Annotated in this window: 48 protein-coding genes and 3 tRNA genes; 28 read left to right on the forward strand and 23 right to left on the reverse strand. The window is 33.4% G+C overall.

All coding sequences use genetic code 11. The features are described from left to right. Positions 1–214 precede the first annotated feature (214 nt). Entirely contained in the window at positions 215–976 is a 762-nt protein-coding gene (locus tag WFZ86_RS13755) for a C40 family peptidase (RefSeq protein WP_342692465.1), read from the reverse strand. Between the two features lie 63 nt (positions 977–1,039). Beyond that, positions 1,040–2,218, reverse strand: coding sequence for an acetyl-CoA C-acyltransferase (locus tag WFZ86_RS13760; protein ID WP_342692466.1), 1,179 nt, complete (start codon positions 2,216–2,218; stop codon positions 1,040–1,042). A gap of 240 nt (positions 2,219–2,458) precedes the next feature. Between WFZ86_RS13760 and WFZ86_RS13765 the strand changes: the two genes are divergently transcribed. The 4 genes from WFZ86_RS13765 to WFZ86_RS13780 all read left to right on the forward strand — a co-directional run bounded on the left by WFZ86_RS13765 (position 2,459) and on the right by WFZ86_RS13780 (position 3,463). Next, a tRNA-Ser gene (locus tag WFZ86_RS13765) sits at positions 2,459–2,542 on the forward strand. 13 nt (positions 2,543–2,555) lie between these two features. Continuing rightward, positions 2,556–2,630: transfer RNA gene (locus tag WFZ86_RS13770), tRNA-Pro, on the forward strand. A gap of 6 nt (positions 2,631–2,636) precedes the next feature. Next, a tRNA-Arg gene (locus tag WFZ86_RS13775) sits at positions 2,637–2,710 on the forward strand. Positions 2,711–2,803: 93 nt separating this feature from the next. Beyond that, positions 2,804–3,463 carry a M15 family metallopeptidase gene (locus WFZ86_RS13780; RefSeq protein WP_342692467.1) on the forward strand — a complete coding sequence of 220 codons (660 nt, stop codon included), beginning with the start codon at positions 2,804–2,806 and terminating at the stop codon, positions 3,461–3,463. On the opposite strand, the gene WFZ86_RS13785 is transcribed toward WFZ86_RS13780, so the two are convergent. The 9 genes from WFZ86_RS13785 to tsaD all read right to left on the reverse strand — a co-directional run bounded on the left by WFZ86_RS13785 (position 3,460) and on the right by tsaD (position 11,955). Beyond that, positions 3,460–4,029 carry a hypothetical protein gene (locus WFZ86_RS13785; protein WP_342692468.1) on the reverse strand — a complete coding sequence of 190 codons (570 nt, stop codon included), beginning with the start codon at positions 4,027–4,029 and terminating at the stop codon, positions 3,460–3,462. The two genes, WFZ86_RS13780 and WFZ86_RS13785, sit on opposite strands and share 4 nt — an antisense overlap. A gap of 6 nt (positions 4,030–4,035) precedes the next feature. After that, a complete protein-coding gene (locus WFZ86_RS13790) occupies positions 4,036–5,208 on the reverse strand; it encodes a THUMP-like domain-containing protein (protein WP_342692469.1) in 1,173 nt (390 codons plus the stop codon). Positions 5,209–5,210: 2 nt separating this feature from the next. After that, the gene (locus tag WFZ86_RS13795; protein ID WP_342692470.1) at positions 5,211–6,302 is read right to left on the reverse strand and encodes an AI-2E family transporter; all 1,092 of its coding nucleotides are present in this window, start codon (positions 6,300–6,302) and stop codon (positions 5,211–5,213) included. A gap of 77 nt (positions 6,303–6,379) precedes the next feature. Further along, positions 6,380–7,354, reverse strand: a complete 975-nt coding sequence (locus WFZ86_RS13800) for a zinc metalloprotease (RefSeq protein ID WP_342692471.1) — start codon at positions 7,352–7,354, stop codon at positions 6,380–6,382. A 579-nt stretch (positions 7,355–7,933) separates the two neighbouring features. After that, positions 7,934–8,890: a zinc metalloprotease gene (locus tag WFZ86_RS13805; RefSeq protein ID WP_342692472.1), complete on the reverse strand. Its 957-nt coding sequence runs from the start codon at positions 8,888–8,890 to the stop codon at positions 7,934–7,936. Positions 8,891–9,012: 122 nt separating this feature from the next. Further along, a complete protein-coding gene (locus tag WFZ86_RS13810) occupies positions 9,013–9,531 on the reverse strand; it encodes a TrmH family RNA methyltransferase (protein ID WP_342692473.1) in 519 nt (172 codons plus the stop codon). 10 nt (positions 9,532–9,541) lie between these two features. After that, positions 9,542–10,183 (reverse strand): DUF4159 domain-containing protein, encoded by a 642-nt coding sequence (locus tag WFZ86_RS13815; protein ID WP_342692474.1) that lies wholly within the window; start codon positions 10,181–10,183, stop codon positions 9,542–9,544. Positions 10,184–10,224: 41 nt separating this feature from the next. Next, positions 10,225–10,929, reverse strand: a complete 705-nt coding sequence (locus WFZ86_RS13820; RefSeq protein ID WP_342692475.1) for a 16S rRNA (uracil(1498)-N(3))-methyltransferase — start codon at positions 10,927–10,929, stop codon at positions 10,225–10,227. Positions 10,930–10,932: 3 nt separating this feature from the next. Continuing rightward, positions 10,933–11,955 carry a tRNA (adenosine(37)-N6)-threonylcarbamoyltransferase complex transferase subunit TsaD gene (tsaD, locus tag WFZ86_RS13825; RefSeq protein ID WP_342692476.1) on the reverse strand — a complete coding sequence of 341 codons (1,023 nt, stop codon included), beginning with the start codon at positions 11,953–11,955 and terminating at the stop codon, positions 10,933–10,935. Positions 11,956–11,988: 33 nt separating this feature from the next. On the opposite strand from tsaD, the gene WFZ86_RS13830 reads away from it, so the two are divergent. Both WFZ86_RS13830 and WFZ86_RS13835 read left to right on the forward strand, forming a co-directional pair. Next, positions 11,989–12,132, forward strand: coding sequence for a hypothetical protein (locus tag WFZ86_RS13830; protein WP_342692477.1), 144 nt, complete (start codon positions 11,989–11,991; stop codon positions 12,130–12,132). 135 nt (positions 12,133–12,267) lie between these two features. Then, positions 12,268–16,641 (forward strand): translocation/assembly module TamB domain-containing protein, encoded by a 4,374-nt coding sequence (locus WFZ86_RS13835; protein WP_342692478.1) that lies wholly within the window; start codon positions 12,268–12,270, stop codon positions 16,639–16,641. Positions 16,642–16,661: 20 nt separating this feature from the next. Here WFZ86_RS13835 and WFZ86_RS13840 read toward each other — a convergent pair whose 3' ends face one another. Further along, positions 16,662–17,540 (reverse strand): alpha/beta hydrolase, encoded by an 879-nt coding sequence (locus tag WFZ86_RS13840; protein ID WP_342692479.1) that lies wholly within the window; start codon positions 17,538–17,540, stop codon positions 16,662–16,664. Positions 17,541–17,742: 202 nt separating this feature from the next. On the opposite strand from WFZ86_RS13840, the gene WFZ86_RS13845 reads away from it, so the two are divergent. The 4 genes from WFZ86_RS13845 (at position 17,743) to glgB (ending at position 24,615) form a co-directional block, all read left to right on the forward strand. After that, positions 17,743–19,023, forward strand: coding sequence for a glucose-1-phosphate adenylyltransferase (locus WFZ86_RS13845; protein ID WP_342692480.1), 1,281 nt, complete (start codon positions 17,743–17,745; stop codon positions 19,021–19,023). A 79-nt stretch (positions 19,024–19,102) separates the two neighbouring features. Beyond that, positions 19,103–21,037: an alpha-1,4-glucan--maltose-1-phosphate maltosyltransferase gene (locus WFZ86_RS13850; RefSeq protein WP_342692481.1), complete on the forward strand. Its 1,935-nt coding sequence runs from the start codon at positions 19,103–19,105 to the stop codon at positions 21,035–21,037. Further along, positions 21,037–22,671, forward strand: coding sequence for a trehalose synthase (locus WFZ86_RS13855; protein WP_342692482.1), 1,635 nt, complete (start codon positions 21,037–21,039; stop codon positions 22,669–22,671). The genes WFZ86_RS13850 and WFZ86_RS13855 overlap by 1 nt, the downstream gene beginning before the upstream one ends. Before the next feature lie 36 nt (positions 22,672–22,707). Next, positions 22,708–24,615, forward strand: a complete 1,908-nt coding sequence (gene glgB, locus WFZ86_RS13860) for a 1,4-alpha-glucan branching protein GlgB (protein WP_342692483.1) — start codon at positions 22,708–22,710, stop codon at positions 24,613–24,615. A 211-nt stretch (positions 24,616–24,826) separates the two neighbouring features. Here glgB and WFZ86_RS13865 read toward each other — a convergent pair whose 3' ends face one another. Beyond that, positions 24,827–25,249 (reverse strand): thiol-disulfide oxidoreductase DCC family protein, encoded by a 423-nt coding sequence (locus WFZ86_RS13865; protein ID WP_342692484.1) that lies wholly within the window; start codon positions 25,247–25,249, stop codon positions 24,827–24,829. 232 nt (positions 25,250–25,481) lie between these two features. After that, positions 25,482–27,647, reverse strand: coding sequence for an endonuclease MutS2 (locus WFZ86_RS13870; protein ID WP_342692485.1), 2,166 nt, complete (start codon positions 27,645–27,647; stop codon positions 25,482–25,484). 157 nt (positions 27,648–27,804) lie between these two features. Between WFZ86_RS13870 and ung the strand changes: the two genes are divergently transcribed. Continuing rightward, on the forward strand, positions 27,805–28,476 hold the full coding sequence (ung, locus tag WFZ86_RS13875; RefSeq protein WP_342692486.1) for a uracil-DNA glycosylase: 672 nt from the start codon (positions 27,805–27,807) through the stop codon (positions 28,474–28,476). Here the strand turns inward: ung and WFZ86_RS13880 are convergent, their stop codons facing one another. The 5 genes from WFZ86_RS13880 to porX form a co-directional block, all read right to left on the reverse strand. Then, positions 28,477–28,851, reverse strand: a complete 375-nt coding sequence (locus WFZ86_RS13880) for a DUF4258 domain-containing protein (RefSeq protein ID WP_342692487.1) — start codon at positions 28,849–28,851, stop codon at positions 28,477–28,479. Between the two features lie 36 nt (positions 28,852–28,887). Then, positions 28,888–30,081 (reverse strand): alanine dehydrogenase, encoded by a 1,194-nt coding sequence (locus WFZ86_RS13885; RefSeq protein WP_342692488.1) that lies wholly within the window; start codon positions 30,079–30,081, stop codon positions 28,888–28,890. A 78-nt stretch (positions 30,082–30,159) separates the two neighbouring features. Continuing rightward, positions 30,160–30,636 (reverse strand): GNAT family N-acetyltransferase, encoded by a 477-nt coding sequence (locus tag WFZ86_RS13890; protein ID WP_342692489.1) that lies wholly within the window; start codon positions 30,634–30,636, stop codon positions 30,160–30,162. A 15-nt stretch (positions 30,637–30,651) separates the two neighbouring features. Further along, a complete protein-coding gene (gene tsaE, locus WFZ86_RS13895) occupies positions 30,652–31,059 on the reverse strand; it encodes a tRNA (adenosine(37)-N6)-threonylcarbamoyltransferase complex ATPase subunit type 1 TsaE (protein ID WP_342692490.1) in 408 nt (135 codons plus the stop codon). Between the two features lie 85 nt (positions 31,060–31,144). Next, positions 31,145–32,725: a T9SS response regulator signal transducer PorX gene (gene porX / locus WFZ86_RS13900; RefSeq protein ID WP_342692491.1), complete on the reverse strand. Its 1,581-nt coding sequence runs from the start codon at positions 32,723–32,725 to the stop codon at positions 31,145–31,147. Positions 32,726–32,952: 227 nt separating this feature from the next. Between porX and WFZ86_RS13905 the strand changes: the two genes are divergently transcribed. The 11 genes from WFZ86_RS13905 (at position 32,953) to WFZ86_RS13955 (ending at position 43,596) form a co-directional block, all read left to right on the forward strand. Continuing rightward, complete coding sequence (locus WFZ86_RS13905) at positions 32,953–34,182, forward strand: HD domain-containing protein (RefSeq protein WP_342692492.1); 1,230 nt, start codon at positions 32,953–32,955, stop codon at positions 34,180–34,182. A 131-nt stretch (positions 34,183–34,313) separates the two neighbouring features. Continuing rightward, positions 34,314–35,354, forward strand: a complete 1,041-nt coding sequence (lpxD, locus tag WFZ86_RS13910; protein ID WP_342692493.1) for a UDP-3-O-(3-hydroxymyristoyl)glucosamine N-acyltransferase — start codon at positions 34,314–34,316, stop codon at positions 35,352–35,354. After that, positions 35,347–36,735 (forward strand): bifunctional UDP-3-O-[3-hydroxymyristoyl] N-acetylglucosamine deacetylase/3-hydroxyacyl-ACP dehydratase, encoded by a 1,389-nt coding sequence (locus WFZ86_RS13915; protein WP_342692494.1) that lies wholly within the window; start codon positions 35,347–35,349, stop codon positions 36,733–36,735. The genes lpxD and WFZ86_RS13915 overlap by 8 nt, the downstream gene beginning before the upstream one ends. A 71-nt stretch (positions 36,736–36,806) precedes the next feature. Then, positions 36,807–37,592, forward strand: a complete 786-nt coding sequence (lpxA, locus tag WFZ86_RS13920; RefSeq protein ID WP_342692495.1) for an acyl-ACP--UDP-N-acetylglucosamine O-acyltransferase — start codon at positions 36,807–36,809, stop codon at positions 37,590–37,592. A gap of 32 nt (positions 37,593–37,624) precedes the next feature. After that, on the forward strand, positions 37,625–38,191 hold the full coding sequence (efp, locus tag WFZ86_RS13925; protein WP_159684879.1) for an elongation factor P: 567 nt from the start codon (positions 37,625–37,627) through the stop codon (positions 38,189–38,191). Positions 38,192–38,365: 174 nt separating this feature from the next. Beyond that, a complete protein-coding gene (locus WFZ86_RS13930) occupies positions 38,366–39,295 on the forward strand; it encodes a UDP-3-O-(3-hydroxymyristoyl)glucosamine N-acyltransferase (protein ID WP_342692496.1) in 930 nt (309 codons plus the stop codon). A 1-nt stretch (position 39,296) separates the two neighbouring features. After that, the gene (locus tag WFZ86_RS13935) at positions 39,297–39,659 is read left to right on the forward strand and encodes a nuclear transport factor 2 family protein (RefSeq protein WP_342692497.1); all 363 of its coding nucleotides are present in this window, start codon (positions 39,297–39,299) and stop codon (positions 39,657–39,659) included. A gap of 85 nt (positions 39,660–39,744) precedes the next feature. Further along, entirely contained in the window at positions 39,745–40,617 is an 873-nt protein-coding gene (gene sucD / locus WFZ86_RS13940) for a succinate--CoA ligase subunit alpha (protein ID WP_342692498.1), read from the forward strand. Between the two features lie 73 nt (positions 40,618–40,690). Beyond that, positions 40,691–41,113, forward strand: a complete 423-nt coding sequence (locus WFZ86_RS13945; protein WP_342692499.1) for a hypothetical protein — start codon at positions 40,691–40,693, stop codon at positions 41,111–41,113. Positions 41,114–41,327: 214 nt separating this feature from the next. Next, positions 41,328–42,143, forward strand: a complete 816-nt coding sequence (locus WFZ86_RS13950; protein WP_342692500.1) for a M48 family metallopeptidase — start codon at positions 41,328–41,330, stop codon at positions 42,141–42,143. A gap of 130 nt (positions 42,144–42,273) precedes the next feature. Beyond that, positions 42,274–43,596 (forward strand): MFS transporter, encoded by a 1,323-nt coding sequence (locus tag WFZ86_RS13955; RefSeq protein ID WP_342692501.1) that lies wholly within the window; start codon positions 42,274–42,276, stop codon positions 43,594–43,596. 36 nt (positions 43,597–43,632) lie between these two features. On the opposite strand, the gene WFZ86_RS13960 is transcribed toward WFZ86_RS13955, so the two are convergent. Genes WFZ86_RS13960 through WFZ86_RS13975 form a run of 4 tightly spaced genes read right to left on the reverse strand, consistent with a single transcriptional unit; the run spans position 43,633 to position 46,646 of the window. Next, positions 43,633–44,367: a head GIN domain-containing protein gene (locus WFZ86_RS13960; protein WP_342692502.1), complete on the reverse strand. Its 735-nt coding sequence runs from the start codon at positions 44,365–44,367 to the stop codon at positions 43,633–43,635. Between the two features lie 18 nt (positions 44,368–44,385). Further along, the gene (locus WFZ86_RS13965; RefSeq protein WP_342692503.1) at positions 44,386–45,450 is read right to left on the reverse strand and encodes a hypothetical protein; all 1,065 of its coding nucleotides are present in this window, start codon (positions 45,448–45,450) and stop codon (positions 44,386–44,388) included. After that, entirely contained in the window at positions 45,431–45,976 is a 546-nt protein-coding gene (locus tag WFZ86_RS13970) for an anti-sigma factor (RefSeq protein WP_342692504.1), read from the reverse strand. Before WFZ86_RS13970 ends, WFZ86_RS13965 begins: the two co-directional genes overlap by 20 nt. Then, entirely contained in the window at positions 45,966–46,646 is a 681-nt protein-coding gene (locus WFZ86_RS13975; protein ID WP_425402879.1) for an RNA polymerase sigma factor, read from the reverse strand. Before WFZ86_RS13975 ends, WFZ86_RS13970 begins: the two co-directional genes overlap by 11 nt. A 333-nt stretch (positions 46,647–46,979) precedes the next feature. On the opposite strand from WFZ86_RS13975, the gene lon reads away from it, so the two are divergent. From lon to WFZ86_RS14005, 6 genes are all read left to right on the forward strand, one after another. Next, complete coding sequence (lon, locus tag WFZ86_RS13980) at positions 46,980–49,433, forward strand: endopeptidase La (RefSeq protein WP_342692505.1); 2,454 nt, start codon at positions 46,980–46,982, stop codon at positions 49,431–49,433. Positions 49,434–49,577: 144 nt separating this feature from the next. Further along, positions 49,578–50,603, forward strand: a complete 1,026-nt coding sequence (porQ, locus tag WFZ86_RS13985; protein ID WP_342692506.1) for a type IX secretion system protein PorQ — start codon at positions 49,578–49,580, stop codon at positions 50,601–50,603. Between the two features lie 77 nt (positions 50,604–50,680). After that, positions 50,681–51,376, forward strand: coding sequence for a (d)CMP kinase (gene cmk, locus WFZ86_RS13990; protein ID WP_342692507.1), 696 nt, complete (start codon positions 50,681–50,683; stop codon positions 51,374–51,376). A 69-nt stretch (positions 51,377–51,445) separates the two neighbouring features. Next, positions 51,446–52,807 carry a nucleoside permease gene (locus WFZ86_RS13995; RefSeq protein ID WP_342692508.1) on the forward strand — a complete coding sequence of 454 codons (1,362 nt, stop codon included), beginning with the start codon at positions 51,446–51,448 and terminating at the stop codon, positions 52,805–52,807. A 410-nt stretch (positions 52,808–53,217) separates the two neighbouring features. After that, on the forward strand, positions 53,218–54,993 hold the full coding sequence (gene rpsA, locus WFZ86_RS14000; RefSeq protein WP_342692509.1) for a 30S ribosomal protein S1: 1,776 nt from the start codon (positions 53,218–53,220) through the stop codon (positions 54,991–54,993). Between the two features lie 139 nt (positions 54,994–55,132). Then, a complete protein-coding gene (locus WFZ86_RS14005) occupies positions 55,133–57,598 on the forward strand; it encodes a DUF7619 domain-containing protein (protein WP_342692510.1) in 2,466 nt (821 codons plus the stop codon). Positions 57,599–57,671: the final 73 nt, after the last annotated feature.

Consider the following 57,671-nt stretch of genomic DNA (forward strand, 5'->3'; position numbering starts at 1 on the left):
TTGCTCAACTTCTCTAACGATTTGAAGTTTTAAGGACATGCTGTAATCTCGCTGGGTGCGCTTTACATAATTCGTGTATTCTTCCATAACGATTGTTTTTGTGTATCGCTATTTCAGGACGGGACAGAGAAATCTGAGCAGCTTCTGATCAAATTTCAAATATATTGTTCTCAGAAGTTGGACTGTAATTTTTTGGATAGTATGTTTTTTTTGCTTAAATAATTTTTTTTATAACTCTTAATTTGTGAGTGTGTTTTTGAGTTTCGGTATTGTAAATACCTAGATGGTCTAGACGATCGATACGTACTTTTCCACTTGCATGTATAATGTAATTATCAGTCATAATTATACCAACATGAATAATTTTTCCTTCTTCATTGTCAAAAAAAGCTAAATCACCAGGTTCACTTTCTTCTATGAAGCTCAAGGATTCTCCTTGTGTTGCTTGTTGAGAAGCATCTCTTTTTAAATGGTAACCATTTAGCTTGTATACCATTTGTGTAAAACCAGAGCAGTCTACTCCAAAAGGAGTTTTGCCTCCCCATAAATATGGGGCATGTAAATACATGTAGGCTGTTTTGATTAAACTGTCTTTTTTCTTTATGCCACTTATTTTGTTTCCTTCAAAACTAAAGTTAGCAGTGTTGATTTCGGGATAGTTTAAAAAAGATAAGCTTGTTCCTAATGTTATAGGGATTAATAGATTGTTAGGACCTGTGATATATTCAATTAAATCAGCATTCAAAACAATACTATCGTTAGAAAGTTGATAATAATCTTGTTCGGAAATTAATTGATACTGTTTACTGTCTACCCAGCCTTCATAATCATCATATTGAAGTTTTATCTTAGACCATTGATTATGGGTGTCAATAATTTGAAAATGTTCTCCAAAAAGTACTTGAGAAACAATTTCACTCCTGTCACTTGGCTCAAAGCGAAGTGGAATGATGGCTAGGTTACAGATTCCAAACATTTTTTTTGATTTAAAGATTGAGGTAATTAGTTTCTTCTAAAAACCTCAATCTAACTGTGTGTTTTAATTTTTTTCTATCACTATTGCAGAAGCTCCACCACCTCCATTACAGATTGCTGCGGCACCAATTTTAGCATTGTTTTGTTCTAATATATTTATTAGAGTAACAATGATTCTTGCACCAGAACAACCCAGAGGGTGTCCTAAAGAAACTGCACCGCCATTTACATTAACTTTTTCATTATCTAGTCCTAAAATTTTAGAATTGGCTAAACCTACAACAGAAAAGGCTTCGTTGAATTCGAAATAATCTACATCTGCAATTGTTAAACCAGCTTTATTAAGAGCTTTGGGAAGTGCTTTTGCAGGTGCGGTTGTAAACCATTTAGGCTCTTGTGCGGCATCAGCATAGCTTTTTATATACGCCAAAGGTTTTATGCCTAATGATAAAGCTTTTTCTTCGCTCATAAGAACTAATGCTGCTGCTCCATCATTAATAGTTGAAGCGTTTGCGGCAGTTACGCTTCCTTCTTTTGTGAAAACAGGATTTAAAGCTGGTATTTTGTCTAGATTTACATTGGTAAATTCTTCGTCCTTGGCAATAATAATTGGTTCGCCTTTTCTTTGAGGTACAGAAACAGGAACTATTTCGTTATCAAATTTTCCTGAATTCCATGCGTCGGAAGACCTTTTGTAAGATTGTATGGCAAATGTATCTTGTTCTTCACGGGTAATATTGTATTCTTTAGCGCACAAATCAGCACTAACTCCCATAGCATTGTTGTCATAGGCATCTGTAAGTCCGTCTTTTTGCAGGCCGTCAATCATAGTATTTGGTCCAAATTTGGTTCCTGAACGTAGATTCATGTAGTGTGGAATTAAACTCATGTTTTCCATTCCTCCAGCTACAACAATTTCTGCATCTCCACATTGTATAGCTTGCGAAGCTAACATTATAGCTTTCATGCCAGATGCGCATACTTTATTGATTGTAGTGCAGACTACTTCATTTGATAATCCAGCATACAATGCTGCTTGTCTAGCAGGTGCTTGTCCAACTCCAGCTTGAACCACGTTGCCCATGTAAACTTCGTCAACTAGATTGGGGTCTAATTGAATTTTTTCTAATGCTCCTTTTATGGCTACAGCGCCTAATTTTGGAGCGCTAATATTTGATAATCCACCCATAAAACTACCAATTGGAGTTCTTACAGCTGAAACTATAACTACTTTCTTGTTCATAATGTAAAAATATGTTGATTTGTTTAGCAAATTTAATCTTTTTTGCTACTATTTCACATTTTCTTCAAATAATATGCATTTGTTTGCTAATGCGAAAATTCATTAAAGTCTATTTGTTTGATTGTGAAGTATTTTAGGAAAATATTGGATTTTATTTTAAAAAAAACATCAAAATAGTTGTGAGAAACATAAAGATGACTTAAATTTGCAACCGCAAAACAAGACAGGTTTCTTGGTTTGGGAGAGGTGCCAGAGCGGTAATGGAGCAGATTGCTAATCTGTCGACGGGTAACCGTCGCCAGGGTTCGAGTCCCTGTCTCTCCGCAAATTTTGCACTCGGGGTGTAGCGTAGCCCGGTTATCGCGCCTGCTTTGGGAGCAGGAGGTCGCAGGTTCGAATCCTGCCACCCCGACAATATGGACGCATAGCTCAGCTGGATAGAGCACCTGCCTTCTAAGCAGGCGGTCGAAGGTTCGAATCCTTCTGCGTTCACTTAAAACGATACTAGAAATAGTATCGTTTTTTTGTTTTATACCATTCCTTTTTGATCCAAATTGTATACATTTATAAAAAAAACATTTGATCATGCGTTTTATACTTCTTTTTATTTTTTTTCTCTTTTTTTCTTCTTCAATAATTTATTGTCAATCCCCTAAACAGCAGTTAGCGACTAAAAATGGTTTAATTGCATCAATTTCAGATACTACATTTGTCAATTTGAAAGACTATAGTGATGGATTTGCTTATGATATGAAGTATGCTACAAATGATAATTTTTTGAAATCAAAAGTGTATGATTGTGCAGAATGTTTTTTGAGATTGAAAACGGTAAAAGCTTTAATCAAAGCCAATGATAAGTTTACCAAAAAGGGGTATAGAATTAAACTTTTTGATTGTTACCGACCTTTAGATATCCAGAAAAAGATGTGGGCATTAGTGTCTAATCCAGAATATGTAGCGGATCCTGCTAAAGGTTCTATACATAATAGGGGAGGAGCTGTCGATTTAACCCTCGTAACTTTGGAGGGCAAAGAACTAGAAATGGGAACTACTTTTGATTTTTTTGGTAAAGAAGCAAGTCACGGTTATCCATTTCCTGATAAAAAAGTAATGGATAACCGCAAAATGTTAAAAAAAATAATGCTTCAAAATGGATTTAAAGCATTTGAGTCTGAATGGTGGCATTATAATTTAACTTCTGCTATGGTTGATAAAGTCTCCAATACAAAGTGGAAGTGTAATTAATTTTCTATGCAAGAAATATTTTTGATAAAATAATTTTCAGGTTGATAGACTTTGTTATCTAATTCAGATGTGAATTCTTTTTTTATAATGTAATCTTCTAAATCTGTTAAGTATTTTATTCGCATTAGTGATAATGGTGAGTTTTTTAACTTCTCAAAACTATCTTTTAAAAAGTAAAATTCTCCTGCAGTGACCCTGTTATCAAATCCTTTATCGTCTCTTAAAAGCGTTCCACAATTTTCTTGGTCTTTATGAATTAAAGTAATGATGTTTCCGTCATTTAGTTGTAGAAATAATTTTGAATTTTTATCAAAGCAGTTGGCTTTTATGAAGCCTTTACTTTTTTGTATCAATTGAATATTTAAGGTTGGAATTCCATCAGTTAGGGCAAGTGATAAGAAGATATAACTTGAGGTACCTGCGAAATTTTTTTCACTAATCATATACTCTTTTGTGACTTTATAAGCTCCTATAGAGTCTACGACATTGGTGCTGTATTCGCATTGTTTTTGTGCAAATAAAGAAAAAGTTGAAATGGTGAAAATGGTTAGTAATACTTGCTTCATATGGTTTTAAATTTTGCTGCAAATTAAAACTATTTTGTCGTTATTTATATCAGTTGTAAAAAAACAATAGGTATTTCCTCCTTCTTTTATTTTCCATTTTTTTCTAATATTTTCTACAGTTTCCGGAAAATTTCGGGTGGTAATGTTGGTTTTTTGGTTGACTAAGTGTTTTTTTATTTCTAATTTGCTGTAGTTTAGTTGTTTGTTGATTTTAAATCGTCTTCCAGGGAAGTCGATCAGTTCAGTATTTGTATATAAATGCGAATTGGGGTGCAATTTGTTCAAATTATAGGCAGAACTAACGGCATCAAAACCACCAGATTTCATAATTGCACTATTAGGTTCATATAGAAATTCCTCTGGTAAACCATAACTAGGCTGGCTATCATTTTCTGGTAGATCAAATTTTTCTTCTTTGTTCTTAGTTATATTCACGGTTTTTATGAAAACGTGTCCAATATACTCTTTATGAAGTTCCCATAAAAGCTCTTTTACTTCATTGTTTAGGGCAATGATATGAATTATTTTTACATTTTTTAATTCTGTTAATCCTGCTGTAATGTCTAATAATGGTGCTGTCTTTATTAGGATTGAATTGGATTTTGTAAAGTACAAATCGATATTCTCAGGTACGTTAGGAAGACAGTCTTTGAGCATGAAAACTTTTCCTTTGCTTTTGTTTCTTCTTGAGGGGTCGATGTAGATCCAATCCCAAGTTTGGTCAATAGTGCTAAGAATATTTTGGCTATCACCCGTTTTGCATTCAATGTTTGTTGCTTTTAATTGTTTAAAGTTATGAGCTGTAATTGCTGAAAGTTTAGGATTAATTTCACAATGCACTACTTTTTGGAACTTTTTAGCAAAGTAAAAATCGTCTACTCCTAATCCGCCTGTCAAATCTATTAAACTTGTTCCTGAAATTAAATTAGATTTATGTAAAGCCGTTGCTTCAGAAGAGGTTTGCTCAACAGAAATTTTTGGAGGGTACACAATGTTTGTTGTTGAAAACCAAGTAGGAAGTTTTTCTTTTGCTTTGGTTTTGCTTTCTATTTGTTCTATAATTGTTTTCCAATCAATGTTTGGAAATGGATTTTTTTGTAAAGCTAGTTTAGTTATTTTTTGGTCTAATTGATCGTTTATGAAATTTTGAACGTCAATGTTTAAAAAGTCGAAATTCAAGATTAAATGTCTTTGGTTAACAATTGGATAATTTTATTGTCAGGAAAAAATTCTTTCCCAATTACTTTCAAGATAGTATACAAAGGTACGGCTATTACCATTCCTAAAATACCAAACAAAAAACCAGCAATAAGTATGACTAAGAAGATTTCTAAGGGGTGAGAACTTACGCTTTTAGAGAATATAATGGGTTGTGATAAATTATTGTCAATAAGTTGTACAATCCAAAATCCAATCAAAACATAAATAGTTGTAGGTAGTATTTCGGTTTGAAAATCGCTACCAAGATGGCTAATCATAGAAAGAATTGCTGCTAAAACAGACGCGATTAAGGGGCCAATGTAGGGAATGATATTTAATACGGCACACAAAAAAGCGATGATGATGGCGTTTGGGATGCCAAAAATTAACAAAACTATCAAATACAAAAGAAAAACAATAAAGAGTTGGAGTAGTAGCCCAATAAAATAGCGAGAGAGTAGGTGATTAATTTTTTCTAATGAATTCAATATTTGTTCTTCATGACTATCAGGAATTAACTTTTTGGCGCCAACAATAAAAAGTACACGATCTTTTAGGAAAAAAAAAGTGATGAATAAAACAGAGGCTAATCCCATTCCGAAACTACTGATAGTGCCTAAAATAGAATTTAAAAAATTAGGGATAATTCCGAAATTTATTTTTGAAGTGATATTATTAAAATTGAGTAGCTTTTTTGCATTGATGTGGTGACTTTCTAAAAATGCATTAATTTGGTTGATGAGTTCAATGGCATTCTGTTCAATTTCTTTCGTATTTAAGAGTGAAAGATTCTGACTTTGTGAGGTAATTAAAGGAACGAATAAAATTACTATTCCAAAGATTATTGCTACGAATATTACTATTGTTGTTATGGTTGCTAGGTTGTGTGAAAACTTTAATCTTTTTTTAAAGAAATCCAAAAAAGGATTGCCTATCAATGTCAAAATTAAAGCAACCATAAGGTAAATTAAAACTGATTGTATTTGATATAAAAAATAAATACTTAATGCTGAGGCTATAATAATTACTATTGCTCTAATTATTCCGTTGGCAATTAGTTTTGAAGTGATCATATGGTTTGATTTAGTTTATAAATATAAAAAAACTCGCTAAACCTAGCGAGTTTTAATTATAATTATTTTGTTTGGATTTAGATTCCGAATGCAGATCTAGCACCACCGCTTACAAACAGAGCAGCCATTCTAGCTTTTTGTCCATTAGTAAACATGTACATTCCTCTGTCATCAGTATAATCCATGTAGTTCATTGTCATTTCTACAGGTGTTCCTGTACAAGTACTTAAGTGTGGGTAAGTAGGAACTCCAGTATTAGCAGCATTGTGAGTAGGAGTGTCAGCAACTAAATCACTTCCACAATTGGCATCACCCCAAATGTGTCTTAAGTTCATCCAATGTCCAACTTCGTGAGTTGCTGTTCTTCCTAAGTTGAAAGGAGCTGAAGCGGTGCCAATTGTACCAGTGCAAGTATGAGCTAAAACTACCCCGTCAGTAGACAAAGAGCCGCCAGGGAATTGAGCATAACCCAAAATGCTTCCACCAGTTGATGGCATACTACTAACAATCCAAATGTTTAGATTTGTTGATGGACTTGTTGGATTTATACCTCCACTTGTTGATTTTTTCATTGTATTGTTTTGTCTATCCGTTGAAGACCAAGATGTTTTTGTAGTAGATTTACGATTGATAGCTACTAATTCGAAAGTAATTCCAACATTTGCGGCAACACCTGAAAATAATGAAGGAGTACTTGAGAAATCTGAATTTGTAGCAGTAAAATCTTTGTTTAAAACAGTGATCTGTGATTGGATTTGTGCATCAGAAATGTTTTCTGCTGCGGTACGGTATAGTACGTTCACAACAACAGGAATAACTATTTTACCGTTTACCAATTTGTTAGTTAATTTGGCTTTTTGAGTGAATTCTTCGATTTGGTTCATTCGAATTGCTAAGGATGGATCTGCTGCTAATTGTGCTTGTAGTACTTCATAAGTAGCACAACCTCTCTCCGCTACTGCCTGACCATCAGTGTTTGTGTTTAATGTTTCCTCGTTTTGACAAGAAAAAAGTGTTAAAAACAGCCCAGCACTCAATAAAATTTTTTTCATAATTTGTTTTTTGTTAAAATGGTTTAAAAAATGTTAATTTGGTTAATTATTTAACAATTTTATAACATATTTTTTAAACTAACAATTTTTTTACTTATTTTTTTTTTAATAGAGTTTGATATAGGTTCTTTATGTATATCTGGAATTAATTTTTAGGAACTGACAATGAATAGAATACGTTTTTTTAAATTTTAATTTCTTGGGTAATCAATAAAAATAGATTTTTACTTTGTGAATTATTAACGGAACAAAAAGGGGAATAATTCCTGATAATCAATAATTATGAATAAAATTAGAATAGTGATGATTTCACGAGTTTGTGAATATTTTATTTTTTTGAAAAATAGGATATGGAATTTTTCTAGTTAATATAAAAATTAAAGTAATAATTAGATAGATTAAGTATAGATTCTATTTGATAAAATAGGCTGTAACTTAAATAGCCTAAATTATTCCAACAGTTCTAATAATTCCATTTGAAATTATTTTTGATGTTATCATAAGTTGATTCTTTAATTGAAGAGATAAAAAAAACTCGCTAAACCTAGCGAGTTTTCATTATAATTATTTTGTTTGGGATTAGATTCCGAATCCAGCTCTAGCGCCTCCACTAATGAAAAGTGCCGCCATTCTAGATTTTTGTCCGTTAGTAAACATGTACATTCCTCTATCATCAGTGTAATCCATGTAGTTCATTGTCATTTCTACTGGAGTTCCAGTACAAGTACTTAAATGAGGGTAAGCTGGTACTCCGTAGTTTGCTGCATTGTGAGTAGGTGTGTCAGAAACTAAATCACTTCCACAAGTTGCATCACCCCAGATGTGTCTTAGGTTCATCCAGTGTCCTACTTCATGCGTCATAGTTCTACCTAAGTTATAAGGATAGCTAGTGCCAGAGTTACTGGTTACTCCAAAATATTTTGAATCAACAACAACTCCATCAGTAGCTGCTGCTCCGCCTGGGAATTGTGCATATCCTAAAATACCACCTCCAATAGTACATGCCCACATGTTTAAGGTGTTTGATGGAGAAGTTGGAGCAATTCCACCTTGATTGGTTTTTTTCATAGCATCGTTAGTTCCCCAAGATGTTTTTGTAGTAGATTTACGATTGATTTTAACTAATTCAAAAGTAATTCCAACATTCGCAGCTACACCAGCAAATAGAGTAGGAGTACTTGAGAAATCAGTGTTAGTTGCAGTGTAGTCTTTGTTTAAAACGGCAATTTGGGACTGAATTAAAGCGTCAGAAATGTTTTCTGCTGCAGTACGGTATAATACGTTTACAACAACAGGAATAACTACTTTTCCATTTACTAGTTTACCAGTTAACCTAGCTTTTTGAGTAAATTCTTCGATTTGGTTCATTCGGATTGCCAAAGATGGGTCAGCAGCTAATTGTGCTTGGAATACTTCGTTTGTTGCACATCCTCTTTTAGCTACTGCCTGACCATCAGTGTTTGTGTTTAATGTTTCCTCATTTTGACAAGAGAAAAGCATTAAAAAAATTCCTGCACTCAATAAAATTTTTTTCATAATTTGGGTTTTGTTAAATTGTTATAAAAAAGTTAATTTGGTTAATTGTTTAACAATTTTATAACATATTTTTTAAACTACCAATTTTTTGAATAAAATTTTTTAAAATATTTCTTTGTAATTCAGTGATTTAGCGTTTGTCTCATTTTTCTAGTCAACTCGTAGAGCGCGATTCCAGTGGCTTGAACCACATTCATACTGCTGTTTTTGCCAAACATTTCAATATGAGCGATTTGATGAGATTTTTTTAAAAAGTAATCTGAAATACCATCAATTTCATTTCCAATCAGTAATGCAATTTTTTTATTCTTTGGAATTTCAACTTCTCCTAACGGTTTGCTGTTTGATGTTATTTCCAAAGCGATAATTTCAAAATCATTTGCTATCAAGTAATCCGAAACTACTTCTTTTGTTTCGATTAATTCATGGGGTACATGAAGATGCGTATTTCGAGAAGTCTTATTGATTTTTCTCGGATTCATTTGGTTTCCAATACCAAGAAAAAGAATTTTTTCAATGCCAAAAGCTTCACTTATTCTAAATAGAGAACCAATGTTGGGCTGAAAATTGATGTGGTCACATACTAAAATTATAGGAAATTCTAGGTTTTGGAAAGAAACCGATTCATGATTTAACTGCATGAAAATAATTTTAATTATTAAAAATATAATTAATGATGTTAGCTCCCATTTTTAGTGCCTTTTGGCGAACTTCTATTGGGTCATTGTTGACTTCGGCATCTTCCCAACCATCGCCTAAATCGCATTCATAGGTATAAAGTAACGCTAAACGGTTAGCTATAAATATTCCGTAGGCTTGGGGTCTTTTCCCATCATGTTCGTGTATTTTGGGTAAACCAGAACTAAAAACAAAGGGTTTTTGAAAAATAGGATGATTTGAGGGTATTTCAACCAAGTCATGATTAGGAAATAGTTTTTTGATTTCTTTTCTAATGTATTGATCCATTCCGTAATTGTCATCGATGTGAAGAAAACCGCCGGCTTCAAGATATTTTTTTAAGTTTTCTGCATCTGAATCGCTAAAAACAACATTTCCATGTCCCGTCATGTGTATAAATGGATAGGAAAATAAATCGGGACTATTAGGTTCTACAGTGACTGGTTTTGTCTTTATTCTGGTATTGATATTGCTGTTGCAAAAACGGATTAAATTAGGTAACGAGGTAGGATTAGCATACCAATCACCTCCACCATTGTATTTTAGTAACGCAATTTCTTGGGCATTGCTTCCGAAAGAAATCAAAAAAGTAAATAATATAAGAGGTCTTACCATATATAGGAACTATTTAAAGGAAATTTTACTTCAAGCTATTGTTATTCATTAAAAAATGCTACGCTATGGCAAGCCACAACAGCAGCTGTTTCTGTTCTTAATCTAGTGTTGCCTAATGTTACGGGAATAAAATTATTAGCCAGAGCAGCTTCAATTTCTTTTTCAGAGAAATCTCCCTCTGGACCAATAAGTATGGTTGTTTTTGTATTCTTTTCTAGAACAGATTTCAATGATTTCTTATCAGTTTCTTCACAATGTGCGATTAATAAAATTCCATCGAACTTTTGTTTTATGAAATCTTTAAATGAAATCGCCTCATTTAATTTTGGTAAATAGGAAGCGTTACATTGTTTCATTGCCGTCAAAATTATCTTTTCGAATCGTTCTTTGTTGATCACTTTTCTTTCAGAGCGGTCACAAATGATAGGGGTGATTTCTTGAATACCAATTTCGGTGGCTTTTTCTAGAAACCATTCATAACGATCATTCATTTTGGTAGGCGCTACCACCAGGTGTAAAGGATGAAGCGATGACGCCATTTTTTCGAAGGACAAAATCGAAACGTTGCATTTGCTATCAGAAGCCAAAGTGATGGCTGTTTTGAACAAATAGCCTAGTCCATTGGTAACAAACAGAATGTCGCCGTCTTTTTTTCGGAGGACTTTGATGATGTGTTTGCTTTCTTCTTTGTCAAATATAAAAGAAGTACTGCTTTCGTTTATCGAGGAATTGTAGAATAATTGCATGATTTAAAAAGGGATTCTTGCTTTTGAAACAACCGAAGTAGCTTCAAAATGTTGAGATAAATATTTTTGATAACCTACAATTCCGATCATTGCTGCATTGTCAGTGGTGTATTCAAATTTAGGAATAAAGGTTTTCCAACCGTATTTTTTTTCTGCTTCTTGTAAAGTGCTTCTGATTCCAGAATTGGCAGAAACACCCCCGCCAATTGCCACTTGCTTAATTCCTGTTTCTTTGACGGCTTGTTTTAGTTTGTCCATCAAAATAGCAATGATAGTATATTGTATGGAAGCACAAATATCATTCTTGTTTTCTTCAATAAAATTCGGGTTTTCTTTTTGATTTTTTTGAATAAAATATAAAATAGCAGTTTTCAAACCTGAAAAGCTAAAATCCAATCCTGGAACTTTGGGTTTGGTAAAGGTGAAGGCTTTTGGATTACCTGATTGAGCTAATTTATCAACCAAAGGCCCACCGGGATAAGGTAATCCTAGTATTTTGGCGCTTTTGTCGAATGCTTCTCCAACAGCATCATCTGTGGTCTCCCCAATAATGGTCATATCAAAAAAACCATCAACACGAACAATCTGTGTGTGTCCTCCGCTTATCGTTAAAGCCAAAAATGGAAATTCAGGCTTTTTATAGCCTTCTTCATCAATAAAATGAGCCAAAATATGAGCATGCATATGGTTTACAGCGATCAGAGGAATAGAAAGGGCTGTAGCCATTGATTTAGCAAAGGAACTACCCACGAGTAATGACCCCATTAGTCCAGGTCCTTGAGTAAAGGCAATGGCAGAAAGTTGTTCTTTGGTAATATTGGCTTTTTTTAATGCAGCATCAATTACAGGGACTATATTTTGCTGATGGGCTCTTGATGCTAATTCTGGAACAACACCACCATATTGATTATGTATCAGTTGATTGGCTACAACATTTGATAAGACTTTGTCGTTATAAAGAACCGCTGCAGCAGTATCATCACAAGAGCTTTCAATAGCAAGAATAAAAACGTCTTGATTTTGCATAAAAAGGGACAAATTTTAAATTTATTTTGATTAATGGCGGTAAAATTCTTTAATTTTACCGCTTGGTCAAAATTAGCTATTTTTTATGAAATGGCACCTCAAGTCATTAGATTTATAGCTTTATTACGCGTATGTGCTTCTTTAGATTTCTCTAGTGCCATGTTGTTTACCAAATGAATACTTAAAATTTCGGTTATCAAAAAAATAAAAAAAATACTATTACGTACCGCTTTGGCTCTTTTGCTCCTATTGTTAGTAGCAGGAATTGCCCTCTCACTTCCTGTTGTTCAAACAAGTATAGCTAAAGAAGTAATGAATAAAATCAATTCTTCTTATGGCACTTCTATTGTGATTGATGAAGTAGCAATTTCTATTTTTGGAGGAGTAAAACTGAAAAAAGTACTGATTTTAGATCATCATAAAGATACTTTGATTTATGCCAATAGAATTAAGACGAATCTGATTGGTATGAAGAAAGCCATCGATGGCGATTTAATTTTTAATGACATTCGCTTAGATGGTTTGCTTTTCAATCTAAAGACTTATAAGAAAGAAAGACTTACCAATTTAGATGTTTTTATTGAAGCTTTTGAAACAGGAAAACCCTCTACTAGGCCTTTTTTGATGACGGCTAGAGAGGCTTTTATTTCTAATGGACATTTTATTTTGACCGATGAAAATAGAGCAGTTCCAAAAGATGTTGATTTTACAAAACTCAATGCTCAAATTAGTAATTTTAAAGTTCTTGGTCCTGAAGTTCAAACCAATATTAATTTTTTGTCATTCAAAGATCATCGAGGGGTATTTGTAAAAAGATTAAGTGCGGCTTTTAGTTACAATAAAAAACGCATCCGATTAGAAGATTTAGATTTAGCTACAAATGAATCTAGCTTAAAAGGAGATGTACAATTAAATTACAAGATTGAAGATTTTTCAGACTTTAATAATAAAGTAAAATTTGATATAAAATTAAAATCTTCTTCGATTGCCTCAAATGATATTCGTTATTTCTATAACGAGCTCGGTCGCAATTTGTTTTTTAATGTTCGTTCCAGAATTGAGGGTACTCTTAATAACTTACGACTAACTGATCTTTCGCTTTTGGATAAAAAAGGTTCTAAAATAGTTGGAACTTTAAACTTCAAAAATTTATTTCCATCACAATCACAACAGTTTTATATGAAAGGTAAGTTCAAATCACTTACCACAAGTTACGATAATTTGGTTACCATTTTGCCTAATGTTTTAGGAAAAAGATTGCCAGAAGTTTTGAAAAAACTCGGAAATGTAGATTTAGGGGGAAATACAGAATTAACTACTGAAAATATTGAAGCCGATTTTGTAATGAAAACCGCTATAGGTACTTTAAATTCTGATTTGGTTATTTTAAACATGAATAAGTCCGAGATCGCTAAGTATGTTGGTAATGTTAAAATGACTGATTTTGATTTAGGTGTTTTTTTGGATAGAAAAGATATTGGTCCAACCAGTTTAAATTTGAAAGTAGATGGAATAGGTTTTACTGAAAAAAGTTTGAATACCGAAGTTAAAGGTGAAATTTCAAAAGCTGTTTATAATAATTATAACTACAGTAATGTAACTTTAGATGGTCATTTCAAAATGCCATTATATAAAGGTAAAGTCTCCATTAATGACCCAAATCTAGTTTTGAATTTTGATGGTTTGGTAGATTTGAGTGGAAAGCAAAATAAATACGATTTTCATATTGTCATTGATAAAGCGCATTTGCATCAATTGCATTTTGACAAAGAATTAGTTTCCAATTTCAAAGGTGATATTGTTGTTGATGCCACTGGTAATTCAATGGATAATATATTTGGAAATATTTATGTAAAAAACACCAGTTATCAGAATTCTAAAAAGACCTATATCTTTGATGATCTGCATGTTTCTTCAGTTTTTGATGAAAATAATATTAGAACATTAACCATAAATTCTACAGATGTAGGTCAAGGACAAGTAGTTGGTAAATTTAAATTTAATCAATTAGAAGCTTTAGTTCAAAATTCACTCGGAAGTCTCTATGGTAACTACAAACCAATACTTGTTGCTAAAGGGCAATTTCTAAAATTTGATTTTACCATTTATAATAAAATAGTTGAAGTTTTATATCCTGAAGTTGTTTTAGCAACAGATGCTCGAGTTAAAGGTTTAATAAATTCTGATAATAAGGAGTTTAAATTGAATTTAAATTCGGAGAAGATTACTGCAGCCGGAACCACTTTAGATAATATAAGATTAGCCATTGATAACAAAAATCCATTGTTCAACACTTTTGTTGAATTGGATAGCATTAAAACGGGTGTTTATAAACTCAGAGATTTCAGCTTGATTAATGTTACAATGAGGGATTCTTTAAAAATAAGAACCGAATTCAAAGGAGGGGAAAATGGGGAAGATCTTTTTAATCTGAATTTGTATCACACTATCGATAAGAATAAAAATAATGTAATTGGTTTTAGTAAATCCGATATAAAATTCAAAAATTATGTCTGGAATTTGAACGAAGTCGATACACAGAGTAATCAAATTATTTTTGATAAAGCGCTTAAAAATTTTGCGATCAATGATATTGTTTTAACTCACGAAGATCAACAGATTGATTTAAGCGGAATTATAAAAGGCAGTAATTATAAAGAACTCCATTTGAATTTTAAAGGAGTAGATTTGAAAAAAATCACACCATATAATAAGCAATTTGCTTTTAATGGAAACATAAGTGGAAAAGTAAATTTTGAACAAGACGGCTTAGTTTATAAACCTACAGCTTCAGTTTTTGTAGATCGTTTGAAAATTAATGATACTTTTTTTGGAAATTTAACTTTTGATATTCAAGGAGATCAAAGTTTTAAAAAGTTCACTATACAATCCAATTTAGAGAACGATAGTTTTGAATCGTTTAGCACAAACGGGCATTTTGAAATTGTGAATAATGAGACCATTCTTGATTTAGACATCAAATTAGATAAATTTAATTTGGCTTTTTTAAGTCCAGTTGGTGGAGAAGTCATTAAAAATATCAGAGGATTGGCTTCTGGAAATACCAAAGTGCAAGGCACAACCTCAAAACCAGATATCAATGGCCGTTTATATTTAGAAGGAGCTGGGATGAATATTCCTTATTTGAACGTTGATTATGAATTGGCGGATAGAACTATTGTTGATTTGTCTAACGAAAAATTTTTATTTCGAAATAATTCTATTGTAGATACCAAGTATAGCACCAAAGGGATTTTAAATGGAATTGTAGAACACAATCAGTTTTCGGATTGGAAATTAGATTTGAGGATTAATTCTAAACGTTTTCTTGCTTTAGATACAAAAGATAGCGAGGATGCCGCCTATTTTGGAACTGCTTTTATTGATGGTTCAGCATTAATAAAAGGACCTGTTAATAGTTTATTTATAAAAGTTGATGCCAAATCCGAGAAAGGTACTTCTGTAAAAATCCCAATTAATAATGCTGAAAGTGTTAGTGAGAATGGATTCATTCATTTTGTAACAGCAAAAGAAAAAAATAACAGCAAAAACGGTATTACAGAACGCATTCGAAACTATAATGGTCTTGAATTAGAGTTTGATTTTGATATTAATCCCAACGCCGAGGTTGAAGTTATCTTAGATCGTAATACTGGACACGGAATGAAAGGTAAGGGATACGGTTCTTTGCTGTTCAAAATTAATACTTTAGGAAAGTTTAATATGTGGGGCGATTTTCAAGCATACGAGGGGACTTATAATTTTAAATATGGCGGACTAATAGATAAAAAATTTGCAGTTAAAAAAGGAGGTTCTATCATTTGGGAAGGCAATCCGATGAAAGCACAATTGAATCTAGAAGCTGTATATAAAACCTCTGCAAATCCATCGGTTTTGCTTGAAAATTCATCTTTTAACACCAAAGTGCCTGTAGAGGTTATAGTTGGAATTCATGGAGATTTAGCTCGTCCTGAACCAGATTTTAATATCGTTTTCCCAACGGTAAGTTCTGTTTTAGAGTCCGAAATTCAGTATAAATTAAATGATAAAGATACCAGACAAACACAGGCGCTTTATCTATTGTCTTCTGGAAGTTTCTTGAGTGCAGAAGGGATAAATCAATCTGATTTTTCTACAAGTCTTTTCGAGACTGCGACTGGGCTCTTAGGTGATATTATTAAGTCGGACAATGATAAATTTAAAGTTGGTGTAAATGTCATTACAGCCGATAGACGAGCTGGTCGCGAGACAGATGGCCGTTTTGTAGCTACCCTATCATCGCAATTAAATGAGAGAATCACCATAAACGGTAAAGTGGGTGTGCCTTTTGGAGGGGTTAATGAATCTGCAATTGTAGGAGATGTCGAAATCTTATACAGAGTAAATGAAGCAGGAAACTTTAATTTGCGATTATTCAACAAAGAGAATGATATTAACTATATAGGACAAGGAATTGGATATACTCAAGGTGTGGGTATTTCTTATGATGTAGATTTTGATACTTTTAAAGAATTTGTTCAACAAATATTCAAAAAGCACAAAGTAATTATTCCATCCAAAGATACACATGTCGATGATGATTCCTCATTGTCACCAGATTATATCAATTTCAATAAGTCGAAAAAGCCAGTTCAAGAAAAGCCTAAGAAAAATCAAGAAGGTCTTATTCCTGAAGAAGAGTATTGATAAAACCAGAAAAATTAAGTTTAATTAGTTTGGGTGTCTTTTTTTATAAACGACACAACAGTATCAATTACCTCTTTGTCTCCCAAAATTTTACGATGTCCAAGATTATGTGTCAAAAATAATGTTCCTTCTTGGCAGTGTTTATGTATATTAATACCAGCTGTAACTGGAACTTCGGTATCATTGTGGTCATGAATGACCAAGATTGGAATAGTAATTTCGGAAGCAGCTTTATAAGCAGAAAAATCATCCATAATAATGTTATGTTTTTTTTCAAAATACGCTCTTAAGTTGTCGCTAATTTTTGAGTTTAATTTTAATTTAAGAATAAAATCATTAATGATATCTTGAACGACATCGCCACTTCCAATAACGGTTGCATTTTTTACTTTCAGTCCTTTTTTAATAGCATTCAGTGTTGACATACCACCTAAAGAATGGCCAATGATGGCTTCAAAAGGACCAAATTGTTGGTCAATTTCTAGTATAGACTCTATAAAATCGGTCATAATTGAGGTTTGACCAGGTGATTTTCCGTGTGCAGGTGCATCAAAACTTACGGTGGCATAGTTGTGCTTTAATAATTCGTCTGCAACTTTAAACAATTGAGTTCCTCTTCCTGACCATCCGTGTACCAATAATATTTTTTTATCAGAATTTCCGTAATAGTATGTCATTATTTCTTTATCGATTGTTGGAATCTTTATGATTTTTTTATGGCATTTTGAGTCCATTTCATGTTCTCTTTTTGGAGTCTTGTGTTTTATGGGAGTAACAAAAAGTTTTGCGGCAAAATGAGTGACTAATTTTGTCGAAATAAAAGCGAATATTTTAGCGGTTAATAAGATTGCTTTTGGAATTCGTAATTTTTTTGGTGAACTAGTCTTTGTTTTTGGCATTTTACTAATTTTTTTTTTAAAGTTGTAGTAAAGGTCTTTTTTACTAAATTTAAGAAACATAAAAGTAATATAAAATCTAATTTATTAACCAATGTTTTGATTAATACGTGGATATTTAGGATTTGTTTTATTTTTTGTTTACAACAGTATTGGTTTTTTTATGAAAGCGTTTATTAGGTTTAATATTTTTAACTAAAAGAAAATGAAGCAGCAAAAAAAGAATGTAATTGCTATTATTTTGGGAGGGGGTCAAGGCTCTCGATTGTATCCATTGACTGAGTTTCGTTCAAAACCCGCGGTACCCATTGGTGGGAAATATCGTTTAGTTGATATCCCTATTTCTAATTGTATGAATTCGGATATTTTTAGAATGTTTGTTTTGACACAATTCAATTCTAAATCTTTAAATGCTCATATCAAAAACACTTATAATTTTAGCATCTTTAGTCATGCTTTTGTAGATATTTTAGCTGCGGAACAAACACCTGATAATCCGACATGGTTTCAAGGAACCTCAGATGCGGTAAGACAATGTATGCCTCACTTTCTGAATCACGATTTTGAGTATGCTTTGATTTTATCTGGTGATCAACTGTATCAAATGGATTTTAATGAAATGCTTGAGGCTCATATCGCCAATGGTGCCGATATTTCTATAGCAACATTACCCGTTAATGCTAAAGACGCTCCAGAATTTGGAATTTTAAAAACGAATAATCAAAGTCTTATCGAGGCGTTTATCGAGAAACCTGCCGCTGAACTTTTGCCTCAATGGGAGTCTGACGTAAGTGACGAGATGAAACAACAAGGTAAGCATTATTTGGCTTCAATGGGAATTTACATTTTTAATAAAAAACTATTGGTCGAGTTGATGAAAAATCCTGAAACGAAGGATTTTGGTAAAGAGATTATTCCTCAAGCTGTTGGTAAGCAAAAATTACTTAGTTATCAGTATGAAGGGTACTGGACAGATATTGGAAATATTGAATCCTTTTTTGATGCCAATATTGGTTTAACAAACGATATACCTGATTTTAATTTATTTGATAACGATAATAAAATTTACACCAGACCTCGATTACTGCCGCCTTCCAAGTTTAAAAGCACTCAATTGGACAATTCCTTGATATCCGAAGGATGTATTATCAATGCCAAAGCCATCAAAAAATCAGTGATAGGTAACCGTTCTAGAATAGGTGAAGGGACCGTAATCGAGAACTCTTATATTATGGGTAATGATTTCTATCAAAGCTTAACTGATATGAAAGAGGATATCGAAAATGATAATCAATTGATAGGTATAGGAGAACGTTGCTACATCAATCATGCTTTAGTGGATAAAAATTGCCGAATTGGTAATGACGTGTATATCAATGGAGGTAAACATCTTGTCAATTGCTCCGAGGAACTGTATTGTATCAAAGATGGAATTGTGGTCATTAAAAAAGGGAAAACCTTACCTAATAATTTTAGAATAGAATAGTTCAGCAAAGTATTCTCAAACTTATGAATATAGTATCAATTTCTATAGTATGGAATTGATTTAATTTTTTTTAAATATTATGCAAAAGCAAACTCGAATTGTTATTGAAAATGTGATGCCTCAACTAGATGGAGGTGTTCACTTTATCAAAAGAATAGTGGGACAAACAATTGCCGTTACAGCAGATGTTTTTTCGGATGGACATGATGTAATTGAATGTTGTATTAAATACAAACACGAATCTGAAAAAAAATGGCAAGAAGTTCGAATGTGGCCAACCTATAACGATGAATGGAATGGAAGTTTTAAAGTTGAACAACAAGGTTTTTATAGTTATTTAGTAGAAGGATGGGTTGATTATGCACTCAATTGGCAACATGGAACCGAGCGTAAAATTCAAGACCATCAATATGTAAAATCAGAATTGCTTGAAGGAGCAGAGTACATTGAAGCGATTGTGAAGAAGGTCGATGCTTCTGAGAAAGAATATCTCAAAAAGTTGATTCAACTTTTCAAATCTGAATCGGATTACGATGAAGCCATAAAAGAGGCTACTTCTTATGAATTAAAAAGTATTTTTAAAAAATATCCTATTCGTTACATTGAAAATAAATCCTTGGAATTAAAGGTTTATGTGGATAGAAAAAAAGCCTTGTTTAGTACTTGGTATGAATTTTTTCCAAGATCTTCATCGGAAGAACAGGGGAAACACGGTACTTTTAAAGACTGCGAAAGACTATTGCCTAGAGTAGCTGCTATGGGTTTTGATACCTTGTATTTTCCACCCATTCATCCTATTGGAGAAATCAATCGAAAAGGAAAAAACAACACTACCAATGCACAAGAAGGTGATGTTGGTTCTCCATGGGGAATTGGTTCTCAATATGGTGGACACAAATCAACTCATCCTGAATTAGGTTCTATTGAAGATTTTAAATCTTTGGTGAAAAAAGCCCAAGATTTAGGTATTGAGGTGGCGATGGATTATGCCTTGCAAGCGGCTCCCGATCATCCTTATGTTAAAGATTTTCCACAGTGGTTTAAGTGGAGACCTGATGGAACCGTGCAATATGCCGAAAATCCTCCTAAGAAATACCAAGACATTCAGCCGATATATTTTGAAACCAAAGATTGGAAGAATCTCTGGAAAGAGTTGTTAGATGTGGCCTTGTTTTGGATTGAAGAATGCAATATCAAAGTCTATCGTGTGGATAATCCACATACCAAGCCGTTTTATTTTTGGGGATGGTTAATTGGTGAAATTAAGAAAAAACACCCTGATGTTCTGTTTTTAGCTGAAGCTTTTACGCGTCCTAAAATTATGAGCGAATTGGCTAAGCAAGGATTTAGTCAATCGTATACCTATTTTACTTGGAGAAACACTAAACATGAATTAATCGAGTATGTAACAGAGTTGACCCAATCTTCTCAAAAAGAGTTTTATAGACCCAACTTTTGGCCCAATACACCTGATATTAACCCTTTTGCTTTACAAGGAGGAAATGAATCCATTCATTTGCAAAAGTATTTTTTGGCCGCTACTTTAAGTTCTAATGTGGGGATTTACGGACCTGTTTTCGAATACATGATTAGCGAACCCATGGCACAAGGAAAAGAAGAATATTTGAATTCTGAGAAATATGAGTTTGTAAAGTGGGATTGGAGTATTCAAAACAATTTGACTCATAGAATATCCCAAATTAATACGATTAGAAAAGAACAAAATTCGTTGCAACAAACCAATAATATTGTTTTTTGTGAGACCAATAATGATCAAGTTATTGCCTACTATAAATACGATGATAACAAACAAAATGAAACCTTAATGGTAGTTAGTTTAAACGATCAACATGTCGTTCAAGCTATGGTGCGATTGCCTTATCAACAGTTAGGAAATCAACCCATTCGTGTTCACGATTTGATTACTGACGCAACTTATTACTGGGAAAACGAATGGAATTTTATAGAATTAGGTCCTAATGTACCTTTTCATTTATTTAAAATAATCAAGTAATGGTTGATAAAATTAACGAAGACGAATTCCAAAATCCGTTTGTTTTTAATATTGATTGGAAAAACGCTTTTGCTGAAGAAGATTTTGTCAAAGTATTTTCTTCGGATATACTCGAGAATTACATTATCAATAAGCGTTGGTATGGTGGAAAAGCCAGTACGCTAAAGTATATTGAGATTGTAGAATCCTTTCAAATTTCTTCAAAAAAGCACACTTATTATGGGGTTTTGTTTGAAGTTAATTTTAAAGAAGCTTTCTACCAACATTATTTTATGCCTATTTCATTCATGTCTGAAGTTGATTTGGAAACCAATACGGTAATCGCTCCAGTAATCATGAATGGAGTTCAAGGCTATTTGGTTGATGCCCTTCATCAAGAGGATTTTCGAAAATTATTATTTGATAATATAGTGCATTCTAATGCCAAAGTAGATGCTAAATTAAATTTTCATTGTGGTTCCAAATTAACTCAAAAGACCTATCAGAGCTCTAAATTTATGGGGGTGGAGCAAAGCAATACCTCTATAATTTACAATGACACTTTGGTTTTAAAAATCTTCAGAAGGATTTATATTAATATGAATCCAGATTATGAGATAAGTCGTTTTTTGACTGAACGAATGCATTTTGAAAATTCACCAGCTTACACCGGAAGTATCAGCGTTATTTTGACCGAAGGAAATATCACTTTGGGATTAATGCAAGAGTTAGTCCCGAATCAAGGCGATGCATGGAAGTTTATGTTAGAAGAAGTAGACCGAATTTTCGAAAATTTGAGCTATCGCAAAATTAAAATTGACAAATTACCCGATGTAGAATTATTCTCGAGATTGCGATTGAATGATATTCCACATGAAATTATCGATTGGGCTGGGTTAAAGATTTTTTTACGCATTAGAACTTTGGCGACGCGTACTGCCGAAATGCATATTGCTTTAGGTAGTGATATTCATGAAACCGCTTTTACTCCAATCACATACAACGGTGATTATTCGGTGTGGTTAAAGAATCGATTGACTTATCAATTTCAGAACCGATTGAATATTCTAGAAAACAACTTGCATAAATTGGATGGCTTGGCTCTGGAATTGGCTAATCAGTTTTTGGATCAAAAAAAGAACATTCGTAAGGTTTTCTTAGATTTCGATTGGACCAAAATGAAATCCGAGCGCATACGAATACACGGCGATTATCATTTAGGTCAAGTATTAGTTAACGGAGAAGATTTTTTCATTTTAGATTTCGAAGGAGAACCTGAAAGTACTATTCGCGATCGAAAAGTAAAACAACCCCCATTGAAAGATGTAGCAGGAATGTTCCGCTCGTTCCATTATGCTATTTATGCTACGATTTTCAATAATAAGGACAAGTATAATTACGAACAAGTTGAACTATTTATGGCGGGAGAATTGTTGTATAAATACTTTGTTGGCATCTTTTTGCAAACGTACACCGAGGTGGCTCAAGGAGGTAATCTTAACATTGGTTACAAAAATGAAATTGACTTTTTACTCAAATATTGTTTGCTCGAAAAAGCAGTTTACGAATTAGGGTACGAATTAAATTCAAGACCTCGTTGGTCTGTAATTCCATTGACAGGAATTGCGAGTATTATGAATTTTAAAACAAAATAAATTACAGTACTGAGCAATCAGTTTAAAAAATAAAAAATGAATAAAGTACAAGTACATTCTCTTTTCTCCGAATTTGATATTGATTTATTTAAAGCAGGGAAGCATTTTCGTCTCTATGAAAAATTAGGCGCACATCCTATTGAAGTGGATGGCGTGAAAGGAGTATATTTTGCCGTTTGGGCACCCTCAGCGGACTCGGTTTCTGTGATTGGAGATTTTAATTATTGGATAGCGGGCAATCATGAGTTGAATGTGCGTTGGGATGCCTCAGGTATTTGGGAAGGTTTTATTCCCAATATTACTAAAGGAATCACTTACAAATATAAAATTCAGTCTTCCAATAACGGTATAGTTACTGAGAAAGCAGATCCTTTTGCCTTTTATTGCGAAAAACCACCACACACCGCTTCAGTAATCTGGGATTTGGATTATAAATGGGAGGATGATAAATGGATGAAGTCTCGAAAAGAGCATAATGCGCTAGATAAACCCTACTCGGTTTATGAAGTACATCTGGGATCTTGGAAACGCCATGCTGAGGACAATAGTTTCTTAAGTTATACTGAAATGGCGGAAGATCTTGTGGGGTATGTCAAAGAAACAGGATTTACACACGTAGAGTTTATGCCTGTAATGGAATATCCCTACGATCCATCTTGGGGATATCAGTTGGTCGGGTATTTTGCGCCAACTTCTCGCTTTGGAAACCCTCAAGAGTTTATGTATTTAGTAGATCGTTTACACGATGCAGGAATTGGAGTTATTCTGGATTGGGTACCGTCTCATTTCCCAGATGATGCACATGGGCTAGGATTTTTTGATGGCTCAAATCTATTCGAACATCCTGACCGCAGAAAAGGCTATCATCCCGATTGGAAGAGTTTGGTATTCAATTATGGTCGTAACGAGGTGCGTTCGTTCTTAATAAGTAATGCTTTATTTTGGTTGCACCATTATCATGTAGATGGATTACGAGTTGATGCTGTTGCCTCAATGTTGTATTTAGATTATTCCAGAGAAGATGGGGAATGGGAGCCGAATATTTTTGGTGGACGCGAAAACCTAGATACGATAAGTTTCCTTAAAGATTTTAACGAAGCAGTTTATGCCAATTACGAAGGCGTTCAAACTATAGCAGAGGAAAGCACCTCATTTCCTATGGTGTCTCGACCTACTTATGCAGGCGGTTTAGGCTTTGGAATGAAATGGATGATGGGATGGATGCACGATACCTTACATTATTTTCAAAAAGAGACGGTTTATAGAAAATACCATCAAAACGAATTGACCTTTTCTATGACTTATGCTTTTTCAGAGAATTTTATGTTGCCACTTTCTCATGATGAGGTTGTTTACGGAAAGAGTTCTATTGCAGGAAGAATGCCTGGCGATGAATGGCAAAAGTATGCTAATCTAAGGTTGTTATATGGCTATATGTTCACGCATCCAGGAACAAAACTGCTGTTTATGGGAGCTGAGTTTGGACAAAGTGGGGAATGGAATTTCGAGCAAAGTTTGGATTGGCATTTGTTACAATATCCTTTTCACAAAGGGATTCAAACAGTCATCACCGAGCTGAACGCACTCTACAAATCACAACCAGCTTTGTACGAAAAGCAATTTAGCCCAGAGGGATTCGAATGGATTAATTATTCTGACCACGAGAATGCAGTTATGACCTACATACGAAAAGGGAATGATCCAAAGAACGATTTGATTGTGATTTGCAATTTTACCCCAGTAGTTAGAGAAAATTATCGCATCGGAATTCCAAGAAAAGGCGAGTTAATCGAAATATTCAACAGCGACGCCAAGTTATTTGGTGGTAGTGGTGTGCAACAAAGCGGAAAGTTAAAAGTCGAAGCCACACCTTATGATGGTAGAGATTATTCCATTGCCCTAACGTTGCCTCCTTTGGCTATTTCCATGTTTAAAATGAAATAACATTGCGGATTCAAAATAAAAAAATCGTTTGTAAGACATTAGTTTTACAAACGATTTTTTATTTGGGCGTGCCCTCCTCTAGCCAGAAAAAGGCTAGAGGAGGTCGTGCTGTACGTTCCCGCTTTTTTTTATTTTTCCGAAAAAAGAAAAATAAAAAAAGAGCTCCACTGCCATCACTCACGCAAGCGTTTTCATAAGTACTATTCTGGAATCAAAGGAATTTTGCTTTTAATTCAGGAGTAGGCAATAAGCAATGTTCTTGTTGACCGTACCATTTGTATCTGTTTTTTGCCACATAATCGTAAATGGAATTCAAAAGGGGAGTAGGAAGAATTTTAAAAACAATAGACAAACTAAAAATACCGCCAAGTCCCTTTGCAATATCCAAAACCGCCTCCGATTTATAAGAATACGAAACCCCAGGCGCATAAAATACAAGACTGTCTATTTTGCGCGTATCAATACCAATGTGTTTTTGTATAGCTATACCCAATTCACTTTGTAAAGCCACAAATCGGAACACATCTTTTTTATCATGCTTTATAATGGTTTGCACCGCAGTATTACACAAATTACAAACGCCATCAAAAAGGACGATTTTCTTATTTTCAGGAAGCGATAGGGAATGTTCCATTTGTTTATGGGTATTAATTTAGATGTAGGAATGTGTATAATTACCGCAAATTCGCAAATTTCTTTTTTCTTTTCAAATGGTTTATGAGTTCCTGCAAGGTTTTAAAAACCTTGTAGGTATGCTTTCTTGAATTTAAATACAACAAGGTCAAAAAAAGACCTTGCAGGTAAATAAAGTGCTTGTAAAATTAATTCTTATACGATTAAAAATTTGCGAATTTGCGGTCGTTTTTTTATTTTTTAACTGCTTCCACTAATTCTAATTCGTCTAAACTTACTTTCGAGGTAAAAATACCGTAATTAACAGTAGCTTTATTTTTCTCAATACTATCAATCGTTCCTACTGCTTTTCCATCAGCCATCCTTACTCTATCGCCTAATTTTAAAATAGGTTTTGGTTTTTCAACAACGGGTTTTAGTTTCTTCTCTTTTTTGATTGTTCTGATTTCCTCGACTTTCACTTCAACCTCTTTGATAATCTCTTTTTTCTTTTCGGTGATAACTTTGGCTTCTTTGGCAGAAACCTTTTTGCGCTTAGAGTTTTCTATTTCAATAATTTTCAAAAACTCTCCGATAAGTTCTTTTTTGTTCTTGTTATTGAAATATTTCTCTGAAATATCTTCTATTTTTTGTCCAATGTAAATTGTCTTCTGATTGCTGTCATACAATTCCTGATAGCTTTCCAGTTTTTGCTTGATTTTCACATTGATGTTTTCCATTTTTTTGCTTTCCTCTCTAGCTTTGGATTCTTCCTCTTTTAATACTTGAGAGGTTTTTTCGAGTTTGGAACGTTCTTTTTGCAACGTAGCAATGGTCTTGTCAAAACGTACTTTTCCGGTTTCGATTTTCTTTTTGGCACGATTAATTAAGCCAAACGGAATTCCATTTTTCTGTGCTACTTCAAAAGTAAAAGAACTACCTGCTTGTCCCAAAACGAGTTTATACAACGGCTCTAATGTTTTCTCATCAAAAAGCATATTGGCATTTTGTGCACAAGGCAATTCATTAGCCAAAATCTTTAAATTGGAGTAGTGGGTCGTAATGATTCCAAAAGCTTCACGATGGTAAAATTCTTCCAAGAAAATTTCGGCAAGTGCCCCACCCAAATCTGGGTCGGAACCTGTACCAAACTCATCAATCAAAAACATGGTTTTTCTATTGCATTTTTTTAGAAAATAATTCATGTTTTTTAAGCGATAACTATACGTACTCAAATGATTTTCTATGGATTGATTGTCGCCAATATCCGTTAGAATTCGGTCAAACAAAAAGGTTTCACTGCGTTCGTGTACCGGAATCAACATACCCGATTGCAACATTAATTGCAATAAGCCAACGGTCTTTAAGGAAATGGTTTTTCCACCAGCATTGGGTCCAGAAATAACAATGATTCGGTTATCTTGGTTGAGTTCTATAGTTTGCGGATGCGTAACTTCGTTCTTTTGTTTGTTGTTCAAATACAAAATAGGATGGTAAGCATCTCTTAGAAACAACCTTCTTTCTTCACTGATTTGAGGTAAAATAGCATTGATTTTGTTAGCATATTTGGCTTTCGCAGCAATAACATCAATATCACTCAAAAACTCTTGGTATTCGATAAGCAAAGGCAAATAAGGACGAATAGCGTTTGATAATTGCTTTAAGATTCGGGTGATTTCTTCCTTTTCTTCATATTCTAGATTGCTCAATTCACGCGAATATCTCAAAGTAGCTTCTGGTTCGATGTAAGCAATACTGCCTGTTTTTGAGCTGCCTAAAATGGTGCCTTTTACTTTTCTGCGATACATCGCCAAAACAGCTAAAACTCTACGATTTTGAACAAAACTTTCTTTGATGTCATCCAAATATCCCAAGCCGTTATATTGAGATAAGGCCACGCCAAAACTTTGGTTTACCTTACCTCGAACCACATTCATATTTCTTCGAATATTGAGTAAATCTGGAGAAGCATTGTCTTTGATTTCACCATATTTGTCTACGACTTCATCAATTTGCGTAATAATATTTTTGGTGTATTCTACTCTAGCGGCTCTAGCATTCAAGTTAGGATAATAGTCTTCGAATTTTTTTAGGAAATTCAGCAAGAAATTACTTGTGCTGGAGAGCGTAGCAATTTTTCTAAAACTTCCTACTTCAAGAAAGCTATCTTCAATCCCAAGAAATTTGATTTCATAAGTAATGGCGTCAAATCCATGATTTGGAATGGCATTGTTATTTTGAAAAGAAGAAACATATTCTGAAGTTTGCAACAAAGCTTCCATCAACGTTTCTTTCTCTTTGAAAGGCGTTATTTTTAATGCTTTCTCTTTACCAATATCGGTATTGCAAATATCCGATAGGGTTTCGAGCACGGTGGGGAATTGTAAATCTTGTAATGTTTTTTCGGTGATAGCAATCATGAAATCGTTTAATTTTGGTATGCAAAAATAAGACTATTTCAAGGAGAAACATAATGTTATTTTAGGCAGCTTCAGAAAGCAACTAAGTAATGTTGTATAATATTTTCTCGAAGCTTTTTCTGAATCTTAGTGTATCTTTGTAGAATAAATTTAGAGTATGCTATCCAATCTTAATCCTTCTTGGCAAACCTTTTTATCCGAAGAAATTCAAAAAGACTTTTTCTTGAACTTGATGCAAGAGGTTGATGAAGAATATCAAAATCATACTTGTTTTCCATCAAAAGACTTGATTTTTTCAGCTTTTAATCATTGTGCTTTAGAAGATGTAAAAGTGGTGATTATTGGTCAAGACCCTTATCATGGAGAAGGCGAGGCCAATGGTTTGAGCTTTTCGGTGAATGATGGAGTTAAAATTCCACCTTCTTTACGTAATATTTACAGAGAGTTGACGGATGATTTGGGGGCTATTTTTATGCCTACTTCTGGAAATTTAAAAGCGTGGGCAAAACAAGGAGTTTTGTTGTTGAATGCTACTTTGAGTGTGCGAAAAGACAGTCCCAATAGCCACAAACATTTAGCTTGGAGTCGATTTACAGACGTTGTTATCGAAAAATTAGCTTCTGAAAAACAGCAGCTTGTTTTTTTACTTTGGGGAAGTTTTGCGCAAAAGAAAGGCAACAAAATTGATAGAAATCAACATTTAGTATTAGAATCTGGACATCCTTCTCCTATGAGCGCCAATCAAGGAAAATGGTTTGGAAATAGACATTTTTCACAAACCAATACTTATTTAATCTCTAATGGTTTACAACCTATTGATTGGTTGTAATTATTTTTTGATAATATCTCTTAAAACTGCTTTGTCTGAGTAATTAATTACTTCTACAGTGATTTCTTGATTTTTGGCAGTTTTTCCGTAAACGGTGTAAAGTTTTCCTTTTTCAAGAGGAAGGTTGCTTTTGTCAAAATCTACATCACCAAATTGTAAAGTGTTTTTAATATCTGCGGTGTCGACCCATTTTTCGTTTAGAATTTGAGAAGCTTTGTCAGAGTATACAAAGGGTTTGTTTCTTAAATCATTCAACACACGTGCGTTTGGAAAATAATTACAGCGGGTGTCTTTGCCAGAAAAGATAGCAGCTACCACAAATAATCCCATCAATAAACCAATCAAATAATAAGCGAAACGATATGTAAATTTCATGAAGTAATTTTTTTGCAAAGGTAATTGAAACTTAACTTAAAAAACAATTAAATTAATATCGTTATCTTGAATATCAAACCATTCTCCTATTGCTTTGTTTGTAAGGATGCCGTGGTACAAATACACTCCATTTTTAAGTCCTTTATTACAACGTATCGCGCTTTCAATGCCGCCATCTTCAGCAATTTGTAGTAGATAGGGGGTAATGATATTGCTTATGGATAGCGAAGCTGTTTTGGAATAGCGAGAAGGTATATTGGGCACGCAATAGTGTAATACATTGCTTTTAATGAAGGTTGGTTTTTCATGAGTGGTTACCTCGGAGGTTTCGAAACAACCACCAGTATCTATGCTTACATCAACGATGACTGCGCCCTTTTTCATATGTTCGACCATAGTTTCCGTGACTACAATTGGACATCGCTCTTTGCCTCGCATCGCTCCAATAGCCACATCACACCTTCTTAAGGCTTTTAATAAAGCTTTAGGTTGGATAGTTGAAGTGAATATGCGTTGGTTTAAATTGTTTTGTAAACGTCTTAATTTTGTAATGGAATTATCAAATACTTTTACATTAGCACCAAGTCCAATGGCTGTTTTTGCAGCAAACTCACCCACAGTTCCGGCGCCCAAAATCACTACTTCAGTTGGTGGAACTCCTGTTATGTTACCGAATAGTAATCCTTTTCCAAATTCTGTGGTAATCATTAATTCTGCGGCAACTAAAATAGAGGCAGTTCCTGCAATTTCGCTCAAAGATTTTACTGCGGGATAGGAACCGTCACCATCTTTAATGTATTCAAAGGCTAAAGCCGTAATTTTTTTTCTTGCTAAAGCTTCAAAATAAGCTTTTTGTCTGGTTTTTAATTGAATGGCAGATAGAATTATTGCTTTGTTGTTGAGCATTTCTATTTCTGCGAGTGTAGGCGGTTCTACTTTTAATATCATCGGACAACTAAAGACTTTTGCGGTATCTTTAGTTACTTCGGCACCCGCATCACAATATTCTTTGTCGCTGTAGCTTGAGCTTTCACCAGCACCTGATTCAATCATTACCCGATGGCCTTGAAAGGTTAGCGAATTAACAGCGTCCGGAGTTAAGCAAATTCGTCTTTCTTGATAGCTGGTTTCCTTTGGAATCCCAATGAAAAGCTCACTTTTATGTCTGGCAACCTCCAATTTTTCTTCTTGGGGCATTAACTGTTGTTTGGTGAATGGGCTAATCGACATAATTGTTAAAAATTTAAGCGTACAATTTACAAAAAGTATTTAATTATTTTGAGTTTAGAATGCAGGAACTCTTTTTGTCTATGTTAAAAGTAGTTCCATTTTGATATCGGCTCTTTCGTATATGCCAGATTCTACAGGAATTTCTTTAAAACCAAATGATTCATACAAGTGCAGTGCAGATTTTAATTGTTTGTTTGAATATAAAATCAACTTTTGGATGCCCAGTTTATGGGCTTCTTTTATACAAAATTCTATTAGTTGTCTCCCAATTCCTAATCCTTGAGCTTTTTCGGTAACGGCCATTTTGGATAATTCAAAAGTAGTTGCGTCTATTTTTAATAAAGAAACAGTACCTATTATTTCGTCTAAATGTTGCGCATAATATATTTTTCCGCCTTTATTTATAATCTCCTCAACAGGGTTATTCAGTACCAATTCGTCTTTCGGCTCTACCTTAAAATATTTTTGCAACCATTCTAAATTTAATGTTTTAATAGCTTCTTTGTGAGTAAGTGAAAAAGCGATAATGTCTACATTGGTCTTTGGTTTTTTCATCTTGGGAACGGCTTTTTATTCTAATATCAGTTTTCGGTTTCCGTTAGATTGCACTTCTATTGTAATAACCGAATGTTGTTCAGGAATGAGATTTGTGATTTTTTCAGCCCATTCTATAAAACACCAATGTCCAGAGTATAGGTATTCATCAATTCCCATATCCAAAGCTTCGATTTCTGTTTTTAATCGATAACAATCAAAATGATAAATATATTGATTATTAATGGTATAGTATTCATTAACTAAAGAAAAGGTTGGACTGCTTGTAGGTTCATTAACTCCTAAATTTTCACATATTTTTTTTATCAAGGTGGTTTTTCCTGCACCCATTTCCCCATTGAATAATAGCACTTTATTGGGGCTTTTCTCTAGTATTTGTTTAGCAACTTGATCAAGTTGTTCGATTGAAAATGTTATTGTCATTCTTGTAAAATTTATGAATTGCTGAATGGCATTTATTGGTTATAGTTTCTCTTTACTATATTCATTGTAAACAATTAGTTAATAATTACTTTGGATTAAAAACTAAAAATGGTATAATCATTTCCTCTAATGAAATTCCGCCGTGTTGATAGGTGTTTTTGTAATAACTCACATAATGGTTGTAATTGTTTACGTAGGCCAAAAACAAATCATTTTTTGCAAAAATATATGAACTAGTCATATTTATTGCAGGTAGTCCAATTTCCTTTGGGTCTTTTACTGCATAAACGTCTTTTTGCTCATAGGTCAAGCTTCTACCGGTTTTGTATCTTAAATTCAAACTCGTGTTTTTATCGCCAACTACTTTAGATGGATTTTTGACATTTATTGTACCGTGATCGGTTGTCAAAATCAATTTAAAACCTAATTTTTGAGCTTGCTGAATAATTTCTAATAAAGGTGAGTTTTTAAACCAACTTAAGGTTAAAGAGCGATAGGCTTTATCGTCTGATGCTAATTCTTTCACCACATCCATTTCTGTCTTTGCATGTGATAGCATATCTACAAAATTGTAAACAATGGTTACAAGGTCATTTTCTTTTAATGATTTAAAACTTTCTGCTAGTTTTTTTCCACCTGCAAGGTTTGTTATTTTGAAATAATCTTCTTTTAAATTTAGTCCTAATCTTTTTAATTGTGCGCTAAGGAATTCTGCTTCATATAAATTTTTGCCACCTTCTTCTGGGTCGTTTTTCCAATATTGCGGAAATTTCTTCTCCATTTCTAGTGGAGTTAATCCTGAAAAAATAGCATTTCGAGCATATTGCGTTGCTGTGGGAAGAATCGAGTAGTAAGGGACTTCTTTTTCAAGTTTGTAATAATTAGATACCACATTTTCGAAAGCTTTCCATTGGTCGTATCTTAGATTATCAATCACAACAAAAAGTACTGGTTTGTCTTTCTTTAGAATTTCAGGGACAACTAATTCTTTGAATAGTGTATGCGATTGAATGGGTTTAGTATTACGCTCGGATTTTCCTTTGGTATCGTTTTTTGTGGCAAACCAATCTTCGTAATTGCGTTCTATGAATTTACCAAATTGCGAATTGGCTTCAATTTTTTGAGATTCTAAAATCTCAATCATGCTTTGATCATCTATGTTTTCTAATTCTAATTCCCAAAATAGTAATTTTTTGTAGAGTTCAATCCAATCTTCATAAGTATTAACCATAGCCATCTCTAGGGTAATTTTTCTAAATTCCTTTTGATAGTCCAAGGTTGTTTTTTGAGAAATTAATCTCGAGTGGTCGAGATTCTTTTTTAAGCTTAGGAGAATTTGATTAGGATTAACGGGTTTTATTAAGTAATCCGCGATTTTAGATCCAATAGCTTCTTCCATGATGTATTCTTCTTCACTTTTGGTAATCATAATCATAGGGATCGCAGATTTTTTTTCTTTCATTTCTGAAAGAGTCTCTAAACCGCTCATTCCAGGCATATTTTCATCTAAAAAAACAATGTCGAAATTATTTTCTTCAAAAATAGCTACTGCGTCAAGGCCATTGTTACAGGTAGTAACACTATAATTTTTCTTTTCTAAGAACAGAATATGTGGTTTGAGCAAGTCGATTTCATCATCTACCCAAAGTATTTTTATTGTATCCATATTTGGTGGTAAAACATTCAAAATTAGTAAAACTTTTAGCCAAATTAATTAAATATATTAGGCTTTGAAGTGCTATTGTGTTTTTTTTAGCTATTTATTTGGTTTTTCTTTATCAAGAAATAACTTTTATGTTGGTTTACAGTATGCTTGTAATTATTAACTTTCTTGAGGTAAATGACGTAAAATCTAAATTGCTTATATTTGTCGTCCTAAAAAAATAACTAGAAGTGAGTCAAATCAACAAACTTAAAATATTTAATGATCCTATTTATGGGTTTATTACAATTCCCAACGCGCTCATTTACGATTTAATTCAACATCCATATTTTCAACGTCTCCGCCGAATTTCTCAAATGGGTTTGTCTTACTTGGTATATCCAGGAGCTAATCATACCCGTTTTCATCATGCATTAGGTTGTATGCATATCATGCAAAAGGCTGTTGAATCGCTTCGCTTTAAGGGAGTAGTTTTATCTCCTGAAGAAGAAAACGCTTTGTATATAGCTATATTATTGCACGATATTGGTCATGGACCTTTTTCTCATGCTATGGAAAGTAGTATTGTAGAAGATGTGCATCATGAAGCTATTTCTCTATTGTTTATGCAACAATTAAATAAGGAATTTGATGGTAAATTGAGTTTAGCTATTCAAGTTTTTAAAGGGGAGTATCATCGAAAGTTTATGTTACAATTGATTTCTAGTCAGTTGGATATGGATCGAATGGATTATTTGAAAAGAGATAGTTTTTATTCTGGAGTGTCGGAAGGAAATGTAAATTCTGAGCGTATTATTCAAATGATGAATGTGGTTGATGATGTTTTGGTGATTGAAGAAAAAGGGATTTACTCAGTCGAAAAGTTTTTAATGTCACGCCGATTGATGTATTGGCAAGTATATCTTCATAAAACGAGTTTGGTTGCCGAGTCTATTTTGACTAAAATTTTAAAACGAGCAAAAGAACTTACCATGAAAGGCGAGGAGTTGAAAGCTAGTGCGCCCCTGTCTTTTTTTATGCATCACAAGGTGACGATGGAAACTTTTGATGCTGATACTTTGAATTTGTTTTCCAAATTAGATGATTTTGATATTATAAGTGCTCTTAAATCTTGGCAAGATCATTCTGATTTTATTCTATCTTCATTGAGTAAAATGATTATTAATCGCGACTTATTGAAAATAAAGTTGAGTAGTGAAAAAGTGACTACTGAAGAATTATTGCCGCTAAAAGAGCAATTTGTATCAGAAAATAATATTTCATTAGCCGAGGCTAATTACTTTATTTTTAGAGGGAAAATAAAAAATCAAGCTTACAGCAAAGAAGCTGAACCTATCCGTATCCTCAAAAAAGACAAAACTATCGAGGATATAGTTGATGCTTCCGATCAATTGAATTTTAAATCTGTATCTAAGTTTGTTACAAAGTATTACATCTGTTTCCCAAAACAACTGTTATAATTTTTAACAATTAAAACCTATTTTTTATATTTTTGTCGCGATGAAACGAACCATTAATTTATTTTCGAAAATAAGCAGAACGTATTATAGAGAGTTCCATCTTATTCTTATGAATAATACAATTAAATAAGATGAAATTTACAGCAGAACAAATAGCGGGTATCTTAGAGGGTGAAGTAGTTGGTAATCCGAGCGCTTCAGTTTCAAGATTATCGAAAATTGAAGAAGGTACGGAGGGCTCATTGACTTTTTTGTCAAATCCCAAGTATCTAAATTATATATATTCAACTCAGGCATCTATAACCATTGTTAATGATACTTTTGAGCCAGAGTCTCCAATAACAACAACCTTAATTAAAGTAAAAGATGCTTATGCCTCCTTTACTAAGCTGTTAGAATTTTACAATGAAGTTAAAAGAAATAAATCTGGGATAGAGCAACCTTCCGTTATTTCTGATTCTGTAAAATATGGGGACAACTTGTATTTGGGTAGCTTTAGTTACATTGGTCAAAATGTTATTATTGGTCATAATGTCAAAATATATCCGAATTGTTTTATTGGTGACAATGTTGTCATTGGTAATAATGTTACTATTTTTGCCGGCGTTAATATTTATTCCGAGACAGTGATTGGAAATGATTGTGTCTTGCATTCTGGAGTGGTTTTAGGTTCTGACGGGTTTGGTTTTGTGCCAAAGCCAGATGGAACTTTTGATAAAATTCCTCAAATAGGAAATGTTATTCTAGAAGATGGGGTAGACGTAGGAGCAAATACTACTATAGATAGAGCTACTTTGGGTTCTACGATTATTAAACGTGGTGTGAAATTAGACAATCAGATACAGATTGCACACAATGTAGAGATAGGAGAAAATACTGTAATTGCTGCTCAGACTGGTATTGCTGGGTCTTCAAAAATAGGTAAGAATGGCATGATTGGTGGTCAAGTTGGGATCTCAGGTCACGTTATTCTTGGAGATAATGTTAGAATTCAAGCACAGTCTGGAGTAACTAGAAATGTAAAAGATGATGAAATACTTCAAGGCAGCCCCACATTTGGATATAACGATTTTAATAAATCGTATGTTTATTTTAAAAAACTGCCCCAATTGGTAGCCGAGCTAGAAGAATTAAAGAAAATAATAAATCAAAAACATGGAAATAATGGTTAAACAGAAAACCATCAAGACGGAAATTTCATTAACCGGTGTTGGATTACATACAGGTAAAGAAGTAACAATGACTTTTAAACCTGCACCAGTAAATAATGGTTTTACATTTATAAGAGTTGATCTTGAAGGACAACCAATCATTGAAGCGGATGCTAATTATGTAGTAAATACACAAAGAGGTACAAACTTAGAAAAGTTAGGAGTTAAAATTCAAACGCCAGAGCATGTTTTGGCAGCATTAGAAGGTTGTGATCTAGATAATGTGATTATTGAGCTTGATGCTTCAGAATTACCTATTATGGATGGTTCTTCAAAATACTTTGTAGAAGCTATTGAAAAAGCAGGTATCGAAGAACAAAATGCCAATCGTAATGTATATGTTGTAAAAGAAATTATTTCGTTTACAGATGAAACTACTGGTAGTGAGATTTTAGTGATGCCAAATGATCATTACAGTGTAACTACTATGGTTGATTTTGGAACTAAAATTTTGGGTACTCAAAATGCTACCATGAAAAGTATTGCTGATTTTAAAACTGAAATTAGCGAATCAAGAACTTTTAGTTTTTTGCATGAATTAGAATCACTTTTGGATAATGGATTGATCAAAGGTGGCGACCTTAATAATGCTATTGTATATGTAGATAAAGAAATATCTGCAAGTACAATGGAGAATCTTAAAGTCGCTTTTGGTAAAGAATCGATTTCAGTTACTCCAAACGGAATTTTGGATAACCTGACGTTACATTATCCAAATGAGGCGGCTAGACACAAACTATTAGATGTTGTTGGAGATTTGGCTTTAATTGGAACAAAAATTCAAGGAAAAGTTATCGCTAATAAACCAGGGCATTATGTAAACACTCAATTTGCTAAAAAAATGGCAAAATTGATTAAAATTGAACAACGTAATTATGTGCCAGTTTATGATTTGAATCAAGAGCCTTTGATGGATATTCATAAAATTATGTCTGTTTTACCTCATAGACCTCCATTTTTATTGATTGATCGCATCATTGAAATGACGGATACTTATGTAGTGGGAATGAAAAATGTCACCATGAATGAAAATTTCTTTGTGGGGCATTTCCCAGATGCACCCGTTATGCCTGGTGTTTTGATTGTAGAAGCGATGGCTCAAACGGGTGGAATTTTAGTATTGAGTACCGTTCCTGATCCAGAAAATTATCTGACTTTCTTTATGAAAATTGATAAAGTTAAGTTCAAGCACAAAGTACTTCCGGGAGACACTTTAATATTTAAATGTGATTTGATTACACCAATTAGAAGGGGAATATGTCATATGCAAGCTAACGCTTATGCTAATGGAAAATTAGTAGCAGAAGCAGAATTAATGGCTCAAATTGCTAGAAAACAATAATTTCTTTGTTGAGTTGAGGACTCGAATGTTCGATTCATTCAATACAACAGCTAAACGATTAAACAAAAAAAATGAATCAACCATTAGCATATGTACATCCAGGGGCAAAAATTGCCAAAAATGTAGTAATAGAACCTTTTACTACCATTCATAATAATGTGGTTATTGGTGATGGAACATGGATAGGTTCGAATGTAACCATTATGGAAGGCGCTCGAATTGGTAAAAATTGTAATATTTTTCCAGGAGCCGTAATTTCTGCAGTTCCCCAAGATTTAAAATTTGGTGGAGAAGATTCTTTGGCTATCATTGGAGATAATTGTACTATTAGAGAGTGTGTAACGATCAACAGAGGTACCATTGCTTCAGGTCAGACCACTTTGGGAAATAATTGTTTGGTAATGGCTACAGCTCATATTGCTCACGATTGTCATATTGGAGACAACGCAATTATTGTAAATGGCGTTGCTTTAGCAGGTCATGTTATTGTTGGGAAATATGCCGTTATTGGCGGTTTAGCAGCAGTACACCAATTCATACATATTGGAGATCACGCTATGGTATCTGGTGGATCTTTAGTAAGAAAAGATGTGCCTCCTTTTACCAAAGCGGCAAAAGAGCCTTTGTCTTATGTGGGTATTAATTCAGTAGGATTAAGAAGAAGAGGTTTTTCCACCGAAAAAATCAAAGAAATTCAAGATATTTATAGAATTTTGTATCAAAAAAATTATAATACAACGCAGGCCTTAGGTATTATTGAGGCTGAAATGGAAGCGACTCCAGAGCGTGATGAAATAATTGATTTTATTCGTAACTCTTCGAGAGGAGTAATGAAAGGTTATTCAGGGAATTATTAAAAAAATAAACAACAATTATTAAATAAAAAAAAATGGCATCTACTTCAGATATTAAAAACGGACTTTGCATAAAACACAATCACGATATTTATAAAATTATTGAATTTCTTCACGTTAAACCAGGAAAAGGACCGGCTTTTGTTAGAACAAAATTGAAGTCTGTAACGAATGGTAAAGTGTTGGATAATACTTTTTCAGCAGGACATAAGATTGATGTAGTGCGTGTGGAAACACATACTTTCCAGTTTTTGTATCCAGAAGGTAATGAATTTCATTTTATGAATGCAGAAACTTTTGAACAAATTACCCTAAACAGAAATGTATTAGATGCACCAGATTTGTTAAAAGAAGGCGAAAATGTAATGATTCAGATTAATACTGAGACTGATTTACCACTTTCAGTTGATATGGCTCCATCTGTAGTCTTGGAAGTTACTTATACTGAGCCAGGAGTAAAAGGGAATACTGCAACAAATGCCACAAAACCAGCTACTGTTGAGACGGGTGCAACAATTAATGTTCCTCTTTTTATTAATGAAGGTGACAAAATTAAAATTGATACTGCTACTAGTTCTTACATGGAACGTGTAAAGGAATAATTTTATAAGTTTAGTTTTTCAGTCGTAGTTTGCAATTTGTCTATAGAATTGTGTCTATGACTGAAAACTTTGTTTTAAAACAAATGATTTTATGAAGTCGCCAAAATAGATTTCGTCGCATACTAACTTGAAATCTGGCGATACCATATGTGATCACCAAACTAAAATACACATATGAAATTCCACAAAAAATATTCCTTACAAGATATAGCTACATTAATCGACTGCACTTTTGTTGGAGATGCTTCGTTTCCAGTTTTGGGAATGAATGAAATACACGTAGTAGAGCCAGGTGATATAGTGTTTGTAGATCATCCTAAATACTATGACAAGGCATTGCAATCTGCAGCTACTATTATTTTGATTAACAAAGAAGTGGCTTGTCCAGAAGGTAAAGCACTCTTGATTTCTGATGATCCTTTTAGAGATTTTAATACTTTAACTAGACATTTTAATCCATTTGTTGCTTCAAGTGTGGCGATAAGCCCATCAGCAAAGATTGGTACAGATACTGTGATACAACCTAATGTTTTTATTGGGAACGGAGTCGTTATTGGTGACAATTGCCTGATTCATTCAAATGTAGCAATCTATGATAATACCGTAATAGGAAACAACGTAATTATTCATTCAGGAACGGTTTTAGGTGCTGATGCTTTTTATTATAAAAAAAGGGAAACAGGCTTTGATCAACTTATTTCTGGAGGAAGAGTCGTTATTGAAGATAATGTGGGTATTGGTGCTCTATGTACTATTGATAAAGGAGTTACTGGCGATACAACTATTGGGGAAGGAACTAAATTGGATAATCAAGTTCATGTAGGGCACGATACAGTGATTGGTAAAAAATGCTTGATTGCATCTCAAACGGGAATTGCGGGTTGCGTTATAATTGAAGATGAGGTCACTTTATGGGGACAAGTAGGAACTACTAGCGGGATAACCATTGGTTCTAAAGCAGTAGTTATGGGACAAACGGGGGTTACTAAATCGGTAGAAGGAGGTAAATCTTATTTTGGAACACCAATACAAGAATCTAGAGAAAAATTAAAGCAGTTAGCCAATATCAAAAAGATACCTGATATTTTAAACAAATTAAAATAATATGTCTGCAAAAGATTTTGTTAAAGCATTTTACAAATCGGATGCTTTGATTGATAGTACAATTTTAAAGGAGTTTATTCATCCAGAAATTATTATTGATTGGTATTCAACAGAGGGTTTTGTTCAATTGAATTATGATTCTTTGATAGATTTAGCCAATCAATTACATAGAGCTTATGTAAGATCAAAAGCCAGAATTAGTCACATTGTCGAAGAAAATGAGTTGATTTCTGTGCGATATTCTCATTTTGTGAAAACGATTGAGAACCCACGAGAAGAAATATTATTGGCTCATTTTATGACTATTTGGGAAATTAAAGACAATAAATTATACCGAGGGTATCAAATGAGTCAATTATCATAAATAATTTGATACTAAATGAGTTTGAAATAATTTCAAAAACCTTACTTTTGCAACACAATTTTAAAAACTACTTAAAAAATATATCATGAGTGTTTTAGTTAATAAAGATTCTAAAATTATTGTTCAAGGATTCACAGGGAGCGAAGGAACTTTCCATGCTTCTCAAATGATTGAATACGGAACAAATGTTGTAGGTGGTGTAACTCCAGGAAAAGGTGGTTCTACACACTTAGATTTGCCAGTTTTTAATACAGTAAAAGATGCTGTAGAACAAGCAGGAGCTGATACTACTATCATTTTTGTTCCACCTGCCTTTGCTGCTGACGCTATTATGGAAGCGGCTGATGCTGGTATTAAAGTGATTATTGCTATTACAGAAGGTATTCCTGTAGCAGATATGATCAAAGCTAATGCTTATGTTAAAGAAAGAAAGGCTAGATTAATCGGACCAAACTGTCCAGGTGTGATTACGCCAGGCGAAGCAAAAGTTGGAATTATGCCAGGTTTTGTTTTCAAAAAAGGAACTGTTGGAATCGTTTCTAAATCTGGAACGTTGACTTATGAAGCTGCTGACCAAGTTGTAAAACAAGGTTTAGGTATTACAACAGCTATTGGAATTGGTGGAGATCCAATTATTGGGACTACAACCAAAGAAGCTGTAGAATTATTGATGAATGACCCTGAAACAGAATGTATCGTAATGATTGGTGAAATTGGTGGTCAATTAGAAGCTGATGCTGCTAAATGGATCAAAGCTGATGGAAACCGTAAACCAGTTGTAGGTTTTATTGCAGGAGTTACAGCTCCAGCTGGACGTACCATGGGACATGCAGGTGCAATCGTTGGAGGTTCTGACGATACAGCAGAAGCAAAAAAACAAATTATGAGAGAAAACGGAATTCACGTTGTAGATTCTCCAGCTGAAATTGGTAAAAAAGTAAAAGAAGTTTTAGGATAGTTTCCTGATTTCAAATTATAAATCTCAAAATGCCTCACGATTTTGTGAGGCATTTTGTTTAAAAAAAAATAAGATGTATAAAGAGTTAGAAAAGTTTAAAGTTACCAATAGTTTTGTGTTTACTTCAGACGATAGTTTAGAGCAAGTTTGTAATGCTTCAGACGGATGTGGTGTGTTTTTGGTATATGATTTGACATCAGATAGAGAACTAATAATGGTTGGTTCTTCTGGAACCGTACAGAATGATGGTTCTTTAAAAATTAAAAAAGGCGGTTTAGCTGAAAAGATTGTCGAAGGACATCAATTTGCAAAAACAGGTAGAAAGTATTCTTGGCCTGCGCAAATGAAATTAGAAGGTATATCATCGCTTGAAGTGGTTTGGTACGAAACTTTTAACAGTGATGTAAAAGCTATTCCAACAAGTGTTGAAGGACAAGTTTTGCAAAGCTTTTTAGATGAAAATGGTAAATTGCCAAGATGGAATGTTGCTTTTTAATTTTATAGTATTTAAGAGAAATAGCTAGTCTTATCTATAATACAATCTCATAGTTTTTATAATGCTATGAGTTTTTTTGTTTATGGTTGTAAACAGTGTGGTTAGACTTTTTTTGTAATAAAAATTCAAAAAAGTAAAGTTATATTACACGACTAAATAATTGTAAAAGGCCTAAAAAATGCGTTAATTTTGAGTGTTATAAAAAAATAAAATTATGAAAAAGTATTCTTTTTTTATTACAATTCTCGTTTTGTTGTTGGGTAGTTCTTGCGCCACTAATCCGATGACAGGAAAGAAAACATTGAACCTTGTTTCGAATAGTGAGTTGTTTCCAGCTTCATTTCAACAATATGGTCAATTTTTGAAAGAAAACAAAGTGGTTCAAGGAACTGCAGATGCCAAAAGAGTGGAAAGTATTGGAATTAAAATAAAAGATGCTGCCGAGAAGTATTTAACTTCTATAGGGCAAAACCAATATTTGAACGACTATCGATGGGAATATAAGTTGGTAGAAAACAAAGATTTGAATGCTTGGTGTTTGCCTGGTGGAAAAATTGTAGTTTACACTGGAATTTTGCCAGTAACCAAAGACGATGCTGGATTAGCTACCGTTATGGCTCATGAAGTCTCACATGCATTAGCCAATCATGGTGCGCAGCGAATGAGTGCAGCTCAATTGCAAGGTATTGGCGCCGTTGGACTAGCGGTTTTAACTGGCGGACAATCTGCAGAGAGTCAAAACATGTGGCAACAATTATATGGAGTAGGTTCACAAGTAGGTGTAATGTTACCTTTTAGTCGCGGGCATGAGAGTGAGGCTGACAAAATTGGTTTGACTTTAATGGCAATAGCGGGGTATAACCCACAAGAAGCAATCGCATTTTGGAAACGCATGGCCGAACAATCTGGAGCTAAATCTCAACCAGAATTTATGAGTACTCACCCTTCAGACGCAACTCGAGTTGCTAATTTGCAAAATTTAGTACCACAAGCTAAAGCTATTGCAGCAAAATTTGGTAAAATATATTAGTCGAAAGATATAAATTAACATCAAAGCCAAGTCTATACTTGGCTTTTTTTGCTATTATTTAAAGTAATTTTGTTTTTTGAATTCAAGAAAAAAGATACATTTACATAACTAAAAAAAGAATCTATATTCTATGGGAAACTTACAAAAAGGAGATAAGAAATTATTAAATGCTTGGGCATTCTATGATTGGGCGAATTCAGTATATACTTTAACTATTGCATCGGCTGTTTTTCCAATATTTTATGAGGCTTTATTTGCAGACAAAAGTCATTATATCGACGTTTTTGGAATGCATTTAAAAAACTCTGCTTTAATAAGTTTTATTACAGCTTTAGCTTTTTTAGTAGTTGCTTTTATCTCTCCTTTGTTATCTGGAATAGCAGATTACGTGGGGAATAAAAAAAGCTTTATGAAGTTTTTTTGCTACCTAGGTGCTTTGTCCTGTATGGGGTTGTATTGGTTCGATTTAGATTCAATTTATAGTGGATTGTTATTCTATTTTCTTGGATTATTGGGGTATTGGGGAAGTTTAGTTTTTTATAATTCCTATCTACCTGATATTGCTTTTACAGAACAACAAGATGCGATTAGTGCCAAAGGTTATTCTTTGGGATACATTGGGAGTGTGGTTTTATTGATTATCAATTTGGCTATGATTATGAAGCCAAAATGGTTTGGGATCACAGGAACCGAAGGAGTAGCTGCAATGAAAGCTATGCGCTACTCGTTTGTGATGGTAGGAGTTTGGTGGATTTTATTCAGTCAGTATACTTATTACTTTTTACCCAAAGGAAATAAAAAAACAGGAGAATCCATCAATAAAGATATTATTTTCAATGGATTTAAGGAACTAAAAAAAGTATGGTTTATTTTGAGTGAAAACCTTTCATTGAAACGATATTTATATGGTTTTTTTGTTTCAAGTATGGCAGTTCAAACAGTGATGTTAGTAGCTACTTATTTTGGTGCCCAAGAAATCGAATGGAAAACTAAGGAAGATAGTACTACTGGGCTGATTATTTGTATTTTATTGATTCAATTAGTTGCAGTTTTAGGAGCTTATTTGACTTCTAAAGCTTCTGAAAAATTCGGTAATATCAAGACATTAATTGTAATTAACACAATTTGGATTCTACTTTGTGTTGGAGCTTTTATAATAACATTGCCCACGCAGTTTTATGTAATGGCTGCTTTTGTAGGCTTAGTTATGGGAGGAATTCAGGCGTTATCACGCTCAACTTATTCTAAATTTTTACCAGAAACTACAGATACTGCTTCCTTTTTTAGTTTTTATGATGTGGCCGAAAAAGTTGGGATCGTTATCGGTATGTGTGTGTATGGTATAATTGATCAAGTGACTGGAAGTCCAAGATTTGCCATTGTTTTCTTGGCTTTATTCTTCTTCATTGCAGTTCTTTTGTTAAAACGTGTTCCATCAAAAAAAGCGTCTTAAATAAAGACGCTTTTAGTTACTAAAAAACAAAAATAATTAACCTTTAGAAATCTCACCAGAGCCTACCACTTTGGTGTCTTTTTTGGTAGGGTTTCCATAATACACAATATCTCCTGAACCTGATACTCTTGCGTATAAGCTTTCGGAACAGCTTACTTTCGTATCACCAGAACCTGAAATACTAACACTTACTGTTTTTGATTTTAAGTCGGAAGCATTGATGTCTCCTGAACCCGAAATGCTACTCGAGAAATTATCAGTGTGACCGGTTAAAACAATATCTCCTGAACCACTCAAACTCATGTTGAACTTTTGAGCATCTACAGCTAATTTTAAATCACCAGAACCCGAAAGTTTAGCGTCAAAAGCATCCGTTTTGATAACATCTTTACTTACAATATCGCCAGATCCACTTAATACCAGGCCATTAATAGATTGAAAAGGAATCGTGATGTGTACGGATTTCCCTGGGGATAGTTTAAAATGGTATCCTTTTTCGGTTCCAATTTTTAGGACATTGTCTACCACTTCCACATCAATATAATCCAAAATATTTTGTTCTCCTTTGATAGTGATACTACCTTCTTTTCCTGATACCAAGTCCACATCAAAAAAGCCAGAAACTTTTATCGCATCATAACTTGTTGTTGTTCGGGTTTCTGTAATTACATTCCCGTTGCCTTTAATTTGTTTTCCCATATTCCATTGCCCATAGGACAAAAATGAGCTAAAAGTGAGTAGTAAAACACTCGAGATAGATAGATTTTTCATAAGTATTGTTTTTTGTAGTTATAGTTTTTTAGTTAATGCAACATTTCCGTATTCAGAGGTAATTACGACTGTATTCACTCCTTTTTTCTTGTAATAGCCGTTAAAATTTTTGGTGTAATTGGTCTCAGCTTTGTTCAAGAATTCAAAATCGCTATCGTATTTGAAGTCGGCATAACGAAGGGTTACATCAAAATCGAAAGCATAATTGGTACTAAAACCTATTTTTACTCCCGTATAGCCCGCATTTATAGCAATTGAGTTGGCTTTCGCTTGTACTAATCCAACGTCTATGCTGCTGTATTTGGTTTGTAATTTGAGCTGATTGTTCAGCGTTCCTACTTTTATGGTCAAGTAGTTTCCTATGCCTTCCAGTGAATTTACTTCTTTGATTTTCACCGTCCCATATTTGCTGGTATATTTTACATCGCCAGCATCACCAATAGTTGTGTCTGTATAATCTGAGATTAAATCTATTTTCGAAAGCGCATCAATACTAAGTCCTGAGTAACGTCCAGTGATGTAGCCATTTTTTAAATAAACAATGCTTGAGTTAGAACAGTATTCTATAATAATGTTATTTTTATTGCTATTCAATCTACCCATGGTAATCTTTCCATATTTGCAAAGAATGTTTGTTGGAGCATTCAAATCGGTAGTGGATATATTTCCGTATTTGTTGTCAATAGATACGTTACCATTTTTTGGAATTTTAATAACATAATTTATTTCAAAACTGTTGTTTCTGCCTTTGGAGCGGTAATTATTATTTTCAATTTGGGTTCTTGCTGTCACCATTGATTTCAAGGCATTGATATCAATGGCAATATCATTTAATTTTTGATTGACCCAGTTTTCATTGTCACCGCTTACTTTTATCAAAATATCAAGTTCAATCTTGTTTTCATCCCAAGTCGTTACGAATACCGTTCCATAGGAGTTGGTAATGTCAATTCCTGCATCATCGTTGACTATGAAGGCTTTTTTGATGTTTTTTTGCTTTGTAATAATTGCATCGTCATTCGCAAAACCAAGCATCGGAAATAGCAGGAATACAATAATAGTTTTATAAAGTTTTTTCATCATTTTGAGTATTAAGTTGTTCTGTTGCTTCAATTTGAGTCAATACATTTTGCAAGAATGAAATTCGAGTTTGTAAATTGCTAATCATGGCATAGATAATTTGTTTGTTTTCACCATTAGTGGCAATTTCTTTGATTATTTTTTGATAATCATTGTCTAGAATTTTCATTTGTTGTAGCGCATCAGCAATTATTTTTTGATTGCGAGGTGAATTTTTTTCCTTTAATTTATTTAATTCATGTTTGATTAAAACCGTAAAAATTGAATCGGTTTGTTTGGTTTCTTTCGAAGCAAAAGTCAAATGATTGCTCTTGGCTTCAGGCTTAAAAAAGAAGGATAAACTAAACATCACTACCAAAGTTGCTGCAATAGCAATCGTAGTATATACATTTCTTTTCTTTCTTTTGATACTGGTGTTCTCAAGCTTGTTCAAAAACCGACTCTCATGATTATTGGGCATCGCTAAAACATCCCATTCTGAGTCGAATTTGGTAAACAATTGGTCTAATTTTTCATCTTCATTTGTCATATTCACGTAATTTATTTCTTAAACTTTCCTTCGCTCTGCTCAAAGTTGTTCTACAATTCGCATAACTTATTTTTAGGATTTCGCTAATCTCTTCTTGATCGTAACCTTCGATATAAAACAAAGTCAAAACCGTACTGTAACTGCTTTTCAATGACTGTATAGCTAGCAAAACCTCTTTTACTTTTATTTCATCAAAGTTGACAACTTCAGTAAATTCAGTTTCTTTGTCTTCAATTTTATATAAATTTTTCTCAAAATCATCCACCTTAAGCTTGTTGTTCTTCTTGCAAAAATCAATGCTGTAATTGATTACGATACGTTTTAACCAAGCACCAAAAGCCACTTCTTTTTTGTAGGAGTCAATTTTAGTAAACGCCTTCAAAAAACTCTCCTGCATCACATCTTCTGCAAAATGCTCATCTTTCACCATACGAAAAGCCACATTATACATTGCCTTGCAATACCTATTATAGACTTCAAATTGAGCCTTTTGGTTTTGTTGTTGGCATAGTGTAACCAATTCTTCTATATGTAATTGTTGATAGGACAAGTAGCTATTGATCGTTTTAATGAAAGACGTTCCTTTTTTGGCAGTGTTACAGTTTTTTGTAAAAAAGAATTTAAAGGTATCAAAATAAACGTATTTTAGGATAGCATTACTCGTTTTCAATCTCGTTCTTTACTTTTGGAGCAGAAAAATTTGGCTTTTTTGTAAGCATCGTCCCGCTGTTCGTTCTATCTTTGATTTTCTAAAGAAAAAAAGCAAAGGATGCCACTGCCATCGGGGCTAGTAGTTAGTATTGTTTTTCTTTTGCTGGCAAACTATAAAATATACCTTTACCTTTTTCGTTTTAAAAGCTCTGGCACAAAGATTGTCTTTGGTACCATGAATTCTACTACGCTACACAGCATAAGTGTTGAATTCCAGATAAATAAAAAGTATAAATCATTAACTTTGCATCGAATGATTTTTCATTTAATGACAAAATGACTTAATAACGATATGTCAAACCACAAAATACTTACAATTGACAACTTGTCACTTCAAGAATTTGATTCCGAATCAGATTTAATTCCTCTTTTAACTCGTGAAGACGAGGAGGAAATGAATAACGAAACATTGCCCGAAACCTTACCTATTTTGCCTTTGCGCAATACGGTGTTGTTTCCTGGAGTAGTAATTCCAATTTCTGCAGGAAGAGATAAATCCATCAAATTAATCAATGATGCCAATGCTTCTGGAAAAGTAATTGGAGTAGTGGCTCAAATCAACGAAGCCGACGAAGATCCTTCCAAAAATGATATCAACAAAATAGGAACTGTAGCCAGAATTCTACGCGTCCTAAAAATGCCTGATGGTAATGTTACCGTAATTCTTCAAGGAAAAAAGCGCTTCGAAATTGATGAAGTAGTAAGTGAAGATCCTTATATTACGGCTAGCATTAAAGAAGTTTCAGAAAAAAGACCTCGAAAAAATGATACTGAATTCTCCGCAATCATTGATTCAATCAAAGAATTAGCCATTAAGATTATTCAAGAAAGTCCAAATATTCCAACCGAAGCTACTTTTGCTATCAAAAACATCGAAAGTCAATCGTTTTTGGTGAATTTTGTTTCTTCCAATATGAATCTCTCTGTAAAAGAAAAACAAGATTTATTGGCTATTAATGGATTAAAAGAGCGTGCATTAGAGACTTTGCGATTTATGAATGTCGAATTGCAAAAGTTAGAGTTGAAGAATGACATTCAATCGAAAGTTCGTTTTGACTTAGACCAACAACAAAGAGAGTATTTCTTGCACCAGCAAATGAAAACCATCCAAGAAGAATTGGGAGGTGTTTCGCAAGAGGAAGAAATGGACGAAATGAGTCAAAAGGCCAAAACCAAAAAATGGGACGAAAAAACGCAACAACACTTCGAAAAAGAGTTGTCCAAAATGCGTAGAATGAATCCTCAGGCTCCAGATTTCGGAATTCAGAGAAATTATTTGGAATTGTTTTTAGAATTGCCTTGGGGCGAATTTTCAAAAGACAATTTTGATTTAAAACATGCTCAAAAAGTATTGGATAAAGATCATTTTGGTCTAGAAGATGTCAAAAAACGAATGATTGAGCATTTAGCGGTTCTTAAACTAAGAAACGACATGAAGTCGCCAATTATTTGTTTGACAGGTCCTCCGGGTGTAGGTAAAACTTCTATTGGTCGTTCAGTTGCTGAGGCTCTGGGAAGAGAATATGTTCGTATTTCTTTGGGTGGTCTACGCGATGAAGCAGAGATTCGTGGTCACCGTAAAACCTACATTGGAGCTATGCCAGGACGAATTATTCAAAGTCTGAAAAAAGCAGGTACTTCTAATCCTGTTTTTGTATTAGATGAAATTGATAAATTATCGAGTAGTCATAACGGCGATCCTTCTTCAGCTTTATTAGAAGTATTGGATCCAGAGCAAAACAATGCTTTTTATGATAACTTCCTTGAAATGGGATATGACCTGTCTAAAGTAATGTTTATTGCTACTTCAAATACGATGTCTACGATACAGCCTGCCTTAAAAGATCGTATGGAAGTAATTAAGATGTCTGGGTATACCATTGAGGAAAAAGTTGAGATTGCAAAAAAACATTTATTCTCAAAACAATTAGAAGCTCATGGTTTGACTTCTAAAGATTTGACTATTGGTAAAAAGCAATTAGAAAAAATCATCGAAGGCTATACTAGAGAATCTGGTGTTCGTGGTTTGGAGAATAAAATAGCTCAAATCGTTCGAAATGCAGCCAAATCGGTTGCGATGGAGGAGGAGTATAATAAAAAAGTTACCGACGAGGATATCGTAAAAGTACTAGGCGTACCAAGATTAGAACGCGATAAATACGAAAGCAATGATGTGGCTGGAGTAGTTACAGGTCTGGCTTGGACAAGTGTTGGTGGTGATATTTTATTCATAGAATCATTGATTTCTCCAGGTAAAGGAAGTATGACGATTACTGGAAATTTAGGTAATGTGATGAAAGAATCAGCGACCATAGCATTAGAATACATCAAGGCAAATGCTGAGTTATTGGGCTTGAATCCTGAAATTATTTCTAAATACAATATTCACCTGCACGTTCCCGAAGGAGCCACGCCAAAAGATGGTCCAAGTGCTGGTATCGCGATGTTGACTTCTTTGGTTTCTTTGTTTACTCAAAAACGAGTGAAGAAAAACTTAGCAATGACAGGTGAAATAACTTTACGAGGTAAAGTATTGCCTGTAGGAGGAATCAAAGAAAAAATATTAGCTGCTAAAAGAGCGAATATCAAAGAAATTATTCTTTGTCACGAAAATCAAAGCGATATTGATGAAATTAAACCTGAATATTTAGAAGGGCTTACTTTTCATTATGTGAAAGAAATGAGTGAAGTTTTGGCTATTGCAATTACGAATCAAAAAGTGAAAAATGCCAAAGAGTTAAAATAAAATACACCTTTATCATTATTCCAAATTTCAGCTAGTTATTAAGGTTGGAATTTGGAATTTCTTTTTTATACGGAAAAACATATTTTTATAGGATATAATTTTATCTTCGTTTCATCGTTCTAGTTAATCAAAAAAAACACCATCTTGAGGGTATTCAAAAAGCTTTTAGTTGTACTCATAATGTTACTTTGTTTGCCTGTTTTTGGGCAAATAGGAGGAAGGTATACTTATCAGTTTTTAAATTTGGTTACTTCTCCACGTCAAGCAGCTCTTGGGGGGAAAACAGTAACAATTTATGATGAAGATGTTAATCAAGCACATTTCAATCCTGCTTCGATTAATCCAGAAATGCATAATCAATTGGCGCTGAATTACGGAAGTTATTTCGGAGAAGTGAGTTATGGTACAGCATCCTACGCATATACTTACGATCGGCACTTACAAACTTTTCAAGCGGGTATCAATTATGTCAATTACGGTAAATTTGATGGGTATGATGAAAATGGACAAGCTACCAACTCTTTTACCGGAAGTGAAGTAGCGGTTTCTTTGGGATACGCTTATAATATCCCTTTTACAAATTTACATATTGGTGGCCATGCTAAAGTGATCTCTTCTGCTTTAGAGAATTACAACTCTTTAGGAGGGGCGATAGATATTGGAGCAGTATTTATAGATGAACGCAATGATGTGAACTGGGCTTTAGTGATTAGAAATATAGGAACACAATTCACTACTTATTCAGGAGTCCGTGAAAAATTACCATTAGAGGTACTACTTGGTGTATCTCAAGAATTAGACAATGTCCCAATTCGATGGCATTTGACTTTAGAGAATTTACAACAATGGAATGTTGGTTTTTCAAATCCAGTTCGTGGAGAGACAGATATTGATGGAACCGAAACTGAGGAAAAAGTTTCTTTTGTAAATAATGCGTTACGACACGTTATTTTTGGAGTAGAATTGTTTCCTAAAAGAGCTTTTAATGTGCGATTAGGGTATAATTTCCGCCGTGGAGAAGAATTACGTGTAGTTGATAAGCGACATTTCTCTGGGATTTCTGTTGGTTTTGGTTTGAAAATGAACCGACTAAAATTCAATTATTCCTATTCTCGATATACTTTGGCAGCCAATACAAGTTTGTTTGGTTTGACGTTGAACTTGCAATAAGAGTTTGTTAACTTTGTGCTTTATTTAAAAATCAGTAATCATTTTCTGTGGAAAAGATTGCAAAAACCGACTTCATTTTGAATACTAAAATTACTATCGCTATTGACGGATTTTCGTCTACAGGTAAAAGCACTTTAGCCAAACAATTAGCCCAACAATTAGGATATATTTATGTAGATACTGGTGCCATGTATAGAGCAGTAGCTTATTTTGCTATGCAAGAAAATATTATTTCGTCTTCAGGATTTGATAAAACGGCTTTGATTGCTGCGCTACCTTCCATTCAGTTGTTGTTTCAGTTTAATGAAGTTTTGGGTTTTGCTGAAATGTATTTGAATAATGAAAATGTGGAAACCCAAATTAGAACCATTGAAGTCTCTAGTTTTGTGAGTAAAGTGGCAGAGGTTTCGGAAGTGAGAGCTAAATTAGTAGAACAACAACAAGAAATGGGTAAAAACAAAGGGATTGTTATGGATGGTCGCGATATAGGAACCGTTGTTTTTCCTGATGCTGAATTGAAAATCTTCATGACAGCAAGCGCTGCAACACGAGCACAAAGACGTTTTGCTGAGTTACAACAAAAAGGGGATAAGGTAAGTTATGAGGAGGTGCTAAAAAATGTTGAAGAACGCGATTATATTGATACTCATAGAGCGGACTCACCATTGATTATTGCCAAAGATGCCATAGAAATTGATAATTCAGATTTAGGTAAAGAAGAACAATTTAAAATTGTATTAGATTTGGTTCATGAGGTGATTAATGCCTTGTAAGTTTTGTAAATATCTTTTTAAAATAGTAGATTTACCGCTTACTTTTTTTTAATAATTCAATTCGACTGTATGGGAATTAAAATTAGATTGATCATAATGAGTTTTCTTCAATTTTTTGTTTGGGGAGCTTGGCTTATTACTATTGCCAATTTTTGGTTTGGCACAAAAAGTTGGGACGGAACACAATTTGGGTTAGTCTTCAGTACCATGGGAATTGCCTCTTTGTTTATGCCTACCCTTACAGGAATTATTGCTGATAGATGGATTAATGCTGAAAAGCTGTATGGCGTTTTGCATATTTTGTATGCTTTGGTTTTGTTCTATTTGCCACAAATTACTACTCCAGATAACTTTATTTATGTGATGCTTTTAGCAATGTGTTGTTATATGCCAACGATCGCTTTGAGTAATTCAATTTCTTACAACGCCCTAAAGTCGAATAATTGTGATGTAGTTAAAGATTTTCCACCGATTCGTGTTTTTGGAACCATTGGTTTTATTGTTGCGATGTGGATTACCAATTTAACAGGGAATAAAGCGTCGGCGTACCAGTTTTATATTGCTGGAATTGCAGCCATTGGATTAGGGTTGTATTCTTTTTCGTTGCCTAAATGTAAACCACAGAATTTAACTAAAGAAAATGCTTCGTTTATGGAGCTGATGGGATTAGAGTCATTTAAATTATTTGCGAATTATAAAATGGCTTTATTTTTTATTTTCTCCATGTTTTTGGGAGCAGCATTACAGTTGACAAATGCTTATGGTGATGTTTTTTTAGATGAGTTCAAGCACTTTCCAAAATATGCAGATTCATTTGTAGTGAAATATTCTACAATTATAATGTCTATTTCTCAAATATCTGAAACCTTATTTATTTTAGCTATTCCTTTCTTTTTGAAGCGCTTTGGTATCAAACAAGTAATGCTGATTAGTATGTTGGCTTGGGTGTTGCGTTTTGGTTTGTTTGCTTTTGGAGACCCAGTGAATGGTCTGTGGATGATTGTTTTATCTTGTGTCGTTTACGGAATGGCGTTTGATTTCTTTAATATTTCGGGTTCTTTGTTTGTGGAAACGAATACGGATTCTAAAAATCGTTCTTCTGCTCAAGGTTTGTTTATGATGATGACTAATGGAATTGGAGCTATTTTAGGAAGTTTTACTTCGGGTTGGGCTATTGATCAGTTTTTTACGAAGTCATTTAAAACTACAACTGAATTAGCTGGTTTTTTACAAACCGAAACTACGAATCCTAAAATGATGGAGTTTATAGGGGTTCAAGGGAAAAAAGTCGCTGTTGATGGCGCATTAGATTCGGTTTTATTAATGAAGGATTGGCATCAAATCTGGTTGGCTTTTGCTATTTATTCGTTGATTATTGCTGTGGCCTTTGCTTTGTTGTTCAAGCACGAGCATCATCCTAAAGAGGTGTAGAATTTTAAGCATTAGTCTTTAATTTATATAAAATAGTGAAAATCCTAACAGGTGTTGACTTGTTAGGATTTTTTATTACTAATAATCCAATTGTAACCTCATTAGCCCCGATAGCAGTGGAAATCCTTTGTGGGCTGGGGTTCAGCCTACAAAGATTGCAACGGATAGCGGGATTCCTGCTGGCAAAAATACCGATTCTTTCGCTTCTATTTGGTTTTATAGTAGCTTTTGCTGATTGTTGACTACATCTAGGGTTAAATATTTTGCCATATTGATTAATTGTTTTACTTTTGCACACCTTTTGGTGGATAAGAGTTTCCTTTAGGTATCAACTATTTATGTAAAACAACTTCTGTTTTTCTCTCGCTTTAAGAAACTCAAGAAAAACAGAATACAAATTTTTTATCAGCATGTCTGAACAATTAAAATCACAAGAAGAGTTTTTAGCAAATTTTAACTGGCATAACTTCGAAGAAGGTATCGATGCAGTAGATGAGAAAAACTTATTAGAATTCGAAGAACTAGTATCAAAAACTTTCATCGCTACAGATCAAGAAGAAGTTGTTGAAGGTGTAGTTGTTAGAATTACAGATAGAGACGTTATCGTTGATATCAATGCTAAATCGGAAGGTGTTATTTCATTAAATGAATTCCGTTACAACCCAAATTTAAAAGTAGGTGACAAAGTAGAAGTATTAATTGACATCCGTGAGGATAAAACTGGTCAATTGGTATTATCTCACAGAAAAGCTCGTACTATTAAATCATGGGATAGAGTTATTGCTGCAAACGAAACAGGTGAAATCGTTACTGGTTTTGTAAAATGCAGAACTAAAGGTGGTATGATCGTTGATGTTTTCGGAATTGAAGCATTCTTACCAGGATCTCAAATTGATGTTAAACCAATTAGAGATTACGATGTATACGTAAACAAAAACATGGAATTCAAAGTGGTAAAAATCAACCACGAATTCAAAAACGTTGTTGTATCTCACAAAGCGCTTATTGAAGCGGATATTGAAGTACAGAAAAAAGAAATCATCGGTCAATTACAAAAAGGACAAGTATTAGAAGGTGTGGTTAAAAACATTACTTCTTATGGTGTGTTCATTGACTTAGGTGGTGTTGATGGATTAATTCACATTACTGACCTTTCTTGGAGTAGAATCAACCACCCAAGTGAAGTTCTTGAATTAGACCAAAAATTAAACGTTGTAATCCTTGATTTCGATGATGAGAAAACAAGAATTCAATTAGGATTGAAACAATTAAACGCTCACCCATGGGATGCTTTAGATGCTAACTTAACTGTTGGTGACAAAGTGAAAGGTAAAGTAGTAGTTATCGCTGACTACGGTGCTTTCATTGAAGTAGCTGAAGGTGTTGAAGGTTTAATCCACGTTTCTGAAATGTCATGGTCTACTCACTTACGTTCTGCTCAAGATTTCGTAAAAGTAGGAGATATCGTTGAAGGAGTTATTTTAACTTTGGATAGAGATGATCGTAAAATGTCATTAGGTATCAAGCAATTGACTCAAGACCCATGGACTGATATCACAGCTAAATACCCAGTAGGTTCTAAACATACAGGTATCGTTAGAAACTTTACAAACTTTGGTATTTTCGTAGAATTAGAAGAAGGAATCGATGGATTAATCTATATCTCTGACCTTTCTTGGACTAAGAAAATCAAACACCCATCTGAATTTGTAAATGTTGGTGAAAAATTAGACGTAGTGGTATTAGAATTAGATGTTGACGGACGTAAATTATCTTTAGGTCACAAACAAACTACTGCTAATCCTTGGGATCAATACGAAGATTCATTTGCTGTAGGAACTATCCACAATGGTGAAATTTCTGAAATCGTTGATAAAGGAGCTACTGTAGAATTTGGAGATGATATCGTTGCTTTCATTCCTACTCGTCACCTTGAAAAAGAAGACGGTAAGAAATTGAAAAAAGGTGAATCTGCAGATTTCAAAGTAATTGAATTCAATAAAGAATTCAAAAGAGTAGTTGCTTCTCACACTGCTATCTTCCGTGAAGAAGAAGAGAAAAATGTGAAAGCTGCAACTGAAAATACTTCATCTGCTTCTACTAATGCACCAGCTGCAACTTTAGGAGATAACAATGATGTATTAGCTGCATTGAAAGCTAAAATGGAAAAATCAGAGAAAAAATAATTCTTAAGTTTTTTATAAATAGAAAGTCCCACAGTGATGTGGGACTTTTTTTTGCTTAAGGTTTTTTATTAAATAAATTTTAACAAATAAAGTTGTGTTATTGTTTTAAAAAGTTATTTTTGTGTGAAAATTTATACATATGAAGAAATTTTACTTTTGGGTTTTGATATTATTAATATGTTTTAATGGAAATGCTCAAAATGTTTTTTTTAGTTATAGTCAGGAGTTTAAGGATATATTGGTATATAAAACTTCTACAAATTCAAGTATCGCAAAAGATAAAAATGGAAAAAATATCAAGGTTGATATAAATGGTGATGGAGAGATACAGGTTACCGAGGCACTAAATGTTTATCAACTCAATATCGATGATTTGTATAAAGGAGAAATTTATTTTACCTACGGTAGAATAAATGGGATTGAATTTTTTACGAATTTAACCTATTTAAATTGTAGGGATTGTAATGTTAAGTATCTTGATGTTACGCAATTAGAAAATCTTGAAGAGTTGAATTGTGATGATAATCACATGGAGGATTTAAATGTTGCTGGATTGAAAAATCTTAAAAAGCTAAGTTGTCAAAGAACTAATTTTGATACTATTGACCTTACAGGTTTAACAAACTTAGAATATTTGAATTGTAGTCTAGGAATAAAATCTGCTTTGGATTTATCACCATGCATTAACCTAAAAGATTTTATATTAGATGGAACCGGTCTGAAGAGCTTATCCGTAGAAGGCTTGAATAAACTGGAAAGCTTTTTAATTAAAGGAACTATATTAAAGAATCTGTCCTTGAAAAACCTACCATCGTTAAAAGTATTAAATTGTGGTTCAGATGTATATGAAACTTCACCTTATTACATCTCAAAACTTGAGTTATCAGGATTAAATAATTTGGAAGAATTGAATTGTTCCTATAATGAAATTACTACTTTAGATTTATCTAGCTGTACTAAACTTAAAAAACTTAATTGTTCTCGTAATAAATTAAGTGGAGTTTTAGATGTATCGGACAAGAAATACTTAACATTATTACATTGTTGGAGCAACAATTTGACTAGTTTAATAGTAAAAAATGGCTATGAATGGAAATCACCAGATATTTTTTTCCACCTTAATCCTAATTTAAAATACATTTGTGTTGAAAATAATCAATATGATTTTTTCAAATCTAGAGTTCAGGGTAGTGAATTGCCTTTGTCTTCTGTTGAAATTAATTCCTATTGTAGTTTTAAGCCAGGTGGAACAAGTTATGAAATTAAATGTATTGCTAAGATTGATAGTGATAAAAATGGATGTGATTTACTCGATAATGTTTATCGCAACATGAAATATGATATTAAAGAAGTTAATATTACAGGAAGTGTAGTTTCTCATGTTACGGGGTTATTGAGTATTCCTTTAAAGGAAAATACTTATATTATAACTCCTGTTTTAGAAAATCCAAGCTATTTTTTAGTTTCCCCAATAAATGCTTCAGTCACATTTCCAACACAATCCAGCCCCTTTATTCAAGATTTTTGTTTTACTCCCAATGGTATCCATTCAGATTTAGAAGTTACTTTAATACCACTACATCCAGCAAGACCAGGGTTTGAATCGAAGTATAAAATTGTCTGTAAAAATAAAGGAAATACAACTGAATCAGGAAATATAAATGTAAATTTTAATGATGACCTTTTAGATTTTATTTCTTCCACTTCAGTAATTACAACTCAAACATTAAATAATTTATCATGGAATTTTAGTAATTTAAAACCATTTGAAACCCGCGAAATTACATTTACTCTAAATGTAAATTCACCAATGGAAACTCCTGCAGTAAACAACGGTGATATATTAAAATTTGTAGCAACATTAACATCGCAAGGAACAGACGAAACACCATTAGATAATACTTTTACATTAAATCAAACAGTTGTTGGATCTTATGATCCTAATGATAAAACTTGTTTGGAAGGAACTAGTATTACCCCAAACTTAATAGGCGAGTATGTACATTATATGATTCGATTTGAAAATACTGGAACTTTTTCTGCCCAAAATATTGTAGTTAAAGATATGATTGATTTGACAAAATTTGATATTTCAACTTTAATTCCAACAAGTTCGAGCCATTCTTTTGTAACTAAAATTTCAGAAGGAAACAAAGTAGAGTTTATATTCGAAAATATCAATCTTCCTTTTGATGATGCCAATAATGATGGGTATGTTGCTTTTAAAATCAAAACACTTCCAACATTAAAAGTCGGAGATTCGTTTACTAACGAGGCTAATATTTATTTTGATTATAATTTCCCGATACTTACCAATAAAGCGACATCAAAATTTGAAACAACTTTAAATATTCAGGATTTTGAGTTTTCTAATTATTTTAAAATATACCCAGTTCCAGCGGTTGATGTATTAAACATCTCAATGATTCATGATATCGAAATTCAATCCATTGCTGTTTATGATATCTTAGGACAAATGGTAATTGCATTTCCTAATATAAAAGATATCTCAAAAATTGATGTATCAAATTTAAGAACTGGAAATTATTTTTTAAAAATCAAATCAAATAAAGGAACCTCAAGTTTGAAGTTCATAAAAAAATAGTTTCTAGATTTTCTAAATATCAAAGCCTCGCAATTAGCGAGGCTTTTTTTGTTAAGCTTATTTCCTCATTGGT

The organism is Flavobacterium polysaccharolyticum, from assembly GCF_038739875.1.
Lineage (GTDB): Bacteria > Bacteroidota > Bacteroidia > Flavobacteriales > Flavobacteriaceae > Flavobacterium > Flavobacterium polysaccharolyticum.

Excerpts from the sequence above, each read along its gene's own strand:
- WFZ86_RS13755 (WP_342692465.1), bottom strand. The coding sequence starts at position 976 with ATGTTTGGAATCTGTAACCTAGCCATCATTCCACTTCGCTTTGAGCCA.
- WFZ86_RS13760 (WP_342692466.1), bottom strand. The coding sequence starts at position 2,218 with ATGAACAAGAAAGTAGTTATAGTTTCAGCTGTAAGAACTCCAATTGGT.
- WFZ86_RS13780 (WP_342692467.1), top strand. The coding sequence starts at position 2,804 with ATGCGTTTTATACTTCTTTTTATTTTTTTTCTCTTTTTTTCTTCTTCA.
- WFZ86_RS13785 (WP_342692468.1), bottom strand. The coding sequence starts at position 4,029 with ATGAAGCAAGTATTACTAACCATTTTCACCATTTCAACTTTTTCTTTA.
- WFZ86_RS13795 (WP_342692470.1), bottom strand. The coding sequence starts at position 6,302 with ATGATCACTTCAAAACTAATTGCCAACGGAATAATTAGAGCAATAGTA.
- WFZ86_RS13800 (WP_342692471.1), bottom strand. The coding sequence starts at position 7,354 with ATGAAAAAAATTTTATTGAGTGCTGGGCTGTTTTTAACACTTTTTTCT.
- WFZ86_RS13805 (WP_342692472.1), bottom strand. The coding sequence starts at position 8,890 with ATGAAAAAAATTTTATTGAGTGCAGGAATTTTTTTAATGCTTTTCTCT.
- WFZ86_RS13810 (WP_342692473.1), bottom strand. The coding sequence starts at position 9,531 with ATGCAGTTAAATCATGAATCGGTTTCTTTCCAAAACCTAGAATTTCCT.
- WFZ86_RS13815 (WP_342692474.1), bottom strand. The coding sequence starts at position 10,183 with ATGGTAAGACCTCTTATATTATTTACTTTTTTGATTTCTTTCGGAAGC.
- WFZ86_RS13820 (WP_342692475.1), bottom strand. The coding sequence starts at position 10,929 with ATGCAATTATTCTACAATTCCTCGATAAACGAAAGCAGTACTTCTTTT.
- tsaD (WP_342692476.1), bottom strand. The coding sequence starts at position 11,955 with ATGCAAAATCAAGACGTTTTTATTCTTGCTATTGAAAGCTCTTGTGAT.
- WFZ86_RS13830 (WP_342692477.1), top strand. The coding sequence starts at position 11,989 with ATGGCGGTAAAATTCTTTAATTTTACCGCTTGGTCAAAATTAGCTATT.
- WFZ86_RS13835 (WP_342692478.1), top strand. The coding sequence starts at position 12,268 with ATGAATAAAATCAATTCTTCTTATGGCACTTCTATTGTGATTGATGAA.
- WFZ86_RS13840 (WP_342692479.1), bottom strand. The coding sequence starts at position 17,540 with ATGCCAAAAACAAAGACTAGTTCACCAAAAAAATTACGAATTCCAAAA.
- WFZ86_RS13845 (WP_342692480.1), top strand. The coding sequence starts at position 17,743 with ATGAAGCAGCAAAAAAAGAATGTAATTGCTATTATTTTGGGAGGGGGT.
- WFZ86_RS13850 (WP_342692481.1), top strand. The coding sequence starts at position 19,103 with ATGCAAAAGCAAACTCGAATTGTTATTGAAAATGTGATGCCTCAACTA.
- WFZ86_RS13855 (WP_342692482.1), top strand. The coding sequence starts at position 21,037 with ATGGTTGATAAAATTAACGAAGACGAATTCCAAAATCCGTTTGTTTTT.
- glgB (WP_342692483.1), top strand. The coding sequence starts at position 22,708 with ATGAATAAAGTACAAGTACATTCTCTTTTCTCCGAATTTGATATTGAT.
- WFZ86_RS13865 (WP_342692484.1), bottom strand. The coding sequence starts at position 25,249 with ATGGAACATTCCCTATCGCTTCCTGAAAATAAGAAAATCGTCCTTTTT.
- WFZ86_RS13870 (WP_342692485.1), bottom strand. The coding sequence starts at position 27,647 with ATGATTGCTATCACCGAAAAAACATTACAAGATTTACAATTCCCCACC.
- ung (WP_342692486.1), top strand. The coding sequence starts at position 27,805 with ATGCTATCCAATCTTAATCCTTCTTGGCAAACCTTTTTATCCGAAGAA.
- WFZ86_RS13880 (WP_342692487.1), bottom strand. The coding sequence starts at position 28,851 with ATGAAATTTACATATCGTTTCGCTTATTATTTGATTGGTTTATTGATG.
- WFZ86_RS13885 (WP_342692488.1), bottom strand. The coding sequence starts at position 30,081 with ATGTCGATTAGCCCATTCACCAAACAACAGTTAATGCCCCAAGAAGAA.
- WFZ86_RS13890 (WP_342692489.1), bottom strand. The coding sequence starts at position 30,636 with ATGAAAAAACCAAAGACCAATGTAGACATTATCGCTTTTTCACTTACT.
- tsaE (WP_342692490.1), bottom strand. The coding sequence starts at position 31,059 with ATGACAATAACATTTTCAATCGAACAACTTGATCAAGTTGCTAAACAA.
- porX (WP_342692491.1), bottom strand. The coding sequence starts at position 32,725 with ATGGATACAATAAAAATACTTTGGGTAGATGATGAAATCGACTTGCTC.
- lpxD (WP_342692493.1), top strand. The coding sequence starts at position 34,314 with ATGAAATTTACAGCAGAACAAATAGCGGGTATCTTAGAGGGTGAAGTA.
- WFZ86_RS13915 (WP_342692494.1), top strand. The coding sequence starts at position 35,347 with ATGGTTAAACAGAAAACCATCAAGACGGAAATTTCATTAACCGGTGTT.
- lpxA (WP_342692495.1), top strand. The coding sequence starts at position 36,807 with ATGAATCAACCATTAGCATATGTACATCCAGGGGCAAAAATTGCCAAA.
- efp (WP_159684879.1), top strand. The coding sequence starts at position 37,625 with ATGGCATCTACTTCAGATATTAAAAACGGACTTTGCATAAAACACAAT.
- WFZ86_RS13930 (WP_342692496.1), top strand. The coding sequence starts at position 38,366 with ATGAAATTCCACAAAAAATATTCCTTACAAGATATAGCTACATTAATC.
- WFZ86_RS13935 (WP_342692497.1), top strand. The coding sequence starts at position 39,297 with ATGTCTGCAAAAGATTTTGTTAAAGCATTTTACAAATCGGATGCTTTG.
- sucD (WP_342692498.1), top strand. The coding sequence starts at position 39,745 with ATGAGTGTTTTAGTTAATAAAGATTCTAAAATTATTGTTCAAGGATTC.
- WFZ86_RS13945 (WP_342692499.1), top strand. The coding sequence starts at position 40,691 with ATGTATAAAGAGTTAGAAAAGTTTAAAGTTACCAATAGTTTTGTGTTT.
- WFZ86_RS13950 (WP_342692500.1), top strand. The coding sequence starts at position 41,328 with ATGAAAAAGTATTCTTTTTTTATTACAATTCTCGTTTTGTTGTTGGGT.
- WFZ86_RS13955 (WP_342692501.1), top strand. The coding sequence starts at position 42,274 with ATGGGAAACTTACAAAAAGGAGATAAGAAATTATTAAATGCTTGGGCA.
- WFZ86_RS13960 (WP_342692502.1), bottom strand. The coding sequence starts at position 44,367 with ATGAAAAATCTATCTATCTCGAGTGTTTTACTACTCACTTTTAGCTCA.
- WFZ86_RS13965 (WP_342692503.1), bottom strand. The coding sequence starts at position 45,450 with ATGATGAAAAAACTTTATAAAACTATTATTGTATTCCTGCTATTTCCG.
- WFZ86_RS13970 (WP_342692504.1), bottom strand. The coding sequence starts at position 45,976 with ATGACAAATGAAGATGAAAAATTAGACCAATTGTTTACCAAATTCGAC.
- lon (WP_342692505.1), top strand. The coding sequence starts at position 46,980 with ATGTCAAACCACAAAATACTTACAATTGACAACTTGTCACTTCAAGAA.
- WFZ86_RS13995 (WP_342692508.1), top strand. The coding sequence starts at position 51,446 with ATGGGAATTAAAATTAGATTGATCATAATGAGTTTTCTTCAATTTTTT.
- rpsA (WP_342692509.1), top strand. The coding sequence starts at position 53,218 with ATGTCTGAACAATTAAAATCACAAGAAGAGTTTTTAGCAAATTTTAAC.
- WFZ86_RS14005 (WP_342692510.1), top strand. The coding sequence starts at position 55,133 with ATGAAGAAATTTTACTTTTGGGTTTTGATATTATTAATATGTTTTAAT.